Genomic DNA, 56,794 nt, shown 5'->3' with positions numbered 1-56,794 from the left:
TTGGTCATCTCTTCAAAACAACGTCGACCAGCAAACGCAAGCGTAATCTAATGGTATTTTTAAAACCAACGATAGTCCGTGACGGCGCAACCATGAATTCTATTAGCCATCGCAAGTACAACTACATTCGCGCACTTCAGCTTAAACGTCAGCAAGAGGGCGTGTCCCTAATGCCGTCTGCTGAAACGCCAAGCTTGCCACAATGGGACGACGAACTCGCTTTGCCACCTTCGTTTGAAGAGTATCTCTCAGAGAAAGAGAAGAAAAAAGAAGGTAACGACTAGTATGGCGGGGCAGGACGAACAAATTACCCAAGCTCTAGAGGCGCAAGAAGAAGCCCTAGAAGCCATGGGTGAAGACGCCGGTTTGCCTGAAGAGGAGGCCGGCCCAAGACAGCTTTCTTTTAGCTTTGCAAAGCGCAATCAGGTATTGCTGGAAACTAATGAAACCCCTGCGGTTCTATATTTTACAGAGAATACACCGTTTGATGTGTTTGCCGAAGTACGTCGCTTCTACGGTGAGCCCTTTGTACCGAAAACCATACCCGCTGACGAATTTGAAAGTCTGCTAACCAGTGCGTTTCAGCGCGATAGTTCTGCAGCTAAACAGCTTATGGAAGACCTTGGCAACGAAAGTGATTTATTCGCCCTTGCTGAAGACTTGCCGGACACTGAAGACCTGTTAGACAGCGAAGACGATGCGCCCATTATTAAGCTTATCAACGCTATGTTGGGCGAAGCGATTAAAGAAGGTGCGTCGGATATTCACATCGAAACCTTCGAAAATCAGCTTGTGGTTCGCTTTCGCGTAGACGGTGTACTTCGTGAAATTTTGCGCCCTAACCGCAAACTGTCTTCCATGCTGGTATCGCGTATTAAAGTTATGGCGAAATTAGACATTGCCGAAAAACGCGTGCCTCAGGATGGCCGTATTACGCTTCGCATCGCTGGGCGAGCAGTTGACGTGCGTGTTTCGACCATGCCTTCAAGCCACGGCGAGCGTGTGGTATTGCGTCTACTGGATAAAAACAATGCGCGCTTAAATCTAGAAGATTTAGGCATGACGCTGCAAAACCGCAATCACTTTTCATCTCTTATTCGAAAACCTCACGGCATTATTTTGGTTACCGGCCCAACGGGCTCAGGTAAAAGTACCACCTTGTACGCAGGGTTAACCGAAATAAACTCGCGAGACAGAAACATTTTAACCGTTGAAGATCCTATCGAATTTGACCTTCCTGGTATTGGACAAACGCAGGTTAACCCCCGTGTAGATATGACCTTCGCCCGCGGCCTTCGCGCTATTTTGCGTCAAGACCCCGATGTAGTCATGGTGGGTGAGATCCGCGATATCGAAACCGCGCAAATTGCTGTTCAAGCCAGTTTAACCGGTCACTTGGTACTTTCTACCCTGCATACCAATACGGCAGCGGGCGCGATTACCCGTTTAGAAGACATGGGCATTGAGCCATTCCTGCTTTCTTCGAGCTTATTGGCCGTACTATCACAGCGACTTGTGCGTACCCTGTGCTCAGATTGCAAAAAGCCCCATACGCCAGACGCTTCTGAACTTGAAGTGCTAGGTCAGGGCGCGACGAGCGAGACCACTATTTACAAACCCCATGGCTGCGCGGCGTGCAACCAAACGGGCTATCGTGGTCGTACCGGTATTCACGAGCTGTTATTAGTTGATGAAAAAGTACGAGAAATGATGCACGAAGGTGTCGGGGAACAAGCGATTGAACGTTATATCAGAACCTCTACCCCAAGCATCCGTGAAGATGGCTGCGGCAAGGTTTTAGCGGGTGAAACCTCTCTTGAAGAAGTGCTTCGAGTAACGAGGGAAGACTAAATGGCGGCATTCGCTTACAAAGCGGTTAATGCCCGCGGTAAGAATACAAATGGTGTACTTGAAGGCGATAATGCACGTCAGGTTCGCCAACAGCTGCGCGAAAAAGGTTTAATTCCCTTAGAGGTAGAGCAGGTCGCTGAGCGCGCGCAAAACGAAGGTAAAGGGTTTTCGTTTTCTTTATTTAAACCCCGTATTTCAGCGTCAGATTTAGCGCTGCTTACACGTCAGCTTGCTACCCTTGTGGAGTCGGCCCTTCCCGTTGAAGAAGCGCTACTTGCCGTTGCTGAACAGTGTGAAAAGCCCCGTCAGAAAAACATGATGATGGCGGTACGCAGTAAAGTGGTAGAAGGTCACGGACTTGCTGATGCGCTTGCACAGTTTCCCAGCGTTTTTGATGAGCTATACCGCGCTATGGTCGCAGCAGGGGAAAAATCAGGTCACCTTGATACCGTACTGAACCGCCTAGCCGACTACACAGAGCGCAGACAACAGACCCGCAGTCAAATTACACAAGCGATGATTTATCCGTCGTTAATGCTGTTTTTTGCAATGGGTATCGTGTTGCTATTGTTAACGGTTGTAGTGCCTAAAATTGTTGGGCAGTTCGACCACATGGGGCAAGACCTGCCGGGCATCACCCAATTCCTAATATCTGTAAGCACATGGCTACAAAATTACGGCTTGTTTATGCTTATTGGTATTGGCGTGCTTATCGTTATTATTCAGCGCGTGCTGCAGCAAAAGCACATGAAGCTACGCTACCACAGAGCGCTGTTAACCTTGCCTTTGATAGGCCGGGTGTCCCGCGGGCTTAACACCGCCCGTTTTGCACGCACCTTAAGTATTCTAAGTGCCAGCGCAGTGCCGCTACTTGAAGCTATGCGTATTTCAGGTGATGTACTGGAAAATCAGCATATTAAAAATCAAGTAGCCGAAGCCGCAGTCAACGTTAAAGAAGGCTCCAGTTTGCGCGCCGCGCTAGATAATACAAAAATGTTTCCACCAATGATGATGCATATGATTGCGTCAGGTGAAAAATCGGGAGAGCTACAGCAAATGCTAGCTCGCGCCGCAGATAATCAAGATAGGGAATTTGAAGCGCTTATTGGTGTCTCACTTAAGGTATTTGAACCCTTACTTATTGTATCGATGGCAGGCATTGTTCTGTTTATCGTTATGGCAATATTGCAACCAATTTTAGCATTGAACAACATGGTGAATATTTAATGAAAACACTTAATCGCAGCTCTGGTTTCAGTTTGATTGAAGTCATGGTCGTACTTCTAATCATCGGTATTATGGCATCTATGGTGGCACCGCAAATCTTGGGGAACCAAGAAGAAGCGCAGCTTAAAAAGGCGGCGGTAGACATCCAGCAAATGGAAAGTGCGCTTGAAATGTACAAGCTACGCAACAACCGTTTCCCAACCACAGAACAAGGTTTAGATGCGCTTGTTACAGCACCTACTATCGACCCTATTCCACGTAACTATCCTGAAGGCGGCTTTATCAAGCGTCTGCCTGAAGATCCATGGGGCAACCCATATGCGCTAATCAGCCCAGGAGAGCTTGGCGTGGTTGATATTTTCTCTAATGGTCCAGACGGCGAGCCGGGTACTGATGATGATATTGGTAACTGGAATATTAACGAATACCTGAACTAACTTATATGCGCTACCGCGGCAGTACATCGTTTCATAAAGCAGGCTTCACCCTATTAGAAGTCATGCTGGTACTGCTGCTTATGGGTTTGGCGGCAGGTTACGTTATGTTTAACGCCTTTGGCGCGAGTAAATCAGACCTGCTGAAAACCCAAGCGCAACGCCTACAGGTAATCGTTGATATGGCCAGCGATTTTGCGGTGTTAAATCAACAGCAGCTGGGCGTGCGCTTTGAAGCCGACAAAAACGAATACTTCTTCGTTTACTTAGACGACGATGATGAATGGCAGCGTATCGAGGGCGAAAAAACCTACGAGCCTTACACGTTACCTGAGCCTTTTACCTTCACTTTAAATTTAGACGACTTACCGTGGGACGTTGAAGATAGGCTCTTTGACAGAGAATTGTTCGACGAAAACCTAAGTGTCTCTGACGAAGGCGTAGAAATAGGTAACGAAGAAGAGAAAAAGCTGCCTCCACCGCAAGTGCTAATTATGTCGAGCGGCGAAATTACACCTTTTACCCTATCGTTTAATTATGAAGGTGATGACGGAGACGGCCCTGTCTATTACAGCTTACAAAACCAAGACTTGCCGCCTTTAGTGCTTGAAGGTCCCCTGGAGCGTCCATTATGAACGCGCCTAGTATGAGAACAAGCACGGTAAATTCATCTGGCAAAAGCATTGCGCCTAACAGACCCCATATCCAACGTGGTTTAACCCTACTCGAAGTTATGGTGGCACTGCTTATTTTCGCACTCACCGGCACTGCTGTACTCAAAGCTGCGGGAGAGCACCTATCAAGCGTTGGCCAAATTGAGTCTGTCACTTTTGCCAATTGGGTAGCGAGCAATCGCCTTAACCAGCTTCAGCTTGATACCACCTGGCCGCCAAAGAATAATTTAAAAGGCACGATGGAGATGGCGGATCGTACCTGGTACTGGCAACAAACCGTTGCGAAGACCAACGATAACGACTTACGCTCGGTAACCGTTTCAGTGGGCGAAGACGAAAGCTACGGCAGTTCAGTTACATCAGTAACCACTTTCGTGGCTAAACCGACGGCGGGAAATTAGCATGCAGCGCGGTTTTACGCTTATCGAAATACTGATTGCTATGGCCATATTCACCCTTATCGGACTGGCATCAACGGGTTTATTAACCACTGTTATCGACAGCAATGACATTTCAGAAGAGCGTTTTGCCAAGCTCCAATTGCTACAGCGTGCCATGATTACTATCGAGCGAGACCTCCAACAAGCCGTACCTCGCGCAGCAAGAGTTAATGGAGAAAAGCAAGACGTGGTCATGTCAGGCGGTAAAACCGACGACAGTGACGATGACGGCATTGGTTTTGTACGCGGAGGGTGGCATAACCCTCAGCTAATGTTGCCAAGAAGTACTCTACAATTTGTTGCCTACAGGCTCCAAGAAAACAAGTTAGAACGTCTTTACAGCAACTATGTGGATAATGTCATCGGCTATGAGCCAAAAGTACGTGTACTGTTAGAAGATATAGAAAGCCTGAAAATCGAATTTCTTGCCACAGCTAACAGCGGTTCGTTAGATGAAGACGAAGACCTGTCGTGGAGCGAGAGCTACAAAGGTACAGCACTGCCTCGCGCGGTGGCCATTGAGTTTATCAGTAAAGACTTCGGCAAAATTCGTAGGGAATTCACCTTAACCACGGGTGAATCGTCATAATGTCAAAAATTAAAACGCGTCGTTTAAAAAACCATGAGCACTCTGAGACTGTAAAGGGTACGCATCAACTGACTAGCCCACCGGCCAAACAAAAGGGTGTGGCACTGATGATTGTGCTGATGATTGTCGCTTTGGTTTCCGTATTAGCCACAGAAATGGGTACACGCTTGCAGCTTCAGGTGCAGCGTACGATGAACTTAAAAGACAACAATCAAGCCTACTGGTACGCCATGGGCGCAGAGGCCTTTGCGCGTAAGTCTATCCAGTCTTTGATTGAAGAAAGCCCGGATGTGATTTCTATAGATCAGCCTTGGGCACAAGAATTCAGCTATCCTTTAGAAAACGGTGGTTTAACCGCTAACTTAGACGATTTGCAGGCGTGTTTTAATTTAAACGCGATCACGTCTGGCAGTGCAGGAGGCACAGGCAGTAACAGCGGTACTGGCAGCAATGGGACGAGTAACACCACGGAAGCCATGGACGCTTTTCACACCATGTTGCTATCACTTAGCGTTGATGGACTAGATAACTACACCGCAGATACCTTACGCGACAGTTTAGCCGACTGGGTAGATGAAGATGACAGAATGCGTCCTTACGGTGCAGAAGACAGCGAATACGAGTCCAGAGAGTTTCCTTACCTTGCGGCTAACGGACCACTGGCATCAAAAAGTGAATTGCGTATTATTAACGGTGTATCACCACAATGGTTAGACGCGTTACTGCCATTAGTTTGCGTGATCCCGGATTACAATGAGTTGAAAATTAACGTCAACACATTAGAAGAAGAAGATGCACCATTACTTGCAGGCTTAACGGGCTTAGACATTCAGCAGGCCGCAAGTTTGATTAGCAGTCGCCCGCAAAACGGTTGGGACGAAATCAATGATTTTTTAAGCGAGCCCTCTATTCAAGCGCTTAATTTAACAAGCACTCGACAAGATTGGTTTGCGGTAAAAACTGAATATTTTATGTTGCACACAAAAACACAGTACAACAAAGCAACTTTTAAGCTTTCCACCGTGTTTCACGTTAATGCCGATACCGGTGTTAGTATTGTGAATCGCGAGTTTGGGGGAACCTATTGATGGAACAACTCTTGGTGCGTTTAGGCGCCAACCATACAGATCCAATTAGCTGGCTCGTTTATTCGCGAACAGAAGATGAAATTATTGCGTCAGGCGAACTGCCTAATGCCGACGCCTTATCGTCGCTTACTGAACGCGCAGGCCAACGTAGCGTCATTACGTTAGCACCCAGCAGCGAAATTTTACTCAAATGGGTTGAGCTGCCGCCGAAAGCTGGCCGCAAGATCATTTCTGCCATCCCATTTATGCTAGAAGACGAGCTTGCCACTGACATTAGCCAACAGTTTTTTGCAATAGGTCCCAAGCGAGGCGATGAGCAGGCCGTTGCTGTAGTTAGCCATGAAAAAATGCAACTGTGGCAGTCTTGGCTTAGTGAAGCAGGGTTATTCTGCGACACCATTATTCCTGATGTACTCGCAGTACCAGTAACCGAAAACGGTTGGTCAGTGCTTACGTTAGGTGAACAGCTTCTCGTTCGACAAGACACATTCAAAGGAGTGCAGGGCGAGGCAACTTGGTTGCTGCCAACTCTCGTCCATTTTACAGCACAACAAGAAAGCCCGATTACCATTACCAACTACGCAGGTATCGATTTAAGCAGTCTGCCGAACATTGAAGAAGCACAGGCACCACTTGAACTACCCATGCAAGTTTTGGCCAAAGAAGCCATGCAAAGCAGCTTTAACTTGTGCCAGGGTGAGTACAAGATAAAACGTAAACGCAGTGGTGTGCTAAGTCAATGGCGTGTAGCAGCGGTTTTAGCAGTGCTTGCGCTATGCACCAGCCTTATCGACAAAGGCGTTACCCTTTACCAACTTAAAGCGCAAAATCAGGCGTTAAGCGCTGAAATCAATACCGCGGTGAAAGCGGGCTTCCCCAATATTGGTACTTATCGTAACGTGCGGTTAAAGCTACAAAGTGAACTGGCTAAGTTAGAACAAGGTGGTGGCAGTGCTTCTATGCTTATTATGCTAGATCAGCTCGCTCCAGCTTTTTCGGCCACCGACGTTAAGCCGCAAACATTGCGCTTTGACGCCACCCGAACTGAAATTCGCATTCAGGCGCAGGGTAAAAACTTCGAAGCGCTAGAACAGTTTAAACGCACTGCGGAAGGCGCAGGCTTTGTAGTAGAGCAGGGCGCCATTAATAACAGAGACGACGGCGTTGTGGGGACAGTGTCAGTAAGGAGTGCCTTATGAACGCATTTTTAGAAAAGTACAAAGCGCTTACTGAACGGGAGCAGAAGCTGGTACTCATATCAGCTGTACTTTTGGTAATTGCCCTGTTTTATTTCGCCGTTTGGTCGCCGCTTAATTCTGCGTTGGACAAGCAAAAGCAACTTCTCGACAATCAGCAATCACTGTTGGTTTGGGTAAAAGACAGTGCAGCAAGAGCACAGCAATTGCGCCGCAGCAGCGGTGGAAAGCGTACTTTTTCTGGTTCGTTACCACAAGCGGTAAACCGCACTACCGCTCAACACGACATTGCTATTTCTCGGATGCAGCCACAGGGCGACGAGCTTCAGGTGTGGGTTGATCAGGCGCCGTTTAACAGTGTTTTAGAATGGCTCAAAGCCATGGAAGATATGGGCGTGATTATTCTTCAAGCGGATATTGCCGAGGCCGATGCGCCAGGCTATATCAAAATTCGCCGATTACAATTAGGTAAAGCATGAAGTCGAAAGTTAGTTGGATTATAGGCGGCGTTATTGCCTTCTTATTGTTTGCCATTGCCTACATGCCTGCTGTTCACGTTATTGGCCGCATTGCATTACCAAGCAATGTAGCCGTTAGCGGTGTTAGCGGAACTCTGTTTTCAGGTAAGGCCCAAATAGTGGTGGTTAATGGGCTGCCTATCAATAACGTAAAGTGGGAGTTAAGCCCGTTACACATGTTGATTGGGAATATTAAATTAGATCTAAAAGCAGGAAATATTCGCGATAAAAATGATATTGCCTTTGAAGGTCCTATTACTACCGGGCTTTTCAGCCAAGATACAATTAATACCGAGAACTTTACGCTGTACCTGCCTGTAGATAGAGTGCTTGCACAAGTTCGCTTACCCTTACCTGTAAACGCAGGCGGACGCTTTAAAGTGTCGCTGAATGATTTGACGTTCGGCCCTACATGCCAATCATTAGACGGCACGGGCGATTGGCTAAACGCAACGGTTGCTGGTACCCAAGGCCCTATCGATTTTGGCACCTACTCGGCGAAGCTGCGTTGTGAGGGCGATGACATTGGAATACTAGTAAACGAGCCAAACTTACTAAGCTTGTCGATGGATGCGGTTATCCCTGCTACGATGAAAAATATTCGTGTAAGTGGTAAATTTAAGCCTGACGACAGCTTACCGCAAGAAGTCCATCAGGCTGCACGCTTGTTTGGTACGCCGGATAGTAGCGGCTACATTGGGTTTCAAATTCCTCGAACCTAACTCGTCTAGGCCGAGAGCCTATCACGGCCGGACCTAATATTATAATTGGATTATTTCTAAGCAAAGGATTGTACAATGAACAAACCTCTTTTAGCTGGCGCTGGTGTTACTTTAGTTGCACTTGCCGTTGCTCCCTATTTTATTGGTACTAGCGTTCAAGAGAATGTTAACGCTGCAGTAAACGAAATTAACGAACAAGCTGTGTATTCAGCCGAAGTCCTTTCGTACGACAAAGGCTGGTTCTCAACGAAAGCAGAAGTCAAACTCGCTATCGATTTCCAAGCGCTTTTGAATGCGCAAAATGTCGACCAATCTGAAATGCCACTAGAAGAAAACCCTAGCATAACTGCTACGCTGGTTGCCCATCATGGCCCTGTTTACTTCGGTGACGGTGTTGGGGTAGGTCGTGTTCACTACACGGTATTTATTGATGGGGATGAATTAAGAGAATACGTTCAATGGGACGGTCAACAGCCATTATATACCAATGAAGGCGTTGTGGGCCTGCTTGGCAATTTAAGCTACGAAGATGTAATTCCGGCCCTTAGCGCAACCAACGAGGAAGAAGGTTTTACGCTGCTTTTCTCAGGTTATGCCGGTAAAGCTGTTCCTGAGGGCGACCAGACCTTTTATACCTCATCGGGTGAATCACTGAGCATAAATGCCGATGCCGTGTCGATGAAGATGTCTAACCTCTCTATGGATGTGACCTATGATGGCAGCATGATGGAAGCGTTTAAAGGCGAACTCTTTGAATCGAAAGTTAAAGCACTTATCGAAACTATGGAAATTACCGGTCTTGAAGCGCGAGAAACAGTACAGCTAGACAATATTGCGCTAATTACAGACACTGAAATTGATGAAGGCAGCAATACAGCGAATGTTTATGTAGAGTACGCCATTAAAAAGGTGGCAGGGCCCGAGTTAGAGGCTTCTGATATGGTTTTAGGCGTTGCCCTAAACAACTTAGACGTAGACTTTATCAAGGCTTATCAAGACTTTAGCAACACATCTCTAATGATCCCTTCAGAAGAAGTGCCGGCCAAGATGATGGAATTTATTGAGGCGAATCTGCTTACCCAGCTAAAAGCGGAGCCTGAACTTAACATAACGAAGCTTAAAGCAACATTGCCCGAGGGTTCGTTTAATGCACATGCAAACACTAAGCTAGTTGGCATTGATGCGCTGCCGGGCACAATGGAAGATGTGGCTTACTGGGTAACCCATTTGCTGGCCGATGCACAGATAACTGCCGACAAAGCATTTGCGCAAAGCGTTGCGTCTGGTTACATGATGGGGCAATTAATGGCAACACCCCAAGCGCAAAACATGACGGCAGAAGAGCTTGAAGCCGCAGTAGAGCAGCAAACACCAATGATATTGAGCACCTTTGCCCAGCAAGGCTTGATAAAAGAAACAGAGACGGGTTACGAGACAAAACTGGAACTTAAAGACGGCAAAGCCAGTGTAAATGGTACGCCTATTCCATTGCCTTTTGCCCCGCAATAGATTGTCGGGAAGTTATTTAAAAAACGCCAAATGCTGGTAATACTTAGCCAGAACTAAAAATGCAGAGCCTGACGCTCTGCATTTTTTATTACTTCATCTTTCCCACGTTCAACTCCGCCAATTAAAGCCCCTTGGACTAGACTGACGAGTCTTACGTTTCTTTTTAAAACTGAACCTAGTTCTCATCAAAAAGCGTGATATTCATCAATTCCTGCCCAGCGTAGGCACGCCCCTCAGCCACAACCGTAATAGCCTCCGTAAGCGCATCTAGACCCGGCTCGCTGCGTTTCATAATATGAGATAGCAAAATGCGTTTTGCTCTTGATTTCGCGGCGATATCGATTATTTGTGTCGGTGTCATATGCAGATTCTTCGCAACGCGCCCCGCGTTATCTTCAATTGCGTTGTGCAGTACTAAAAGGTCAGCGTTTTTAGCGAAGCGAGCAAGGTTTCCCTGTTCATCATTAGTATCACCAGAAAATACCGCTACACATCCGTTAGCCTTAATTTTCCACGCAAGTGTGGGGATGGGCCCGTGATTTACCGACATCGCTTCAACACTAATGCTATTATTCACATCGTATTCAAAAGGTTTCTCTAATGTGGCGTCTGCAACGCTTTTTGCCGATATGGTGTAGTCATCTTGGCCATGGATAGTGTAAGAAGACAGATATTTAAACGCGCCTTCCTCGCCAACTAGCGATGAGACATAAGCGTTGGTGGAAGGCATGGCGTCATTACCATCAGGCCCTATTACCCATAAATTTTTCTCGCGATTAGTGAAATATCCACCTTTCACAAAACTCGGCAAATCGGCACTGTGATCAGTATGTAGGTGAGAAAGCAAAATCGCATCAAGCGACTCAAATGACGCACCGGCAGCGCCGAACTGAACACTGCTGCCGCTGCCAGCATCTACCAAAACACGTGCTTTGTTATCTACCCAGACCAAATAGGCGCTCGACGTTCTTCCGTCATCCAATTCCGGTCCCCCTGAACCTAGCACCTGAACAGACACATTCTGGCAGGCCATAAATGCATTACTTTCACCGACACTTCCTTCTGAAATCGACGCTTGAGGAAATGATGGAGACAATGTTTGAATAAAAGGCGCCGATGAGGCTGGCGCTATTGCCGAGAACAGGAAAATAGACGTCGTTAAAAGCAGACTTACCCACGCGGTGGGTAGTTTACCTTGTTTCTTTGTGTGCACCTTTTGCCCTGTGCCCTTGCTTATAAAACTTAACTGCCTTTGTAAGACTTTCATCGCCATCATCCTAAACCGTTCCTTATCTTTTTATACCTTCATATCAAGATAAAAGACCGAACGGTGGCGTAAAAATGTTCAGGGAAACTGAGACGCGTCAAAGAGCGTGTTGATAGTAAAACGAGGAAATAAAAAACGAGCACATCGCGTGTGCTCGTTTTAAAACAATGATAATAAATATCTAGTGATTACTCAGCAGCACTTTCAGCTACCATAATGGTTTTAATATTCACAAATTCGCGCATACCATAACCACCGTGTTCACGGCCGTAGCCACTATCTTTAACACCACCAAAAGGCAGGTTTGGCTGTGCTAATGAATAACCGTTAATGTTCACCATACCAGTGTCGAATTCATCTTTCGCCAGTGCAATAGCTTTGTCCGTATCTGTACTAAAAATGCCGCCGCCTAAACCATAGCGTGAGTCGTTTGCGACTTCCATTGCCTGCTTGTCGTCACGGGCGCGGATTAATGACGCGACAGGACCAAATAGCTCATCGTCGTAAGCGGGCATGCCAGGCGATACATTTTCAAGCACAGTTACTGGATAGAAGTAACCGTCAGAATCTGGGATTTCTCCACCGAGAGACAGCGTAGCGCCGTTTTCTATCGATTTTTTCACTTGTTCGTGAAGTTCATCCCGTAAATCTTCTCTCGCCATGGGGCCAAGGTCAGTATTTTCATCCGTAGGGTCACCGACTTTAAGCTTCTTACACTGTGCCACGAACTTATCTCTAAATTCGTCATAGACGCTGTCGACAATAACAAAGCGTTTAGCGGCTACGCAGGTCTCGCCGTTATTGATAACGCGCCCTTGTATGCACATTTCTACAGCATGGTCGATGTCCGCATCTTCTAGCACGAGGAACGCATCATTACTGCCAAGCTCCATTACGGTTTTCTTCGATAAACTTGCTGCTTCTTTCGCAACTTGCTTACCTACTTCATCACTACCGGTGAAGGTAACACCGCGTACGTACTTATGTTTAATTAAATCACTGGCCGTACCGCCATCAATAAGCAACGACTGATACACATTTTTCGGGAAACCAGCATCTTCATACATTTGCTGGATAGCTTGTGCCATACCAAACACGTTTTTTGCGTGCTTCAGCACCGTAGTGTTACCCGCCATAATATTCGATACGCTGTAGCGGATAACCTGGTAAAGAGGAAAATTCCACGGTTGGATACCAAGAATAACGCCAATGGGTTGATAAGTAATGATCGCACGGCCACCCTCGAAAATGCGATGCTCGTCTTCTAGAATTGAAGCGCCATGCTCGGCCGTGTAGCGACATATTCCAGCGCATAGCTGCACCTCTTGCTTACCTTGTGCGGTCACTTTTCCCATTTCACGAGTCATGAGGCTAGCGAGATCGTCAATGCGTTCTTCCATTAAATCCGCAAGGTTATTGAATAAATCTGCGCGGGTTTCAAATGATGTACGGCGCCAGTTCAAATAAGCCTCTTGTGAGCGGGTTACCGCTTGTTCGGCATCCTCAGCTGACATCAAATGATAATGATCGATCTTTTCACCTGTAGCGGGGTTGTAGGTATTGATTGTCTCACTCATCGTCACTCTCCTTATTCCGTTTGGTCTGAAGGATTTGCAACTAAAAAGCCAATGTGCCAAATAAAATTTTATTTATTATTTTCAGATGCTTAGATAAAATTCCCTGTAAGAGAAACCGAAAGGGGTAAAAGAGGATACAGAAAAGATTACCTATCGTAGTAAAGATTTCAGGGCGACCGTTGCGCTCGCCTTATCAATTCTCCTAGGCGAAAAGCCCCTTGTGGTTCTCATAAAATAATAGTGTAAAGGGCTTTGTTGCGCACCAAAGACTGTCTCAACCTAGTCAGTATATAAGTCAGGAAAATGAAACTTCGCCATAGCAAGGGTCAACGCCACTTCATAAACACTTTGTCGCGAAGCATGATTTAGAGTCAGTAACCCTATAGCTCCGCCTTTTTGTTTTATATTTACCGTATCGAAAATCTTGTCCATAACCGGCCCAAGTTCTTCGCCACGCTGTAGCGCCTGATAAACGCTTACAGGAAGAGGCAAGCTTGCACTTCGTGTTACCGACCAGTGACCTTCATGGTAAATCGCCACATAGGCAAAAGTAGCAGGGCCATCCTCAAATACATCCACTCCACCTTCAATTGCTACATACCATGCATCTGTGAGTCCGCCTTGATGATGAGCAAGCATGGCCTTCACACGATTAATGGCGCCCAAGCGCGTTTCATCTTCGTTCATTGGCTGGTCAGGCACGCCGCTTGGTACAGCCATACCCTGAGCGTCGAAATCGTGCTCTAGCGTATCAGAGAGTGTATTGAGCGCGGCATTAACTTTTACCGGATTCAGCGACCCTACATAAATTGTGTCAGATACCATTTGCATTTGTCCTTTGAAACGTCCGCTCAAACAGTACCAACAGGGTTCTGCTTGATATCCTCTAACATTAAACGGTAATCGCGTACCGCTGGGAATTCACTAATATTGCGATTTGGCAAGGTACTATCAGGGTTGTCGACAGCAAGTAAATGTTTGATACCGTACGTCTGTGCCGCTTTCAAAATAGGCAGTGAGTCATCGACAAATAAGGTGCGGCTATTATCAAACTGCACTCTCTTCTGTAGTCGCTCCCACAAAAGCTGAGACTCTTTGGTTACGCCAAATTCATGGGTAGAAATAAGGTTGTCGATGTGCGCGTCAAGCTGGGTATGCTCTATCTTAAGCGCTAGGCTGTTTGGATGCGCATTGGTTACTAACACTACTTGCCTGCCTGAGTCATGAAGCGCATCGAGGAAGGGAATCGTATCGTCGCGAAGGGCTAACAAGTGCGCCAACTCTCGCTTAAGCGGCATAAACTCATTTTCTAAGTCCATTGCAAGAGTTTCAGCCCAGTAGTCTAAGCAGTACCACTGAATTTGCCCAAATACTGACTCATACCGCGCGCTCATTTCTTTTTGGCTCTCGGCCTCAGAAATACCTTTTATCTGAGCTAACCGCTTAGGCAAATGGTGCAGCCAGAACTGGTTATCATAGTGAAGGTCCAGCAACGTACCGTCCATATCTAGCAGTACAGTTTCTATTTCATTCCAGGGCAGAAAGGGCAAGCGATTTTCCTTATAATGAAGTAAGCTAAGAAATTGTATACAAGTATGATAACAAAGTTGTAGCGATAGACATGCCAAAAATTGATCCGAACAAACCGTTACCACAAATTCATTCTCGTGAAATCGTTGCGCAAAGCAAACTCTTTAGGGTGGAGCGCTTAGACCTTGAATTTTCAAACGGCGCCACACGTGAATTCGAGCGGATGGCTGGCGGAAACAGGGGCGCGGTAATGATAGTGCCCATGCTTGATGAAAACACCATGGTGTTAATTCGCGAATATGCTGCCGGCACACATTCGTATCAACTAGGTTTTCCAAAAGGCTTAATTGACCCTGGTGAAACTGCCATTGAAGCGGCTAACCGCGAACTACAAGAAGAGGCTGGCTTCGCGGCAAACGATCTTGTGGAGCTTCACAAGGTCAGCATGGCACCCACCTTTTTTAATGCCAATATGACCATTGTTTTGGCCCGCGACTTGTATCCTAAGCAGCTTGAAGGCGATGAACCTGAACCTCTTGAGGTGATTCACTGGCCTTTAAATGAAGCAGATGCTTTACTTGCACGAGAAGACTTTGTTGAAGCCCGCTGCATAGCCGCGCTGTTTTTAGCTCAAAAGTGGTTTAAGGAACAATAAACAATGCCCGATGACGCCCATGCCGACCTACTAGAACTTGCGAAAGAAATTGCCATCGAAGCCGGTGAAGCCGTATTAGACGTATACGATAAAGGGGAGTTTGACGCTTATCAAAAAGACGATGCGTCTCCCGTTACCAGTGCAGATTATTTGGCAAACGATATCATCAACAAACGCTTACAAGCCGCGACGCCTGATATCCCTATTCTCTCAGAAGAAAACAAACACGCAAGTTTAGAAGAGCGAAAGCATTGGCCACGTTATTGGTTAATCGATCCTATTGACGGCACTCAAGAGTTCATCGCTAGAAGTGGTGACTTTGCGGTTAACATTGCCCTAATTGAGAACAATGAACCTACTATAGGCGTTATCTTCTGGCCTCCTGGGCAATCGTTGTATTATGCACAAAAGGGAAAAGGGGCATTTAAGTCTTCACCTGATGGCGATCATCCCATTAGCGTACGCAAGCTAGACGATCCTAAAAATAGTGTCGTGATGATTGCAATAAGCCGTCGCCAGTCAAGAGAAAAAGTGCTCAGCAGAATGTGCGCCAAGCGCGTATACCAAACGCTTCCATTGGGAAGCTGTTCCCTGAAAGCCTGCTTTATTGCCGAAGGAAAAGCTGATGTGTTTATGCGCATCGGTATTACCGGCGAATGGGACACTGGCGCATCGCAATGCATTGTCTCTGAAGCCGGAGGGAGTATTGCCGCCGCTAACTTCGAACCTCTTACCTACAATCAGCGTCATTCGCTAGAGAACCCAGATTTTGTGGTAATGGGCGATCAAAGGGTGCCATGGCAAGATGTAGTCCAGTATGATGACTTCGTAAACCCACATCAGCACTAGCGCGTAATAATTTATTTAGCGCAGCGTGTTAACCTACGTATAATAGCGTAGTAATGTTGCTGGGCCACATTACTCTGGTAGTGGTTAAATCAAGCCAGATGGAACCAAAAAGTAAAAGGAGTAACCTATGATGACTACACGTATTCGCACGTTATCTGCAGCATTGCTCGCATGTGGGCTAGCATTTCCTGCCGCAGCCGATTGGTCAATAGACGGCGAAACAAGTGCACTACACTTCTTATCAACGAAGAATGCACAGGTCACCGAAGTACATAAGTTTGATAGCTTTGATGGTACGCTGTCTGAAGGTGGCAAACTCAACGTGGCGGTAGACTTATCGTCAGTAAATACGGCTATTGATATTCGCAATAAGCGAATGCAAGAAATGCTGTTCAACGTGAGCAAATATGCACAGGCAACGTTTGAAGCCAAATTACCTGAGTCGATGATGAACCTGAAAGCGGGTCAAGTCGTTAACGGTAAGGTAGACGGTATATTGATGTTGCATGGGAAAGCTGTTCCTACGTCATTTTCTGTTAAAGCAAGTAAGGTGGACGACGATACGCTAACTGTATCTACTACAGCTCCTACACTTATTAAAGCAGAGTCTTTCGGACTTGCTGAAGGCGTAGCCGCGCTTCAAAAAATTGCAGGGCTTAAGAGCATAACGACAACCGTACCTGTTACGTTTTCCGTTACTTTTACTCAATAAAACACAGTTATTGCCACCTATCGATAAAAACCTAGGTGGCACGTAAATAAACGCATTAAAAAACCGCACACATGTGCGGTTTTTTGTTTTGATATCTACTGTGAGTCTATTATGCGCTATTAGGAAGCCTATGACGCATAGGCAGTGGTTTTTCACTTAGCACTTGCTCTGGCATGTTCTGCCACACGTTATCAGGGAGTGCAGGGATGTCTGCCTTGTGCTGTGAGATAGCAAAATACCCCATTGCAACGCGTAAACGCTTAAGTGCTTTACACTCATTCACTTCCTGGTCGATAACAAATACGCCCCACTTACGCATGGCTATGCCCAGTTTATCGCTGCTTGTTAAGCGGATAACCGGCGCTGCTAACACCATGCCTACCAATACAGGTAACAGCCACATAAATAGCGACGGGGTGAAGTAGAAGGTAGTTACGCCCCACGCTACCGCTAAGCAGCTCATAATTTGCGTGTGTTTAATTGCAACTTTCCACGGCACTTTGCGCCCTTCGCGCTCTTGCGCTTCCCATTTAACTGAGTGGCCGATAAACACACTGATAACAAAATAACTGTGATAGAACATCATTAGCGGTGCAATAAGCACGGCCATAGCCAATTCAATTGCTGCCCCTTTAAGTAAGGACCAGGCGCCACCAAATTCGCCCCGACGCTTTACTAAAGCTAGGGCAATACCTAGAAGTTTAGGTAAGAACAGTAAGGCGGCGGTGCCCCACATGGTTACCATCATCATGTCTTGACGCGCAACCTGCCAACTAGGGAACAGCTGGTATTCAGACACGAAGAACTCAGGTACTGACGTAGCGCGAATTAACGCATCTGCCGTACCTAGCGCCAACATGCAAAATAATATGAGTGAAGAGATATACGCAAACGCACCAAATAAGAAGTGCAGGCGGTTCGCCATTTTAAGACCTTTAACGTTCAATAGCCCTAAATGCTGTATGTTGCCCTGCACCCAACGGCGATCGCGAATAGCATAGTCAACAATGTTACTTGGTACTTCTTCATAGCTGCCTGTAGTGTCGGTAAGCAAGTAGGCCTGCCAGCCAGCACGGCGCAAAAGCGCAGCCTCAACAAAGTCATGGCTTAGTATTTCGCCACCAAAAGGCGCGCGCCCTTCAAGGGTAGGTAGTCCGCAATGCTGCATAAACGGTGCAATACGAATAATAGCATTGTGCCCCCAATAGTTCGCACTATCTGTCTGCCAAAACGATAGTCCTGTTGCTAACATTGGGCTATACAGGTGAGCGGCAAACTGCACAAAACGACCAAAGAAGGTGTTTTGACGTACCGGCATTGGAATGGTCTGCACTAGCGCCGTATCGGGGTTTTGCTCAATACGACGCGCCAAGTCTTGCATGCGCTCTCCAGTCATTACGCTGTCGGCATCTAATACAATCATTGACTCGTAATTTGCGCCCCAGCGTTCACAAAACTCTTTAAGGTTGCCCACTTTTCTGTGTAGGTTTTGTTCGCGACGACGATAAAACACTTGGCTAGAGAAGGCACCTAAACGCTTTTTCAAACGGGTAAAAGCACGTAGCTCTGCATCCGCTTTTTCCGTATCACGGGTGTCGCTAAGCATGAAAAAGTCGAATTTCGAACTGTTTTCACTTTCCATCAGCTCGCGAATACAAGCTTCAAACCCTACCATGATACGGCGGGTATCTTCGTTATAAACCGGCATGACCACGGCGTGCTTTTGCGTTAATGGCGCAGTAGCATCAGGCTGAGATTGATTTCTGCGCAAGCTTAGCGGGTCGATGTTAAAAAGCTGCAAAAAGAAACCAATAATGCCTGTCCAAAATGCCATGCACAGCCAAGCAAACAGGGTTAGCCCCAACCCCAACTGTGCGATCTCTAAGTTAGTAAGGCCGTTAGGTAAAAAGATCTCGTATAAACTCCAACCGGCCAATGCCGTACTTGGAATAACTAGCATTGCCATGATAAACAAACGCATATGCTCTCCTTTTAAGATGAAGTGTGAAGCACTTGCAGTGCCATCACTTTTAACCTGAGGCACGGCTTTAGCCTCGTCCGATGATGATGTAATAGTGTGATTATTTTGGCTGGTAGACATAATTCCAAACCTCACTCACACGCTTACCGTCTTTCTCAATGTAAGCGCGCATATCTACCGTTTGCTTTTCTTTTGGCTTTAGGAAGAAAGTGGCACGCCACTCTTGTCCGTCAGCAACGGGATAAAGGCGCTGCTGAGAAATCGTGCCGTTAGTACCCTGTACCACCAACTTCATCGACTCACTATCAAAAGCAACGGCAGAAGGCGCGCTAAAGTCTACGCTGAACTGTCGTGTCGTATTTAGACTGTCGTTTTTAAACTCGTCACCCGGCAACACAGCCTTGCCTTGGCGGGTACGTACTACTGAGGCCAGTTCACTGACAAACGGATTTTGTTCTACGGTTTTAAGCTCGTAAGCGAAATACAGTGATTCGCCCGAATTGAATGGCTTTTCAGGCGTCCAAAATGCCACGATATTGTCGTGAATTTCGGATTTAGTCGGAATTTCGACGACTTCTAATCGGCCTTTCTCAAAACCTGCTTCTGGCGTCACCCAAAGCCCCGGGCGTATATGGTAATTAGCCTCAGCATCAAGGTAATTATCCCATTCGCCGTCGCGCTGAAGCATGCCGAATCCTTTAGGGTTTGCGTCGCTAAGTGACGTGACTTGAAGGCGTGCAGGATTAGTCAGTGGACGCCAAATTTCTTCGCCAGCGTGAGTGACCATGAGTACACCATCACTATCATGCACCTCTGGACGATAGTCGTCATGGCGCTTTTCTGTGTTCTCGCCATACAAAAACATACTGGTAAACGGCGCAATGCCTAACTTGTTTACGTCATCTCTGGCAAATAACCAGCTCTCAACTTTTACACTGGTATCAATATCAGGCTGGATAACAAACTTATAAGCCCCAGCCACCGAAGGGCTTTCAAGACGGGCATAAATAGTAATAGGCTTGCCTTCACTCGGTTCTATGACCCAAAACTCAGTGAAGTGAGGAAACTCTTCACCTTTTGCTAAAGCGGTATCAATTGCCAAACCTCGAGCAGAAATACCATAAACTTGATTTTTACCTACCAAACGAAAATATGAAGCGCCGAGGAATACAGCAAATTCATCTTTGTACTCTTCGTTCTTAATAGGATAGTGAACGCGAAATCCAGCGAACCCTGACTTTTCGTCCGTTAAGCCAGCTAACCCCGACGCAGACCCATCGTAGTTGAACATGTCGCTGTTAAACGCTAAACGTTCAGGCTTATTGCTTTCGCCAATAGTGTGGATAGTGACGGGGTATTCATACAAAAAACCCGGGTGAAAAAACTGCAGTTCGTAGTCATTTTCGCCGTGCCAGAGGCTCTGCTCTGGCTTAAACCGAATTGAGCGATACGTTGTGTAGTCAATTTCTTTAAGCTTACTGTTTAATCCGTGATCGTCCTGCTCATAGCTCTCTGTCGCTGACTTGCGAGCAGCGTCAATAATAGATTGAAGAACGGGGGATGCTTTTTGAGGTTGATTAGTATCGTTCACCTCTACAGCTGCGGCTTGTTGAAACGCAAATAATGCGATGACGCTGCTCATCGCTAGAAGAATGCGAGATAGCTTGCTGCGCTGGTGTGCATTCTTTTGTAACACTTTACCGAAAATTGAAACTGGCTTAGCCATTTGTCCTCTCCTTATGAAAACAATGGTTATCCAGATGGCCACCACACCCTTTTACTGCCTTGCTACATATTACTGTTAACAGTGAGTCTGTTACTTAAGATGCAAATCTAAAAAAAGGGCTGATTGAAGCCATGTGAGAAAGGTGCTCTATTCCTTTCTGTGTTCACTGGCATCGCGGATATCGCGAAAGCCGAATTCCTTGCTAAATCGCTTGAGTGAACGTTGGATAACTCATAATGACTTGAGCAAAAGCTGTTCCAATACGAATAAAGCGACAATATATTTTACAATTACCTTTATTTACAGTTGCTTACATTTCGTATCATTAGAAGTCGGCCATGATTACCTTGTTGTAAATTTGTCCGATGAGTTAGACAAAAGGTTAACTGTTGTTTTTTAGAGACAGTTGAACGTGCCAATTTGTCTGTATGGTATTACCACTACGCAATTTTACTTGGTAAGACATTGCTCGCTTACTTTTTCCCTAAGGATTTTATCTATATTAATTAGTTAGATAGATAAATAACGCTGCTCATTCTCGCTCGCTTTTTAAGAAGTTGGCAAACGCTTTGCAATTCATCATGTTGATAAAATTATCGGACACTATTTCTTAACGGAAATAACAAAGATGGCATAAAGGCGAATTCAGCTTTGTGCTCATCAACTGAGTAACCTTTTACAAAGCGCTGTAAAGCACTGACTAGCTAAACGTTTAGCGAACTGTCTAGAACCATCGTGTAAAGGCTAGAACCATTGTGAAACGGTTAAAGCTTTTACGAAAAGTCTAGAAGGTTTTTGAAGAACAAAAATGTTTGCGGTTAGCAAGGTAGGTTACTGAATATACTAAGGAGTTATCACATGCGTAAATCAATCACACTTATTGCAGCAGCACTAACGGCGGCAACACTTCCTCTTACAGCAATGGCCGACAAACCTGACTGGCGTTACGTAGAAGGTGGTTACACCAAAATGGACTTTGACGACAACGAGTCTTTTGAGCCAGACGGTTTAACCGTTAACGGTAAATACCTATTAAACAGCAACTGGTACCTAAACGGCGAGTATAGCTTCTTTGAAGAGGGCAACTTTGACTTTGATATGCTGACACTAGGTGCGGGCTATCGTTTACCTGTAAACGCGACCACAGACGCGTACTTCGGTGCCAATTTAGAGCGCATTGACGGCGATGTGAATGACGAAACCGGTTACAGCATTAATGCTGGCCTTCGCTCAATGATTACAGAGCAGGTAGAGCTTGCTGGTGAAGTAGGCTACTACGACGTAGACGATGGTGAAGCGACATTCAGAGTAGGCGCTAACTACTACATTACGCCGCAGTGGGCTGTAGGTGCAAACTACAGAATCATTGATGATTTAGACATTATGCAAGTAACTGCACGTTACGCGTTTTAAACCTTCCTCTCCTCAGGTAGGTAGCCGGGTTGCTCGACCCGGCTTTTTTGGTGTCTGTATTTCAAGTAGACGGTTATTCTATCGCTTCGCTTTCTATTCAGCAGTGTCGCTGGGCTCAATATCTTCTTTTCTTTTGATATCTACACTTTCATGAAGTTCTGAATAGACCAGCACCGCCTCGCCCGATTTCAATCTGTTTAACACTTGCTGAACTTTCACATCTAGCGCAACTTCTTCAGCGCCATAGTCCGTACCTTCTCGCAGCACGAAAGACTCGGCCAAACTATAAAGCGTATCGGCTTCTAGTGCGTCAATGGGGATTATCATTCACACTCCTTGCTAAAAAGCGTTTGAGTAGGTTTATAGGCCGTCATCATCAGCCCAACACTAGCGGCTGACGTAGCGACACGTTGTATTCACTGGTAAGGCTTCACTTACAAAACGCTTCACCCGTTCGTGCAGCCATACTTTTGGATTTAGGATAGAGCCTTGCATAAACCCAACGTGACCGCCTCGTTCACTTAGTTCTACCGTCACGTTACGCGCAAGTTCTTCTTCTTTGGGCACAATTAAGTGATTCATAAAGGGGTCATCGATACTATGCAAAACGAGCGTAGGGCAGTGGATGGCACTTAGAAAGTGATACGCACTACACTTTTCATAGTAGTCTTGCGCGTCAACAAAGCCGTGAAGCGGCGCTGTGATCTTTTCATCGAATTGGGTAAAGCTGGTGATCTCTTCCACATCACTTTTTGTTAGCTGAATAAGCTTGCGATAATCGATGTACTCCATTTTCTTGCGCAAAGTATCTTTCATGCTAGTAAGTAAATACTTTTGATACACACGAGAAAAACCCTGATTTATTGATTTTGCACACTCAGAGAGTTTAAGTGGCGAAGAAATAGCAACTGCTGCTTTAAGCCACTTTTGCGCAGGGTTTTCCCCCAACAGCTTCAACAGCATGTTGCCACCAAGAGAAAAACCAATGGCCACTTTAGGAACACGTGGAAATTTATCGTGAAGCCACTCTAAGAAAAAACTGGGGTCTTCCGTTTCGCCACTGTGGTACGCTCGCGCTTTTAAGTTTGGTACGCCGCTACAGCCGCGATAATGCATCATTACCACTTGCCAACCATTCACAGACAGTTGCGCCATCATATCATTCGCATAATGCGACTTAATGCTGCCTTCTAAACCGTGAAACATCACCACAATACCCGATGTTTCCTGTGGCTTTGGTCCCCACGCCACATCGACGAAGTCATCGTCCGGTAATGTAAGGCGCTCCATGTCGTAAGAAAGGGGCAAACGCTTTTGAATAAAACGCGGCCATATGGTTTGCACATGACGGTTCTTCGCCCATCCCGGCACCTTAAAGCTACTTTTTTTTATCTTTCCGTGCGATAGCGCTGATTTACTCATTGTGTTTTCTTATTGTGTTTTCTTATTGTGTTTTTACGATAATTGGTTAACAACAAGGCTCACTAGCTGACGTGCCTCGTTGTTGTCTCGCAGTCCGTATGCATTAATGAACGCAGCGATAGACGCATTAAATATGTTCGTTGACGGTGTTTGCTGACCCAATTGCGTCACCGCCTGCTCATTAAAAGACGCAACAATTTCTTGCTGCTGTCGCCTTTCAAGCTCTAATTCTTGCGCTTTAAGTGCATCATAAGCTGTTTGCTCACCACCTTTCTCGGGGCTTGCTGCTTTGCGCTTCTCTCGATGCTGCTTTAACTTTTCGTCAATGCTCGCTGATGCCGCTATAACCGATTTAAGCTGAGGTAGATTTATAATGACATTATTCTCTAAACACCAGCAAATCAGCAAGAGAACGTTTACATTCACCTTGTGGTTGTCTTGAAGCAGAAGCGCGAGCGGTGCTATATCACCTTTCGTATAGCGAGATACGCTGTACTCCCAAAACACACTGCTTTTTAAATTAGGCGCTGACATTGTCATACTCTTCTCGTTTTTGCTCTATCTGCTCTTGAGCATCTAGCCATGCCATCTCTTCTTCTTCAAGCTGTTGCTTTAGCTGGGTTTGCTTGTCGAGTAAGCTCATTAGCTCTGCTTTTTTGTCGTCGCTATAAAGCGAAGTATCGGCCAGTAATGCTTCTACCTCTGCCAAGGCATTACTGCATTTTTCCATAGCTTTTTCATGCTTTTCAATGGCTTTCTTAAGTGGCGCTACGCTTTGTCTGAACTCGGCTTCACGGCGCTTTTCTTCTTTACGATCTAACTTGCGTTCCGGCTTGCTGTGCGCTCCTGCCCCTTGCTGCGCGCCGTTTTTAGCGTCGCTGTTGGCCTTGGCTTTTTCCGCAGCCTGCTGTTTTAAAATCCAGTCTCGATAGTCGTCCAAGTCACCTTTAAATGGTTCAACTTCGCCACTGTCTACCAAATAGAAATCTTCACATACCGAGGAAAGTAAGAAGCGGTCGTGCGATACCAATACCATTGCCCCTTCAAAACCTTGAAGCGCAATGTTTAGCGCATGGCGCATTTCTAGATCTAAGTGGTTGGTAGGCTCATCCAGCAGCAATAAGTTAGGTTTTTGATAAACAATTAGTGCCAACACCAAGCGCGCCTTTTCGCCACCTGACATCGGTGCCACGGGGGCCAACGCCTCATCGCCATTAAACCCAAATCCACCGAGATAATCACGAAGCTGTTGCTCGGTAGCTTTTTCATCAATACGTTGCAGGTGAAGAAGCGGCGTAGCGTTAGCATCTAATGTTTCTAACTGGTGCTGCGCAAAGTAGCCAATCTTTAAACCTTTAGCCGTATTAAAAACACCTTGTTTTGGCGCGTGAACGCCTGCTAATAGCTTTATGAGCGTAGACTTACCTTGGCCGTTTCTTCCAAGAAGACCAATTCGGCTACCGGGTACTAAATTTAGTTTTACCTGTTGAAGAACAATATGATCATCGTATCCCAGCTGTATCTTTTCCATTTGCACAAGCGGGTTAGGCAGTGCCGACGGCGGCGCAAAAGAAAAACTAAATGGGCTTGTCATGTGCGCAGGCATTAGTGTTTCCATTTTCTCTAACTGTTTAATGCGGCTTTGCGCTTGCTTTGCTTTACTAGCCTTGGCTTTAAACCGGGTAATAAACGAATTTAGGTGCGCCACTTTTTGCTGCTGTTTTTCATACTCAATGTTTTGTAAGCGCATGCGCTCAGCACGCTGAGTTTCGTATGACGAGTAATTCCCCGTGTAGGTAACAAGTTTTTGATGCTCAACGCTGATAATTTGTGCAACCGTATTGTCGATAAAGGCTTTATCGTGAGAAATAAGTAATAGGGTACCTGCATAGCGTTGAAGCCATTTTTCTAGCCATATCACGGCGTCTAAATCTAAGTGGTTAGTAGGTTCATCAAGCAGCAGTAAGTCTGAAGGGCAAAGCAGCGCTTGAGCGAGGTTTAATCGCATACGCCAGCCACCTGAAAAATCGCTAACTGGCGCGCTTAACTGCGCGTTGGTAAAGCCAAGACCCGAAAGAATGGTCGCTGCGCGAGCTTCCACGTCGTATGCTCCAGCTTGCTCGAGTAGACCGTGAATTTGGCCAATCTTTACACCGTCGACGCTTTCTTCTGCGGCTTCTAATTGCGCCTGTAAATTACGTAGATGCATGTCACCGTCCACCACATAGTCTATCGCAGTCCGGTCGGATGCCGGCGTTTCCTGTGCCACGCTCACTATTCGCCAATCACTTGGAACACTGCAATCACCGGCATCGACGCTTAGTTCACTGCGCAACAGTGCGAACAACGTGGACTTTCCGCAGCCATTGCTGCCAATAAGCGCCACTTTGTGGCCTGGAAAAACCTGTGCCGACGCCTCTTCGAGCAGCATTTTGCGGCCGCGAAGTAGCGATACATTTGAGAGCTTAATCATGACTAACCTGTGATAGAACAATCTAGGGCGCGTATAGTATCAAAAACTTAAGGTAAAAGCTGATCAACACAAGCTATTTCAAGGTATAATAACGACGAAATTTCCCAAAGGTGTATGTATGTCAAAACGTGTAAAACGCCGCTTTGTAGCAGGCGCTACGTGCCCAAAATGCCAAGAGCTAGATACGATCTCGTTATATTTTGAAAATAACGTAGAAAAGTTAGAGTGCGTCGCGTGTGGATACAATGAAGCGCAAACTGACGAAAAAGTCAGTGCTGCTACGCGCTCTAACGAAAATGTTATCGGTATCTTTAAACCCCACTAGCATTCCTACCCACGCCTAAGTAAATCTTACCCTTAAGCCTGTGTAACACCTTATCATACTGTACTCAGGCTTTTTAAAACCTTCTTTATACACCGCGCCAGTAGTGGCTAACGCCCTTACCTAGGAAAAACGCTGTCTAAGGCATATTTTTTGTATTCCTTTCTATAAGGAGTGAAATATGAAACACGCTAAAAAACGATTTTGTTATGTGGTGGTTGGGCTATTGCTCATGCTCATCGCGTTTAGGTTATACCTTCCTTATGCCGCAGCCACATACATTAACAATACACTAAGCCAATCGGACCAATACAATGGTCGAGTGGGCGATGTCGATTTAATGCTGTGGCGAGGTGCCTACAGCTTAGAATATGTCTTGCTGTATAAAGCGAATGGTCAAATAGATAAGCCATTGTTCAAGGCTGACTATGTAGAGTTCACACTTTCGTGGCCACAGCTTTTTAAGGGTGCAGCTGTTGGCAGGGTGGTGGTAAATTCTCCCGAAATTAACTTTGTAGACGGAAACACGGAAGAAAAGAGTCAGTCGGGTAAGAACGAAAATTGGCTGTCTATTGCCGACCAATTATTTCCTCTGCGTATAGACAAGCTCACCATTAACGAAGGGAAAATTGCCTTCCACAATCCTGATACCTCTCCGGCTATCGACATTGCGCTTCATGATATTCAGCTTGAAGTGAATAATTTGGTTAACAGCGACAATTTGTCAGACACGCGGGTAGCCACTGCCAAGGCCCAGGGACAGACGGCGGAGCAAGGTACTATTTCGTTTGACGCCAAGCTTAATCCTGCAACCAAAGCCCCTACCTTTGACCTAGATATACAAGCTGAAAATGTGGGTCTGGTGAATTTTAAAAACCTGCTTGATACCTATGCGCCGTTTGATTTAGAAGCGGGAACGCTAACGCTTGCTGCCGAGATCGCGTCTAATGAAGGACAAGTAAAAGGTTACATCAAACCTATTTTGCATCACGTTGAAGTCTTTTCTTGGAAAGGCGACATTGAACGTGACGGTGATGGTTTTATTGAAGGCAGTATTGAAGCGATTTCCGCGTTTGTCACTGAACTGTTTGAAAATCAGAGCCAAGACCAAATTGCCACACGTATTCCTATTGAGGGCGATTTATCTAGCCCAGACACCCAAACGTGGGAGGCATTCACGGCGATATTAAAGAACGCATTTATTAAAGCGTTTCAAGGCGATGTGGAGGAAAGTATAGAGCTCGACAGACTAGAGTTAAACAGGTTGGAAAACCCTGAGGGATCAAGTTGAAGACGTTAAGCTTCTTTCTTACGCTGCTACTGTCAAGTTTAACCGCTAAAGGCTTATTCACCCACTAAAGCCGCTAAAAGCTTTGCAAAAGCCCTTAGCGGTAAAGACAGTATTATATGGTGCAGCTATCACCACAATCATTGGCACCGTCGCGCACGCCTTCGATTTCTTGACTTTCTTGCTTGTCTTTCTCAGCCTGTTTCTCTGCTACTGACTGCTCAACAGAGTCAAAGTCGATGCTATCAAATGCATCCATATCAAAATCGCTCATAACTTACTCTCTTAAATAAAAAATGCTTCACTTACCGAAACCTTTATGTCGGGCGCAAGTGTAATTCAGTTGGGTTGTCATGATAAATGCAGTCTTAGCCTAACTCATAACAAGATAGACTAGTGTCTAACGCGAAGCGTTTTATAACGTAGCTTTATCAATAATTGATTTTTTAATTTTTTCGACTGCCTACAAGGCGCCTCTGCAAACCATAGTGGCGCCTATCCCATTTAAGAATGGCTAAATTTAATAGTGCGGGGGCGGGGTTTCTTCTGATTGCTTAGCAATATTAGACGGTTCTATGCTTTTAACACGGTCTATTACGTGACTTACTTTAAACGCCAAATCATCGAGTTGCTTTTGTTGTGAAGCCAGCGCTTCATTAAGCGCCTCGATAGTGTGTTCTTGAAAGGCTACTTTCATCTGTAACTCTTCAATATAGCTATTGGCGCTATCTATTTGCTGTTGTAACTGTTCAGCGCTTTTATCTGTCATGTAAATTCTCTATCTCTCTCGTTGCCATTCTTCGGCAAGGCCACTGCTACTTATAGACAATATATTATCATTGGGAAGGAAGGCGACGCCATATACAACTGCGGTAGGCGGTGAAATTGACTCTCTTGAAGCAACCTGTATGGATTGCACTTGTTCGCCCGTTTTCAAATCCCATAGGTAAACTTTTCGAGCCGGGGAACCCGTTAGTAAAAACTGGCCGTCTTTGGAAAACTCGACGTCTGTGAAGATTTTTTGCCGCGATGCAAATTTGAGTGAAGTTACAGGTTGCCCGGTTTGTGCATCCCATACTTGCGACTTGCTCTGGCTATCAGCGGTAAAAGCAAAGCGCCCTTCATCATCAAGCGCCACTTTCGTTACCCGTGTAGGGTGGGTAAAAGTATGAATTATTTGACCAGTGTCAGTGCTCCATAAATACGCGATGTAGTCGTTGCCGCCAGTCAATGCAAACTTACCGTTAGGTGAGATATCAATGGAGTTAACCTTTTCCTGATGGCCTAAAAACTCAAGTCGACGAGAGGTACGAGGTTCAAAGTACATAACTTTGCCATTTGAGCGCGCCACCAATATGCCGTTGCCGTTATTGGTAACCACAACATCTCTAATTGATGACTCGTCTATACGCCAAAAACCTTCAGGCTCGCCGGTCTCAAGACTCCATAAGGCAAAGGCCTCTCGGTCAGCAGTTACAACGTAGCGCTTATCAGCGCTAATGTGCACCGACATGACAAGATTATCGCCTTCTCCTTGATGGCTCCAGTGATAGAGGGGCTCACTTTGCCCCATTCGCCATACGTTTACCCCGTTATTCACTCCAGACACCACCGCTAGTGTGCCGTCAGTAGAAATATCTGCCGCGTATGCACCTTCTTCTACATGACGCCACTGCTGTATTGGCGTAGTATCAGGGACAGAGCATCCCATGGAATTGCCAATAAGTACGATGAGTAACACTATTCTTTGGAACATTTGAGGCCTAAACATAATCAAATGGGTTTCGCTTTGTTAACGCTAGGTTTAACATAGCATGGATCACGCATCTTTAACTATCGTGCACACTGCCTTAGATGCAGCAGTATAGACATAGACGCATGATGATAATAATTAATGGAGACGTTTTTATGCAGAAGTCGCTCGTTGCCTTATCTACTATCGCTGCGCTAGGCCTTTTCGCTTGCCAGCCAAACACATCTGATGAGGCCGCTTCTACAAGCGCTGATAGTGCAAAAACAACTTCTGTTTCAGCAGAAGAAATGACAGATACGCAAAAGCAAGCTTATGCCATGGGCGCAAGCATGGGTTTATTTGTTAGCAACCGTGCCGAACAACAAGAGCAACTAGGTTTAACACTAGACCAAGATGCGCTACAACAAGGCTTTAAAGACGGTCTAAACGACACCCTTAAGTTTACGCCAGAACAAATTCAGCAAATCGCTCAACAAGGCGAAGAAGTACTTCGTGCTAAGCAGCAAGAAATGGCAGAACAAGCTGCCGAGAAAAACATTGAAGCAGGTCTTGCTTACCTAGAAGAAAATGGTAAGAAAGAAGGTGTGACGACAACAGAGTCTGGTCTTCAGTACGAAGTACTTGAGGAAGGCGAAGGCGCAAGCCCAGAAGCGACAGACATGGTTAAAGTTCACTACCGAGGCACCTTGTTAGATGGCACTGAGTTCGACTCATCATACAAGCGTGGCGAGCCAGCTGAATTTCCACTTAATCGCGTAATCGCGGGTTGGACGGAAGGCGTACAGCTGATGAAAGAAGGCGCGAAATACCGCTTCCACATTCCATCTGAGCTTGCATACGGCGCGCGCTCAACAGGTGCTATCACGCCTAACTCAACGCTTATTTTTGACGTTGAGCTACTAGAGGTGGTTAAGCCTGAAGCCGAAGCGCCAGCTGAATAAGCTAGAGCTTTAGAAAAGAGAAAGCCGACGCTATGCGTCGGCTTTTTTGTTTTAGTGAGTCAGCGTGATCCTTGCTTACCTTTTCCCTACGAGCTAGTGGATTTTCACCACGCGCGTACCCAGATAGTAAAATGGGTTATTCAATATGCTTGGTGCCTCGAATTACACTTTAAAGCTTAGCCTAAAATTTAAATATTTCACGGATCTAACAAAGATTTTTAGGAACAATTAAACCTTAAAAATTGGGGCTTAAAACTAAAGGTTTTAACGGTTAGGTGCGCGTCGTCTTTCCGTATGGACTTTAAACGTCGCAAAGTGATTAAGCAGTGAGTGCCCCACTTTATACATGGCACACGCTAAGATAAGGTATATCACAGTTCGTACACTATTTAAGCGAACAACGATATCAAGTAAGGCATACAACAATAACAGCGCGCCGCTTAAAAACAGCATAAAACCTATGATAGTGCCGCTGGTTTGAAGCGGATCGCTCCCCGACCTTCGACGGTTCAACACAGGCATTCTGTTACGCATTCATTTCCCCCCAATGGTTTGGTTATTATTTATACTACGACACTAAGCAAAAGGTTTATGTTCAATAATTATTCAATCTGTCTCTTTTGTCACTTTTTGACTAACAGAAAGATTGCGTTTTGCCTTATTACCCACATAAAGTAAGGTAATTAGCTGGATAATTTTTAGGACATTGTGAAAACACCGCTTATCACTCGAAAGGGCTACTTAAAGCTTAAACAAGAACTGGATTTCTTGTGGCGTGAAGAACGACCTGAAATTACTCGCAAGGTAACTTGGGCAGCGAGCCTGGGCGATAGAAGCGAGAACGCCGACTACCAGTACAATAAGAAGAAGCTTCGGGAAATTGATCGCCGTGTACGCTACCTTCGCAAGTGCTTGGAAAATCTGAAGGTTGTGGACTACGATCCACAGCAAGAGGGAAAAGTCTTCTTTGGTGCGTGGGTTGAAATTGAAAACGAAGCGGGCAAGGTGATGGAACTTAGGCTCGTGGGCTACGACGAAATTTTCGGCCGAAAGGATTACATTTCTATCGACTCTCCGATGGCCCGAGCACTGCTTGGCAAAGAAGAAGACGATGAGTTTGTTGTAAAAACCGAGACGGGCACGAAAGAATGGTGGATAAACCGTATTTGGTACGACGCAACGGACAAACTGTGACTATTAATATGCCTCATTTAATCACCCTTTTGTAACACAATGATCAGACGACTTACCCTACACCGCGGTGATATACTCACCGCTCCTGTTTTCACTACCGACGCTGTGTATACAAGCCTTTCACACACCGTTAATTCGCCATTGTCTGACGCGAATTTTTAGTATCTTAGAGCGACTTATGATTATCAATAAAATTGCAGATGAACTTAGCGTTCAACCTTCGCAAGTAACTGCCGCCGTTAAACTTCTTGATGAAGGGGCTACCGTACCTTTTATCGCGCGTTATAGAAAAGAAGTGACACAAGGCCTTGATGACACGCAGCTGCGTACCCTAGAGCAGCGCTTAACTTACTTGCGAGAGCTTGAAGAGCGCCGCGATGTTATTATTAAATCGATTGAGGAACAGGGCAAACTAACCGACGAGCTTAAAAGCAGTATTACCCGTGCTGACAGCAAAACTACCCTGGAAGATTTGTACTTACCGTACAAGCCCCGTCGACGCACCAAAGGCCAGATTGCTATTGAAGCAGGCCTTGAACCTTTAGCTGATATTTTATTTTCTGCCCCAGATACCGATGCTGAAAGTGCAGCAAGCGAATACGTTAACGCAGATAGTGGCATTGCTGATACTAAAGCAGCATTAGAAGGCGCCCGCTATATCTTAATGGAGCGCTTCGCCGAAGACGCTACACTGCTGGCAAAAGTGCGCAAGTACTTAACTGAAAATGCTTATGTAAAAAGCACCGTTGTATCAGGTAAAGAGCAAGAAGCCGCCAAATATAAAGACTATTTCGAACACAGTGAAAAGTACAAGAGCGTACCATCTCACCGCGCGCTGGCGATGTTTAGAGGCCGCAACGAAGGCATGCTTCACATTCAGCTAGATGCCGACCCGCAGTCAGAAGACAACGGCCTGTCGCATTGCGAACACATTATTGCCAGCCACTACGATATTATGCACCGCGGCCGTGGCGCAGATGACTTCTTGGCTCAAGTTGTACAGTGGACGTGGAAAATCAAAATTGGTTTACACATGGAAACTGAGCTATTCAGCGCCCTTAGAGAACGCGCTGAAGAAGAAGCCATTGAGGTATTCGCTAAGAACTTAAACGACCTGTTGATGGCTGCACCTGCAGGTGCAAAAACCACTATGGGCCTAGATCCTGGTTTGAGAACTGGCGTTAAGGTTGCGGTCGTCGACAGCACAGGTAAAGTGGTCGCGACCAACACCATATTCCCGCATGCGCCACAAAATCAATGGGATAAATCTATTCGTACGCTCACCACTTTGTGCAAGCAATACAAGGTAGATTTGATCAGCATTGGCAACGGTACAGGCTCACGCGAAACCGACAAGCTCGTTGGCGAAATGCTCAAGAACAACAGCGAGCTTACCGCACAAAAAATTATGGTCAGTGAAGCGGGCGCATCGGTGTATTCAGCCTCTGAGCTTGCTTCAAAAGAATTGCCTGACCTTGACGTGTCAATTCGCGGCGCAGTGTCTATCGCTCGACGCTTGCAAGACCCGCTGGCAGAGCTGGTTAAAATTGAACCTAAAGCTATTGGTGTAGGCCAATATCAGCATGACGTAAGCCAAAGCCAGTTAGGCAAGTCGCTAGACCGTGTTATTGAAGACTGTGTAAACGCTGTCGGGGTTGACTTGAACACTGCTTCGCCCGCGCTATTAAGCTACGTATCGGGCTTGAATAAAACTTTAGCGCATAACATTGTTAATTTCAGAGACACCAACGGAGCTTTCCCAGACCGTAAAGCGCTATTGAAAGTAGAACGTTTAGGGCCTAAAGCCTTTGAGCAAGCGGCAGGCTTCCTTCGCATTGTAAACGGCACCAACCCACTTGATGCCTCTGCAGTTCACCCAGAAGCATACCCAGTGGTAGATAAGATTGTTGATACTACCGCTGTTGCGGTTAACGACATCATCGGCAATACCGAGCTACTAAAAAGCCTGTCGCCAGATACCTTTACCAGCGATGCATTCGGTTTACCCACCGTTAAAGACATTCTAAAAGAGCTAGATAAACCAGGCCGCGATCCGCGTCCAGAGTTTAAGACTGCCGCGTTTAAAGAAGGCGTTGAAACCATTAACGACCTTAAGCCAGGCATGATTTTAGAGGGCGTGGTGAGCAACGTGGCGAATTTTGGCGCATTCGTTGATGTTGGTGTACATCAGGATGGACTGGTGCATATTTCAGCACTAACTAACAAGTTTATCTCAGACCCTCGCGAGGTAGTTAAAGCGGGCGATATTGTTAAAGTAAAAGTGCTTGAAGTAGACGTACCGCGTAAGCGTATTTCTTTCACCATGCGCTTAGACGACACACCGAGTCAAAGCAGTAATACAGGCGGCAAATCAGCAGCAGGAAAACCACAAAACAAAGGGCGTGCTAACCCTAAAGCTAACCCGCGTTCGAATCAGGGTGGTGGCAATCGCAACAGCCAACCTCAAAATAGCGCTATGGGTAACGCCTTTGCCGACGCGTTCGCTAAAGCGAAAAAGTAAACAGTAGCAATTCACCATAGTTTACTGTTGCTTACAAAGGGCCTGTCACTGACAGGCCCTTTTTGTATCACGCTTCCATTTAGCCTGCCGTTTTTGCTACATTAGATTGTGGTACATTAGTTCGGGCGCATAGAAATTTTATGTGCCCAAAAACTCTTTAGCCAAAAGCACCAAAATAGAGAATACCGAAATAATGAAGAGGTGTGGGTCACACCGAAACCGAAGTTCGTATATTGGTAGCGTTTAGCAAGGCCGTTGACATGCGTTTAGAGCCTTAACGTTTAACGAAGGTAATGTTGCTCATTTGACCACAGCCTTTTTCTAGGCAGCACTTTCGGACAACCATAATGAGCTAAGGGCCACTAACCTTTGGTGTACGAGCGTTTCATTCAACTGTACAGCTAAGATTATCAGCCCTAATCAAAGGATGATTTTATGAACTCGCCTGTCTCAAAAAACATGCTGAATGTCAGCGCGGATTACCCCGATCTTCGGGATCGGTATTACCAACCCCACCTCACTCCACTTAAGCCTTTTATTGACCCTCCAGGCAATTTGGTTATTTTAGACCAAGGTAAAGATGGGGCATGTACGGGCTTTGCATTGGCCGCTACCATTAATTTCATTTACCGTCAGCAAGGCCGAAGACATACTGTTAGCCCGTGGATGCTTTATGCCATGGCTAAACGTCATGATGAGTGGTTAGGTGAAGCGTACGAGGGCTCTAGCTGCCGCGGTGCAATTAAGGGATGGTACAACAGTGGCGTATGTAACGACTCACTAACTGAAGATATCAAGCACAGCAACGAATTTGAAATGACCCTAGCTATTGCTAACAATGCCAGCAATCACAGGCTAGGTGCGTACTACCGTATTGAACGAGAAATTAGCGATTTTCATGCGGCACTTAACGAAGTGGGCGTCATCTTTGTGTCTGCCAGGATCCATGAAGGTTGGAAAGATAGTGAGGGTGATGCAATAAATTTAAGGCCTGAACCCATGGGCGGCCACGCGTTTGCCATTGTTGGCTATAACGACGAAGGTTTTTGGATCCAAAACTCTTGGGGTACGAATTGGAAAAAGTCAGGGTTGGCACTTTGGCGATACGACGACTGGGCGCTAAACCTTATGGATGCATGGGTTGTCCAGCTTGCGCTTCCTATCTCTGGCACAGGGACTTATCACCAAGCTACGCGTTCTATTGCACAAGGTTTGTTTTCTCGCTCCACACCACGGGTGAGCATTCAAGATCACTTCGTTCATTTCGACGACGGACACTTTGATACCAGAAGTAAATATTGGAGCAATAAAAACCACGTCGATGCCATTATTGAAAAACTTTCTGACAGTAACCATCTCCACGTAATGCTGTATGCACATGGCGGTTTAAATAGCATAAAAGCTTCGGCTAAACGCATTGCAGCAATGAAAGACACCTTTCTTAAAAACGATATTTACCCCATTCACTTCATGTACGACACGGGTATGCTAGAAGAACTCAAGGATATTCTTGGCTTTAAAAATAAAGAGATTAGCAACAAAGTTGGGGCCTTCACCGACTACACCGACCGCATACTAGAATGGGCAACACGTAAAGTAGGCGGTGCACTGTGGCGAGAAATGAAATCAGACGCTTGCACGCCCTTTACCCGTACCACATCAGATGGTACGTATTTTCTAACGCAATTGGCCGCCTACTTGAAAGACAATTCAGATATTATGCTGCATGTCGTCGGTCATTCGGCAGGCTCTATCTTTCATGCTCATAGCCTGTCTAGACTGTTTAAAGTAGATGAAAGCATAAAAGTTAAGAGTCTACACTTATTAGCCCCAGCCATTAGCTACCCGCTATTCAACGATACCCTATCTGAGCTTATAGAAGAAAAACACGTTGAATCGACCACGGTTTATAACTTATCTGAAGCGTTGGAAAAAGATGATCACGTGGCGCGCATTTACCAAAAATCATTGCTCTATTTAGTATCAAGCGCATTTGAACCTAAACCAGAGATGCCCTTGTTAGGTATGGCTGTGTTTAATCAGCCGCTGCCTAACGTGACGTTTAAGTACAGTGACGGGAAAAAAGGTGATGCCACCGCGGCTACGTCCCACGGAGGCTTCGATAGCGACGTAGACACCATGAACTCGGTGCTTTCAGATATCACTGGCGGCTCACCTAAATATCCGTTTACAAAGGCAATACTGGATTATTAGGGCCTACTGGTTTGAAGGTAATGCAAGGGAAATGAAAGTGCTTTTTTCGCGATTTAGCCCTTTGCTATGACGGGCTAAATCGTTCGTGCAATGTTAAGCAGCTAGCGTTAATTGCACGTTATCATGCTTGAAGCGATAAACCTTCTCTAGAGGGGGTGTAAGCTTGCAAATACGCATTTTGAATTCGGCCTATTCGAGCCTGCATAAAATCTGCCCCACTGGCCTCAACAGCTTGCTCAGAAGAGGCGCTTGCTAGCGTAGACTGAGCATCTAAAATAGTATTTACGTCAACGCCTTTTGTTGAATTAGTGTCGATTTCCTGCTGGTCACTATCGTCTGCATCTGCAACTACGTCGCTATCTGAAACATTTGTAGCACTGTTAGTCGACGTTCCCTCAGCTGCGCCTTTGGCGATCTCACTTCGGGCTTCTGTAGCTTTTTGAGAGGCCTCAGCAGCTACCTTTAAATCTTGTGATGATGGTTCAGCTGGGGCAAGAGCGGCTGCGCGCACCTGCTCCATCTTTTTCAGTGTTTCCTCAGGCGTTTTTTCTTCTGAAACATCAATCGACACCTCGCCATCTGTGACATAGCGTTTATTGTCAGGGCCTGTGGTGTATTCATACTGTGGTGCACCAGCGTACTGACCGCCTGTTGAAGCATGCGCTTGCTCGTGAACTCTTACTTCCTGATCGCGGGCTTTAAGCTGTTCAATTTCAGCCGCGTCTTGCTTCTCTTGTTGCTCTTGCTGCCTGTCTTTCGCGTCTTGTTTACCAGCACTCTCGTCTTGCGCATTGTCTTTCTCTTGCCCAAACACATTTTGGAAGGCCGCTTGAAGCTCAGTTTGTATCTGTGGACGTTCATAGGTGACAGGAGCTGGCGGCTGACCCGGGCTTTTGGCCTTGTCTGTTTCTGAGCCTAACCCCTTTTGAGAGGCGCCTTGCTGGGAATCTGACGTTTGGGGAATAGTTTCCCGCTGCACGTTATCTCTACGTGCAGACTCTGTATTTATGTTTGCCGTGGGATAAGCAATGGCGTTAAGGATTGGGGTAACGATATTCACCGTAACAGCTCCACCTACGCCAATACGTCTATAATGGTACCGAGCATCTCGTCAGCAACACCTAGCACTTTGGCGGAAGCTTGAGCATTGCGCTCATTTACATTAAGCGCTATTAAGTCGTCTGTTAAACGCGTAGAGGTAGAACTTGAATTCGCTGACGTGCTTGTAGCGTCATTATTGGTCGCAATAGGTTGAGCGGGCGCCACCGCATCTTCAGCGGTTCGCTGAGCGATATTCGATGCTGCCTGCGAAATGCCGTCGCTTGCACTTTGTAAACCATATTGGGCTGCTGCAAATGCAGAGCCTGCACCTAAACCATCAACACTTGTCATACACTACCTCTAACCTCTCATGTGCAATTATTGACCAATTTCACACAAATGGAAAGACATGTATCACACCCTGTCATTAACTTATTGTAAGCAGGCGATTTTTATTAGGCTGTCAAAGATAAGAAAGCTTCAAACAATCGGCAAGCCGCGGTTTGAAGCTTCATGTCATCACTGTTTTAAGACGCCTTTTGCTGATAAATGCCAGCAGCAAAGCGAAATAAAATGTCAGCAGTTTGCTGAGGATGTGAAATAAACGGCGCATGTGACGCATGAGGCAGAACAACAGTATCGGCCTGCGGATGTAGCTCACAAATACGATCTATTCCGCTGGTCGGCACTAAACTATCTAACCTGCCATACAATCGTAACGTGGGTGTAGTTATTCGCCCCACGTCTTGACGCATGTCTTCAGTAGACAATATGCGTAAACCTTTCTTAAGCGCTTCCTCGGCGGGATCTGGGAATTGGGTTACCTGTTCTCTGATCGCCTTAATATCCTGCTTTGCCGTTTCGCTGCCCATCGCTTGAATTGCCAAAAAACGTTCCAGTGTTTTCTGATAGTTTTTTTCAAGCTGAGTCTCGAACATTGAAAGTAAATCGGCAGCGATACCCGGCCAACAAGGCCCTGCTATAAATCGAGGTGTTGAAGCAATCGTTACCAGTCCGGTAAGTTTTTCTGGTGCTAACAGCGCTAACTTTTGCGCAACCAGGCCACCTAATGACCACCCAACCAACACACACTGGTTTGGAAGCTGGTTCACAATGGATTGAGCCAATGTTTCCACATTATACGGTGACGGGACGAACTCTGCATTTTCCCCAAACCCAGGAAGATCTATGGTGGTGACGCGAAAATTATCGCTTAAATAAGGAATAAAGGATGTGAACGCTCCGCTGTTCATACCCCAACCATGAAGAAATACCACATCTACGCCTGTACCCTGAGTACGGGTGACAAGCTCGCCGTTTGTATGCAAACTTTCCATTTACACCTCCTTAGGCAGTCACGTGTTTTTGAGGCAACACGAAATAATGAAAACAGGTCGACGTTCGACAATTCAAGGAAGTTGATGGAATCAACACTATGAACCTTTCATGCTTGCTATGTTATCAGGCAAGTCCTACGCCAGTATGTCACTGGTGTGAAGATGACATATTTTTTTTCGATGCCACGTTGCACGGAAGTAACCTACTTCAATATGGCCCAGTGGCAGGCCATGTCAAGCATAGCCACTATGACGCGTTACGCGTTTTGGGACTTCATACGTGGCCAATGTCATCGCTGGTTCACCAGTTAAAGTTTACGCATTCCCTTACGGCAGGAAAAGTATTAAGTAACTGGTTTGTCCATAAAATGCGACAGTGCACTTTATCAGTGCCCAATGTGCTGCTTCCGGTGCCAATTAGTGCATGGCGACTTGCTACACGGCACTACAATCAGGCTACGCTTCTGTGTGAAAGCATAAGCAGTGAGCTGAGTATTCCAGTTAACCAGTCGTGGGCCAAACGGCGGGGCTTTAGCGTGCAGCATCACTTATCCAAAATAGCGAGAGCCGAAAATGCAAGCCGTGTATTTAGCCTGTCGACACGGTGTATCGATGATGAGATAGCAATAGCGCAAGGTAATAAAGATGGCAGCAACTTCAGCGTTGCAATTGTCGATGACGTACTCACCACCGGCGTAACCGTGAATACATTGAGTAAAAGGCTCAAAAATCGCTACCCAAATTTACACATTCAGGTGTGGGTAGCGGCATTTACGCCACCGCCTAAAAGCAGCCTGTATCAGAAAGCCTAGTGCTCAGAAAAGGGGATACTGAAAAGCGCGGCATTCGCCGCGCCTTTCAAACTTATTTAGCGAATAAAGTGCGATTGGTAGATTGCGTTGGCCAGCATCTTGTTCGTGCCATACCAGTACCCTCTAAACTGCGTATTGTCGGTAAAGCCAATGACAACGCCGCGACCCATTTTTTGAGTCGTCACAGCAGTTGATTCAGCCATTAGCGCAACCATTCTTTTGTCACTAAACCCAGCCATAAGAGGTTCATCAGTGTAGCGCGCAGGCGTTATAAAGGGTGAACTACTGGCCTCCACTATCATATTATTGGTTTTAAACATGGGCAGTGTGTCGTCATCATAGCCATAGAACAATGGATGAGTATTGTCGATATTGGCTTCAAACACAGCGCCAGCAACCAACTTACTGGCGTATAACGATGCGCCATCTTTATAGCTTAGTCCGCTTTCATCGAACGCGTTATCAATACTCTCTCGACTAACAATTTCTACGTCTAACCATTTATGTTGAGCGAAATAACGCAACGCGGATTTCTGCCCCACGATCACGCCACCGGCTTTTACCCAGTCTTCAATTTTTGCTCTGTCGCTTTCCGTAAAACTATAGCGTCCGCTTGGAAACAAAATATGTGTGTAGTTGATACTAGGATCACTAAGCGCCCTGAGCAAATGTTGTTGCTCAACAATACTGGCAGGCAACCCTACCTTTGTATCGAAGTAATGCCACATTTCCCCGACTTCGTACTCGCTAGTACCTTCGCCTCCCACAATCAATACTTGTGGCAAGGTAACGGGTGCCATGCTTCGGCTACCCAAATCGTGCCCTGTGGGTGTTAACCCACTGCGCAAACTAAACACAGGCACCTGAAGTTGCTGTTGCGCATCGCGCAAAATGGCCTTCAAGTTTTCTGGCTGACCCAGTCCTTTCGGCACAACTATGCTGCCAGGCTGAAGATCAATGCTGTTGCCATCGTATTTAATAGCGGAAAACGCTTCTTCACTACTACGCACCTTAACGCCAGCTTCCAATAGCGTTTGCAGCATGGCTGGCGCATAAAATTGCTGCCATGAAAACGCATACGCGTATGCGTCTGGGTGAATATCATTAAGTGCTGGTTGTGCAAGTGCGGTGTTGTCGCTAAGTTTTAGGCTTCGCGCATCGCCTCTATCTAAAGGCGCGTAATCCAAATTGAAAGCCAAAGCCAAATTCCACGTTGATACATCGTAAAACGTGTTGTTCTCAAACGACGTTTGGGTAGAGAAAATTGACTTTACTAAACGGTATTGAGGCTGATTTGAAGGAATATAAATCGCGCTACCTGCACCATAGCGAACTTTGCTTACTTCAACATCTTTTGTTAATACATCGTAATTAATGTGATGCTGTTCAAGCAATGCAACAAATGCGTTAAAGCGAGCTGTGTCATTCGATGCACTAACAACAAAACCTACCTGCTCATCCTTTTCAGCCAGTGACTGTGTGCTCTTAACAAAACCCGATTGATAATCGAGAATAGCAGCCTTATTTGCCAAGGCGCCTCTAAAAGTACTTAAAGACGTAGTAATTTGATTTGCTATAGTGTCTTTGAAGGCAAGCTTGCCATTAATAGAGTCCTGAATGTGGCCCCGTGAGCTTGCTTGCTCAAAAAGAATACCCACACTGCCGTGTAAATCTGGATAGGTCGAGCCTTTGCCTGCGTAGAAATCGTCAAACGCTTCTTGGGTAAAATAGAGTTCCCCTTGCTCATCAAACGCGGCAGCGTGATACTGGGCAAGCGCTTCTGTTAGCGTTACATTCTCATCAGGCGTCAGTGGATTTTTACGCGAGCGCACACCAGGCTGGAAAAAATAGGTGCTGTCTGTCCCCATTTCATGAAAATCGGTGAGTATATGTGGGCGCCATTTATGAAACTGTTTTATTCGCGCCTGCGACTCTGGGTGCGCCAGCAATAGCCAGTCGCGGTTTAAATCAAACCAGTAATGATTTGTTCTGCCTGACGGCCAACCTTCATCGTGTTCACGATGTCGACTGTCAGAAACCAGCTGCTTGCCCTTGTGCATATTTGCCCACTGAGCGAATCGAGAAAGCCCATCGGGGTTGAAAGACGGATCAAGCAGCACAATATTGTTATTCAACAAGGCATCAATTTCTTTACCCTCAGCCGCGGCCAAATAATAAGCCAACGCAAGTGAAGCATTGGTTCCGGAAGGCTCGTTACCGTGAATACTGTAGCCCATGTAGAAAATTAGGGGAGCATCGCTACCTACTTTCTTGCCGCTTTCCATTGCATCGATGTGTTGCTGCCTCATCGCCTCAATATTGTTTCTATTTGAGGGCGCTGTGATTGTCAGTAACAGAAGTGGGCGGTTTTCGTGAGTACGGCCGGTTTCTTCAATGGTGATACGGTCAGACTTCTCGGCAAGTAGCTTCATATAATTGACAACTTGGTCGTGACGCACATGCCACTCGCCTATGTTGGCGCCAAGTATCGCTTCAGGCGTGGGAATAGCTGGGTTGTAGGAGACAGTGTCAGGTAAGTATGCTGTCACCGGCTGCCCGCCTACATCAGGTGCAATAGTAACAGTTGAAGCAGAGGCGGGTTGTGCTAATGATTTCTGACTGGCTGTTGCCCCAAAGGCGATGGTACCAAGGGCTAATAATGAAACGAGTGAGAATGGATTCTTTCTGGCGGAGTAATGCAATTTCGCGAACATAGCGCTTCCCGTCTTGTTGTTATGGTTGAGAATAGTGGCGACGTGCACGCCTCTCAACAAATTCGATTCACTGGAATAATTTATTTAATTAATACCTGACTGTTTTACTCAGGTAAATTTGATACAATAATCCAAATTTCAAAATATGTAGGACTTGCTGATGATAACTATATCAGAAGAAGCCCAGGCTCACTTCGTAAAACTGTTGAGTAAACAAGAGTCTGGCACGAATATTCGTGTATTCGTCGTAAATCCAGGCACTTCGTCGGCTGAGTGTGGCGTGTCCTATTGCCCACCAGACGCGGTTGAAGAGACGGATACCCGTTTGCCATTTAATGGTTTCGATGCGGTTGTAGATGAAGAAAGCGCGCCTTATTTAGAGGAAGCGGAAATTGACTACGTTACCGATCAAATGGGCTCACAGTTAACCCTAAAAGCACCTAACGCTAAAGCGCGTAAAGTGTCTGACGACGCACCATTGATTGAGCGAATTAACTACATGATTGAGTCGGAAATCAATCCTCAGTTAGCGAGCCATGGTGGCAATGTTGTATTGACAGAACTAACTGACGACGGCTACGCCATACTCCAGTTCGGTGGCGGCTGTAATGGTTGCTCAATGGTAGACGTAACGCTTAAAGAAGGTATTGAGAAGCAAATGGTCGAGCAATTCGCTGGCGAGCTTAAGGGCGTGCGCGATGCGACTGAGCACCAGGCGGGTGAGCACTCTTACTACTAAGCGTAATATTGCACTTGCTTGAGTGCATATCTCGATAACTATCTCATGCTAAAGCAAGACATTCACAAAAGCTGGCAACGATTCAAAATAGGTCTATCTATTTTCGTTGTCGGCGTCTTGCTGTTGTTTACCTTAAGTGAACTTCATATCACGCTGCATTACCTGAGCCTTCTTATATTATTTGTCGGTTTCGCTATCGCCATGTTGGGTTACTGGGGAATTTTTATTCATCGTTTTTCGTTTATAAAAAACAAAAAGCCACCGCCTAAATTCTGATTACTTCCGGCTCTACGCCATACCTTCTTGCCCTATTCTTTATGTAAGCCAGTCGCTTGCACTCAGTTTTACCCATACGCCATACTCTACATTACGCAGCTGTCTCCCGTTTATTTATGTTCGCCTAGCGCTCGTCTCGGGTTACAGGTAGATTAAAGGTTGTGCAAAGTGCCTATCAAATTAAAAGGGAGCTGTGGTGAATACAACAAAGAAGCTGGGCCTGCTTGGCGGAATGAGTTGGGAATCAACGGTCAGTTACTATCAAGCCATAAACCGTGGTGTAAATGCTCGACTTGGCGGCCTTCACAGCGCACCGCTGATAATAAGCAGCGTTGACTTTGCCCACATAGAGCAACATCAGCATAAAGGAGAATGGGATAAAACCGCCGATATACTGATCCGCGAGGCGAAGCACTTAGAAACTGCGGGTGCAAAAGCCATATTAATTTGTACCAATACCATGCACAAAGTAGCAGCTGACATAGAGCAGAAAATCACCATTCCACTTATTCACATTGCCGACGCTACGGGGTACGTGTTGCAACAAGATAGGATTAAAAAAGTTGGGCTACTGGGCACCCGTTTCACCATGGAACAAACCTTTTACATATCCCGTCTTGAAGAGATTTTTGGCATTGAGGTTATTACTCCAAATGCCCAACATCGAGACACGGTTCATAACATTATTTATGAACAATTATGCAAGGGCGTGATTTGTGTTAAATCCCGTAACGCGTATATTGACATTATTGATGAACTGGCAGCCAAGGGGGCTGAAGGCATCATTTTAGGCTGCACAGAAATTGCCTTATTAGTTCAACAACATCACACCAAAGTTAAGTTATACGATACTACCGCTATCCATGCTTCAGCTGCGGTAGATTTTGCATTAGCTCCCTATAGCGTTAGCAAAGGGCAAGTAGCGAAACACACATAACCTAACTTTGATAAAAGGGAATTGGCCCTACTATTTTTAGAGGACACAGCTATGTTTAGCCACGTAATGATTGGTGCGAACGACCTTGAAGCATCAAAGAAATTCTACGATGCCATATTAGGAGTATTAGGACACGAACCAGGCGTTTTTGATGAATACGGACGAGTGTTTTACTACACGTCTAAAGGCATTTTAGCACTAACAAAACCGATTAATGGCGAAGCAGCCACACACGGTAATGGCACCACGCTCGGCCTTGCCGCTCGAACACCAGACATCGTTGATGAATGGCATAAAGTAGGAAGCGAGAATGGGGGCGTACCATGCGAGGACCCACCGGGTATTCGTGGCAACGGCGAACGCCAACTGTATCTTGCTTATCTGCGAGACCCAGCGGGCAACAAGCTCTGTGCCACGCACATCGTAAAAAAATAGCTGAAGTGCTGCCTGCTTAAATCATCACGCTCTTTTTGCAGGCTATTCGCTTTTAGCGGTCTATTTGGCCCAAAGCCCTTTGAATAATAGCCCTTTGAATAATAGCCCTTTGGGTAATGCCTAGTTATGTCTACATATAAGCCCTAGCCAAGCGAAACAGCATAGGCGTTACTGTCTGGCCGCTCAATATCCTAAACGGGTTTCGCCTTTTCTCTTCTTTGCACTTTGCACTATACATTGTTGCTAGATGAATTAACCTTGAACCAGTAAAAGCGCAGCTAACAGAGGGAATATGACACCTGAAGAAACTGGCAAGGCCTACGACACCATTACACACCTTTGGACTCGTCCTGAATTTAATCAGAAAAATGGGTTAACCGCCTACCAAAAAGCATTGTCATTTTTAGCGGACACCCCATCACAAGAGCCTGATACGGTGCCTAGCGAAGCGCTTGATAAGGGAGAAGCGCTTGATAAGGGAGAAGCGCTTGATAAGAGTGAAGCGCCTAATAAGGGAGAAGCGAGCAATAAAGACAAACCAAAGAAACGAGGTTACGCACTAGACATAGGTTGCGGATGCACCAATCGTTTTGTTCCGATTATCGAAAGCGCAGGGCTAGCTTACGAAGGCATTGATGTTTCCAAAGATATGCTGGCCATTGCGACGTCCCAATTACCCGCTCATACCTTCTATTGCGCCGACGTGTGTACATTCACTATCCCCAAGCACTATTCGTTTATTAGCGCTTGGGATAGCTTTTGGCATATTCCCCTAACGCAGCAAGAGCCTTTGCTTAAGAAGCTAGTGGATCACTTAGACGATGACGGAGTGTTGCTTTTTAGCTGTGGAGGTACAGATGAAAGCGGCCAACACACAAACGAAGTGATGGGCCCAGAAGTCTACTACGCCTCGCTGGGGCTACATAGATACATAGAAGTATTGATAGAAGCAGGCGGGTTTGTTCGTCACGTTGAATTCGATCAGCACCCTGAACTACACACTATTATCATTGTGCAAAAAAGAACCGCGCAAAAAACACAGTAGCAAAAAAATAATACTGAATGATGCCCTAGAAAAACTGAGAGAGTCAGCGTGTTCAGCACGCCTTCCCTAAGTAAGGTCAGCGAAGCGTTTTAAAACACTAGCTTTGCGGTGTCGCTAGCTCACCGCGTTTATCTAAACGATAAAAGCTCCAGGCCAATGTCACACCGCGAGCGAGTAAAAAGGCAAGGAGAGCATACCAAAGGCTGACGTTACCCTGATCTTGCGTGAGATACCAAACGGGGAAATACACCCCTAACGCACTTATTATCATGGTATTTCTCATTGCGCTGGCTCGGGTAAGACCAACAAATACGCCATCGTACAAAAAACACCAATGCGCTAATAGAGGAAGTAATACCATTAGACCAAGATAAGGTAGCGCAGCTTTTACAATGTTACTATGTTCGGTAAGCAGCGCGATAATGGCCTCACCGCCAGCGAAAAATATCAAGCTATAAATAAGGGCAAAAATACTCGACCAGACTAAGCCTTGGTAGGTGCGTCGTTTCACTTCGCTGCTGTCAGACGCCCCCTTGGCTTCACCCACCAGCGCTTCCACACCATAGGCTATGCCATCAAGTCCCAATGCAATAAGAACAAAGAACTGCATGAGTATGGCATTGACGGCCGCCGACGTTTCGCCGTAACGGGCACCTTGAATGGTGAGAAACGCTAAGCAGCCCTGTAATGCTAAGTTACGCAATAGCATGTCACCATTAAGCTTCATCAGTACCTTCCGAGCTGCACGGTTAAACCACGATGCACTCACCGCGACACCGCCAACGCGCTTAAACGCCACCGCTAGCGCCATTATAGCCATGGTATACTCAGCGATAACACTGGCCAGCGCCACGCCTGCTACAGACAAACCAAGCCCGAACACAAATACTACATCGAGTCCCGCATTCAATAAATTTCCCACAATTTGAATAGCCATGACGCTACGCGTTTTTTGCTGCCCTACTAACCATCCAACTAATGCCAGATTAAGCATGGCAGCTGGTGCGCCCCATACCCGCGTCGAAAAGTAGTCTTGAAGATGCAGGGCAACTTCACTGTTTGGCTGAGTTAAAGCTAAGCCTATAGACAAGATAGGAGATTGAAGAGCAAGTACCACTGCCCCCAGCACTAGAGCAACCGCCACCGTTTGCCACAGCACTTTTGCTGACTCTAATGTATTGTTCGGTGAGCCTTTAGCTTGTGCACTCAAGCCTGTTGATGACATGCGAAGAAACCCGCACACCCAGTATATTTGCGTTAAGATAAGTGCGCCCACCGAAGCCCCTGCAAGCATGGCTGGTAAAGACATGTGTCCCAAAACCGCGGTATCCACCAAACCTAATAGAGGCGTAGTAATATTCGCTAAGATCATGGGAAGCGCTAACGCCAACAGACGGGAATGGTCGTCAAAAAAGGAGCGCTGAGTTAGTTGGGCAGGGGACATAAATGATCTCAGTAGGGGTTAATTTCGCTATATACTATCAACCTATGCAGCGGCATAAGTGAAATGCGTACCAGCTTGACCATGTATAAGATTGGCCAAGTCGCATTATTTGGAGTTTACCATGCTATTGAATTTGATTAGGCACTCAGTGGATGATGATATGAAAACCAACAATGTAATTCAAAATAGAACGACGAGTCGTACGCGTTTGAAGATCTTATCTTCAATGCTTGCGGGAATTTTCAATGTTTTGTTGGTATCACCTAGCATTGCTTCAGGCTCAGATGCAAACCCTGTTGCTGATGCGATTTCCACTACAAAGGAACAAAGTGGTAGTAACATCGACTCTAGTCTTAGCACCACGCCTAACGCCGCCATTTTGCTTTATCACCATGTGTCGTCTTCAACACCAGCCAGTACCAGTATTTCGCCTGAAGCCTTTAAATCGCACATGGAATACTTGGACGCACACCACACTGTTGTTTCGCTTCAGGACGTTGTTTCTGCGATACAACACAACACTACACTGCCAGAAAATGCGGTTGCGATTACGTTTGACGATGGCTACGCAAACATTTTAGACAATGCTCACCCAATACTGGCTGACCTAGGTTTTCCCTATACCGTGTTTATCAACCCTGATGAAATTGGCGTAGGTCCTAAGCAGCTAACATGGGAGCAAGTTATTGCTATGCATAACGATGGCGTTGTTTTTGCCAACCACACGCTAGACCACCTTCATATGCTAAACGGTGAGCAAGCAATGGGCGAGCGCGCATGGCTGGAGAAAGTTTGGCAGAACGTAGAAAGTGCTGAAAAGAAGATTGAAGATAAACTGGATATTAGCCTTAAATATTTAGCGTACCCGTTTGGTGAATACAACACGGCGCTCGCTAATAAGCTCAAAGCTGAAGGTTACATTGGATTCGGGCAGCATTCCGGGGCTGTGGGCCCATCTAGCGACATGCAGGCACTACCTCGCTTCCCCGCGGCCGGTCCTTACGCCAATTTGGCAACGCTAAAGACCAAGCTTAATAGTCTTGCCATGCCAGTGACGCAAAGTTCACATAAAGACCCTCGTATGACAGCGCGAAACCTGTCATCGCCCATTAGTTTAACGATAGACAGTGACGATGTTCGCCTTACACAAGTAAATTGTTTTTTCGGCGGCGACCCTATCGAGACTAGCCGAGAAGAAAATGTGCTTACGTTTACCCTTGATGAAACACTTCCGGTAGGACGTTCACGTGTGAATTGTACAGCACCGTCTAATGCGCAATCAGGGCGTTATTATTGGTACTCTACGCCCTTCTTTGTGGCAGATGAGAACGGCAATTACCCAGACTAGGGCATGTCGGACAGGCCATGAAGAAAATTGGGCCCTAGCCCGTATTGGTTGGCGTCACACCTACATAAGAAAACGTTTAACTAAATAGACCGAGCAAAGCGGATAAAGCCTTTATTAATAGACTCTTCTACAAAGTCATGGCGTTGATAAAAACGGATAGCCGACACATTTGATACTTCAACATCAAGCACAAGCTTACGTTTTTTGAGCTTTTTCGCGCGCACCTGCATCGCATCTACCAGCATGGAGCCAACTCCAGTTCGTCGGGCGCTCTCTTCAACCGAAAGGTGACCAATCATAAGCTCTGTATTGGTCGGGGGCGTGAGGTTTACCGCTACCGTTTGGTTACGCATGAGCACTGTCATCGCCTCGTCAAGGGTAAAGTATGACGTAATGCTATCAAGGGTAGCCCTATCGAACGCAGCACCCAGTTTGCTATGCCAAGCAGTTACCACACCTAACACTTCTTCACCGCTACACGCCACCCAGTGATTCTTAAAGCCATATTGGCCGCCACCGAGTTCCCATGCATGAGAGAGGTAACCCTCGGCCGTTTTATTTTTATTATGTCCAAAAATAGACGTTAATAATGACTGCGCCGCATTCAATATGAGCGGCGTAGTTTGCGCAGCATCAGATGCCGCACCTTGCCTAATTTCTATTTTCATATTACTGCTTCGAGATAATTATCGGCATATCTGCCAATATTTGCTGAGAATCACTTATCGATAGCTTTCCTGGCTCTCTTTTTGGTTTGAATCTTCCTATCACCCTAGCTTCAGGGTCGACAAGTACGACAGATGCACTGTGATCAACTAAATAGTTGGGGTTATCGGTACTTTCAGCAATGGCATACATCATTCCTAAATTACGTACAAATGGGAATAGTGCCTTGTGCTCTCCGGTAACGGCAATGAACTCCTTATTAAAGTAGCTCACATACTCTGAAAGTCTTTCAATTGAATCGCGATTTGGATCAACGGATACAAAAACAATACGAATAGGTTCGACACTATTTAGTGCTTTTAGTTCAGTATATATACCGTTCAGTTCAGCCATGGTAGTTGGGCAAATATCGGGGCAGAAGGTATAGCCCACAAACACTAAGCTCCACTGCCCTTCAAGCGACGAATTATCAAACACTTCACCTTCATGAGATGTAAGTGAAAACGGTGATAATGCTCTCGGCTCTGGGTAAGTCTGAAAGTATTCAGGCTGACTTTTAACATTTGGGGGCGCAATATACAGCGCCCCTACGATGCCTGCACATAGCGCTAAAAATGCAACAAGGCCGACGGTAGTTCGTTGATTCATAAACTCAGTGGTATGTAGTGATCTAAGAGTAATACAACAAACAATACCATGAGATGAATAATTGAAAACCTAAAAGTTTTCATTGCAGTTTGTGGCTCTGCATCGAATTTTAACTTTAATGCATAGTATAGAAACCCAATGTTAAGCACACTTGAGCCAATCAAATAAATGAGATCGCTCATGCCTGTCAGATAGGGCAGCAAACATACAAGCCCCAACAATACTGTATACAGCAACACTGACGTTTTCGTAAATGATACACCGTGGGTTACTGGCAGCATGGGCACCTTCGCTTTGGCGTAATCTTTTTCTCTATGAATAGCGAGCGCCCAAAAATGCGGCGGCGTCCAGGTAAAGATAATCAGCACTAACAGCAAGGCATGGGCATGTATTTCCCCGGTAACCGCGGTCCAACCTAGAAGCGGTGGAGCAGCCCCTGCTAAACCGCCAATCACGATATTTTGCGGTGTCGCTCGCTTTAAATACATCGTGTAGATAAACGCGTAGCCTACTAAACTTGCCAAGGTTAACCACGCGGTTAGCATATTCACAAAAAGAGCCAACACCACAAATCCAACCACACCTAAAACGCCTGCAAACCACAGCGCGTTGTTTACGCTAACCTTGCCTTTTGCGACGGGGCGATTAAATGTACGCGCCATCACACTATCTATCTTATGGTCGACAACGTGATTAATAACGGCAGCAGACGCAGACAACATACCAATACCCAATAAGCCACAGATAAGTACGGTTGCGTTTACCCACGTAGGCGTAGCTAAACACATGCCTACTAACGCGGTTAATAGCAACAACATGACGACATTAGGCTTAGTCATTTCATAGTAATCTCGCCACGTGACTACATTATGCTGACGTGAAGTACGCGCATGTAAAGAAACCGATTTAGCCATGGAAACCTCCTGGAGCTTTAGGGAGAATATGAGAAGACGTAGACGCGCTTAAAGGGTCGTGCAAAGGCGCTTCGTGGATGCTAAATGCACCTGCCCCCTGCAGTGATTTCGAACTTGAGAACGAGCCTGTATTACGTTTTTCTGTACCGAAAACGTTATCGTTTTCTAGTACCAGAAATACGGTAAAAATGAGGTTGAGCAGGGAAAGAAGTAACACAGCTGCTACCGCGTTATGCATTACAGCAACAGCCAGTGGCAGCATAAAGATTATATTGCTAAGCCCTAATGCTACTTGCGTGCACAATGCTACCAACATAAACGCTCCCACATACTTCTGTTTACTTGTAGTGTGGCGGCTTACCAACACACTTACACCTAGTGCTAGTAAGTATAAAAACGTGATGACCGCGCCAAGCCGATGGACAATATGCATGGTAACGCGTTCGCCGTAATCGTGAGCACCAAACTCATAGTTGTCTGCATCAGGCACACTGAATGCACCCGCCATATCAATTCTTTCCTGCCAACCGCTTTCACAGACCGGCATTTCCGTACAGGCTAACGCGGCATAATTGGCAGAAGTCCATCCACCAAGAGCAATCTGTGTAACAAGCACGCCAAGCCCAATGAAGGCGAAAAGTTTAAGGTTTCGCTGAAAGACCTTGGCTTGAGGTAAGTCGGTAATACCCTGATCATGCATAGCTGACGCTATGGGCGCTTGTTTAGTTTTCGATGCATCGCCTGCAGTGTTGCGCAAGCGGAGGTAGAGAATAAATAGGCAAGAGAGTACAGAGAAGCCCCCCAGCAAATGCCCCATAACTACGATGGGAAGCAGATTGAGCGTCACGGTCCACATACCAAGTGCTGCCTGGAAGATAACGAGTCCCAGCAGTAACAGAGGTAGTTTAACGGGCGTGCCTTTGTCGCGCTGCCGAATAGCAATAATGGCAATAGCCAGTACACACAGCCCCAGCGTTCCAGCAAAATAGCGGTGAATCATTTCATTCCACGCTTTAAATGCCTCAACTGGACGTTCGGGAAAAGCCGCGTTGGCTTGTGCCACTTTTTCCTCACTCAAAGGCACGGTTAAATTACCGTAGCATCCAGGCCAGTCGGGGCATCCTAGCCCAGCATCGGTCAAACGGGTATAAGCACCTAAAATAATAACCACTGCCGCCAAAAAAATACTGAATAGGGTTAATTTTTTCATGGCCATTATCCTATACGCGATAATTTAAGAAGCTTTCTCATATCTGCCAGCATGTTGCGGCTTTCCATCACGGCGTCTTTTCTATCGTCTTTAATGTCGTAAAAGAGCATGGCGTTATTTTGCGTATCAACAATATAAACACTGCTAGAGGCAAGCGCCGTTGGTGTAGTAACGGGTAAGGTTTCAACAAAAGGGTAGTCTTCTAGCGCGGCTATCGCAGTTTGGTCGCTTGAAGCTGTAGTAACGACCACTGCTTGAGCACGGTCCGATTCTTTACCTAACGCAAGCCACACTTGGTTAATGCTAAAAAGTGCGTTCTCGCACACTGCGTCACATTCACTTGGCATCACATATAATAAACGCCATTTAGGTTCCGCGTTTTCTAAAAGCGCACTCATGTCGATGGTCGGCGCGAGCAGCTGACCTTTATTAGTCGCGCCTTTAGTAAACCAATCGTTATCAAGTGCGAGCTTTGCCAAGACAACAGGCAAAACAAACACGGCTACCATAATAATTAATGTTTTTTTCGAAGCAGCATTACTCATAACTACGTCCTTTCTTACTAATTGCAAAGCCGCCAATGGCTGCAGCGGCAATGGCTAAACCAAACCATTGAACTGCATAGCCAAGGTGCTTTTCAGGAGACATTACGACGGCCTGATGTTCACGAATAAACGCAGGGTCAGGCGTGGTAAGGTGAAGAATAAAGGGTAAAAGTTTGCGCTCTAAGGCGTTGCTTAGTGCAGGGAATTCTATATGTTGTACCAGCGCGGGGCTTTGCGACAAAGCCATGTTGGTTTCTTTCACTAAGGGGTTGTTACCCGGCACGCTAAGCACGCCGATTAATTCACGCGTTTGGCTTGTAAAACTTATATCCGGTAGCGTGCGCGTTAAGTCTGGCGCAGGCACCCAGCCAAAGTTAACCAATAGCCACCCGACATTGGTATTTACCGGTACGATGACATCGAAACCCACCCGCTGATTGTGAATCTGATTATCTAAAAGCAACACATGGTTAGCGTCTATTGCGCCGCTGAACGATACGGTAATATCCCGAGGATCATCATGAGATAACGCCTCTTCTAAACTCAAGGTTCCATTACTTTGCTTTTGCGCTATGCTAGCTAAGCGTTGTTGCTTTTGGACCATGCGATCAAGTTGCCAGTACCCTAAACCGCACATAATCGCCACACTAAAGCCCGTGAGTAACCAAGGAATAACGTGGCGAGTGCGAGAAAACATGATTATTTCGCACCATGCAAAATTAGAATAAAAACAGAGGTGAATATGTTGATAAAAATAGTCCTTGTTGCGTTGGTGCTGTACATGATTGTGAATTTGTTCATGGCGATGCGAATCATGATGAAAAATGACACGTCTAAGGGCCCTATGAGTAAGTACATTGGTCGACGAGTGCTCACTTCTGCCGTCATTGTTATTATTATTCTTATCGCTATTGGTACCGGTTTAATTACCCCAAACCCAAGGCCTTACTGAGTTTGGGGCTCCCTTTTAAAGTACGTAAACAAAGATGTAGAGCATGACCCACACTACATCTACAAAGTGCCAGTACCAGCTCCCCGCCTGAAACGCGAAGTGGTTTTCAGGCGTGAAATGGCCTTTCAAGACCCTAAAAAACAATACAATTAGAATGATGGTGCCGAGGGTCACATGCATGCCGTGAAACCCTGTGAGCATAAAGAAGGTGTTGCCGTAAATGCCTGACTGAAGCGTAAGCCCCAAGTCGCGATACGCATGTATGTACTCTTCTACCTGTAAGAACAAGAACCCACATCCAAGTAAGATAGTGATACCCAGCATTAGGGTTAGCTGTTTGCGTTTGTTTTGCTCTAGTCCCACATGAGCGAAGTGAAGTGTAATAGATGAGATAAGCAAAATAACCGTGTTGATAGTGGGCAAACCCGCAGCACTCATTTCCTGTGTGGTAGTGCCGCCTGGCGTTGACACCAGCGGCCACATGGCCTCAAAGGTCGGCCATAAGACTTCATTGGTCATAGCGTTATTCGATGCGCCACCAAGCCACGGAACGGAAATAAATCTCGCGTAGTAAAGAGCACCAAAAAACGCAGCGAAAAACATCACTTCTGAAAATATAAACCAGCTCATACCTTGTCGATATGAGCGCCCCAGCTGGTCGCTATAAAGCCCGGCCATAGATTCGTCAATTTGATTTTTAAACCAGCCAACAAGCATAACCAACAACACGGCTATTCCCGCTAGAAGAATATGACCGCCATAGCCGGTTTCGCCTTTAGTTGCCTGCACCACATAATTTCCTGCGCCAACGGCGATAAGAAATAGAGCAACGGCCCCTACAATGGGCCATGGACTTTGTGCGGGTACATAATATTTTTGGTATTCGTGATTCTGTACTTCGGTTTGCATTTTCATCTCCTTATCCCTTCGGCTTATTCGCCAGCTGATGGTGTGGAAGCCATAAAGGGATTCGGTGTTGTTGTTAGGTCACTGGCTCGCGCTGTGACGTCATAGAGTGTGTACTGCAAGGTAAAAAACGTGATTTCTTCAGGTAACTGAGGGTCTACATAAAACTGCATGGGCATATAGGCTTCACTACCCGCTTCTAATGGCTGCTGATTGAAGCAGAAGCATTCAGTCTTGTTCAGGTAGAGTGCTGCCGTTCCGGGGGATACAGAGGGAATGGCCTGAGCTACGATATTGCTTGATGCAGGGTTTCTCACATAAAACGACACCGTGTTAAGTTCGCCAGGGTGTACTTTCACGCGCTTAGTTTCAGCACGAAACTCCCAGGGCATACCGGTATTTGTGCGAGTAATAAACTCGACGGTCACTTCTCGCGACTCATCAATCTCAACCGATTGATAAACCGCGGCCGTGCCTTCGGTTTTTCCGTTAATTCCTGTAACGTCGCAAAATACGTCGTACAAGGGAACAAGGGCAAAGCCGAAGCCAAACATGCCAATGACAATAGCAACAAGTTTGATAACCATCTTGTTATTTGCACTTTGCTGTGACATCACGTGACCTCCGGGTAAATCTAAAGGTGAAGGTTGATAAACGCTTGTTTAACCGCTTATCTCCCTCACCACCTGCAATGTGTGAATGTCATTCCCGTCAGCTTTTGCCGATTGAAAGGAATGACCAATTCACAACTCCACCTACCGTTACTTAACGACAGGTGGTGTTTCAAACGTGTGATAAGGAGCGGGTGATGGAATTTCCCATTCCAATCCTTCTGCGCCGTCCCAAACTTGCGCCGATACCGGCTCACCTTGCTTTTTGCACGCTTTTATAAGCAGAGCAAGAAAAATGAGCTGAGATAAACCGAATGCGAAACCACCCAAGCTTATCCATTTGTTAAAATCAGCGAACTGTAATGCGTAGTCAGGAATACGACGCGGCATTCCAGCCAAACCAACAAAGTGCATAGGGAAGAACAGCACATTGACCGATACCAGTGAGCACCAGAAATGCCATTTAGCTAAGGTTGTGTCGTACATTTTGCCTGTCCATTTAGGCAACCAGTAATACACGGCTGCCATGATAGAAAAGACCGCGCCAGTTACCAGTACATAGTGGAAATGGGCTACGACGAAATATGTATCGTGATATTGGAAGTCTACAGGGGTGATCGCCAACATTAATCCTGACAACCCACCAATGGTAAACAGTACAATAAAGGCAATAGCAAACATCATAGGCATTTCAAAACTTAGAGAACCACGCCACATGGTCGCTACCCAGTTAAACACTTTTACCCCAGTTGGCACCGAGATAAGCATGGTGGCAAACATGAAAAACATTTCCATGTACACCGGCATGCCCGTAGTAAACATATGGTGGGCCCACACGACAAAAGAGAGCAGGGCAATAGACGCCGTGGCGTACACCATAGACGCGTAACCAAACAGCTGCTTTCTAGAAAAGGTAGGAACAATTTGCGAGATAATGCCAAAAGCGGGCAAGATCATTATGTAAACTTCAGGGTGCCCGAAGAACCAGAAAATATGCTGGAACATAACCGGGTCGCCGCCACCAGCAGCATCAAAAAAGCTGGTGCCAAAGAACTTATCCGTTAACACCATGGTAACCGCACCGGCGAGCACTGGCATTACCGCAATCAGCAAGAACGCTGTGATAAGCCACGTCCATACAAACAGCGGCATTTTCATCCAGGTCATGCCTGGCGCACGCATATTAAAGATGGTCACAATCACGTTAATCGCACCCATAATGGATGAAATACCCATGATGTGAACAGAGAACACAAACAATGCTGTCGAATCGCCACTGTAAGTCGTTGAAAGGGGTGCGTAGAAAGTCCAACCAAAAGCAGGGCCGCCACCTTCCATAAAGAGCGAACTCAGTAGAATGAGAAAGGCACCAGGTAAAATCCAGAAGCTCCAGTTATTCATGCGCGGTAACGCCATGTCAGGGGCGCCAATCATCATTGGAATAAGCCAGTTTGCGAGCCCAGTAAAGGCAGGCATTACTGCACCAAATACCATGATAAGTCCGTGTACCGTGGTCATTTGGTTAAAGAAGTTTGGTTCTACAATTTGCAGACCAGGTTGGAATAGTTCAGCGCGGATCACCATGGCCATCGCACCACCAACTAAAAACATGATAAAGGCAAACCACAGGTAAAGTGTGCCTATGTCTTTATGGTTAGTAGTAAACAACCAGCGCGTTATCCCTTTAGGAATATGGTCGTGGTGTTCATGATCATCATGTAGGTGATCGCCACGTGCGTGACCGCTATGAGGCGCAGAGGTATCAGGCGAAATAACTTCAGTTGCTTTGCTCATTTTTCTGCTCCTAGTTTCCGTTTGCCACTGCATTGACGTCTTTGGCCTGCACCATGTCGCCAGTGTTATTGCCCCAGGCATTGCGCTCATAAGTCACTACCGCTGCAATTTCTTTAAGGCTTAGCATTTTGCTAAACGCCTGCATAGCCGTACCCGACTTACCGTGAAGTACAATATCAATGTGACCTTGCTGATCTTCTAACGCCATTTTGCTGCCCTTTAATGCTGGGAACACGCCAGGTAAACCTTCACCATTTGGCATATGGCAAGCTGCGCAGGTGGTGTTGTAAACACGCTCGCCAACTTTCATTAACTCATCCATCGACATGTTCAT

Annotated in this window: 58 protein-coding genes (2 of these 58 only partly in view); 29 read left to right on the top strand and 29 right to left on the bottom strand. The window is 46.1% G+C overall.

What is annotated here, in order from left to right; translation table 11 throughout:
• From gspD to AC27KT_RS02805, 12 genes are all read left to right on the top strand, one after another.
• Positions 1–284: the final stretch of a type II secretion system secretin GspD gene (gene gspD / locus AC27KT_RS02860; RefSeq protein WP_487127209.1), read on the top strand. The gene continues 1,762 nt to the left of window position 1, outside the view; the window shows 284 of its 2,046 coding nt (coding positions 1,763–2,046); the start codon falls outside the window, past its left edge; the stop codon is at positions 282–284.
• A 1-nt stretch (position 285) separates the two neighbouring features.
• Positions 286–1,851 carry a type II secretion system ATPase GspE gene (gspE, locus tag AC27KT_RS02855; RefSeq protein ID WP_487127207.1) on the top strand — a complete coding sequence of 522 codons (1,566 nt, stop codon included), beginning with the start codon at positions 286–288 and terminating at the stop codon, positions 1,849–1,851.
• Positions 1,852–3,078, top strand: coding sequence for a type II secretion system inner membrane protein GspF (gene gspF, locus AC27KT_RS02850; protein ID WP_487127205.1), 1,227 nt, complete (start codon positions 1,852–1,854; stop codon positions 3,076–3,078).
• On the top strand, positions 3,078–3,515 hold the full coding sequence (gene gspG / locus AC27KT_RS02845; RefSeq protein ID WP_012520130.1) for a type II secretion system major pseudopilin GspG: 438 nt from the start codon (positions 3,078–3,080) through the stop codon (positions 3,513–3,515). The genes gspF and gspG overlap by 1 nt, the downstream gene beginning before the upstream one ends.
• Before the next feature lie 5 nt (positions 3,516–3,520).
• On the top strand, positions 3,521–4,147 hold the full coding sequence (gene gspH / locus AC27KT_RS02840) for a type II secretion system minor pseudopilin GspH (RefSeq protein ID WP_487127203.1): 627 nt from the start codon (positions 3,521–3,523) through the stop codon (positions 4,145–4,147).
• A gap of 11 nt (positions 4,148–4,158) precedes the next feature.
• Positions 4,159–4,587: a type II secretion system minor pseudopilin GspI gene (gene gspI / locus AC27KT_RS02835; protein WP_487127589.1), complete on the top strand. Its 429-nt coding sequence runs from the start codon at positions 4,159–4,161 to the stop codon at positions 4,585–4,587.
• A gap of 1 nt (position 4,588) precedes the next feature.
• Positions 4,589–5,215: a type II secretion system minor pseudopilin GspJ gene (gspJ, locus tag AC27KT_RS02830; RefSeq protein WP_487127201.1), complete on the top strand. Its 627-nt coding sequence runs from the start codon at positions 4,589–4,591 to the stop codon at positions 5,213–5,215.
• Entirely contained in the window at positions 5,215–6,303 is a 1,089-nt protein-coding gene (gspK, locus tag AC27KT_RS02825) for a type II secretion system minor pseudopilin GspK (protein WP_487127199.1), read from the top strand. The genes gspJ and gspK overlap by 1 nt, the downstream gene beginning before the upstream one ends.
• The gene (gene gspL / locus AC27KT_RS02820) at positions 6,303–7,502 is read left to right on the top strand and encodes a type II secretion system protein GspL (RefSeq protein WP_487127197.1); all 1,200 of its coding nucleotides are present in this window, start codon (positions 6,303–6,305) and stop codon (positions 7,500–7,502) included. Before gspK ends, gspL begins: the two co-directional genes overlap by 1 nt.
• Positions 7,499–7,978, top strand: a complete 480-nt coding sequence (gspM, locus tag AC27KT_RS02815; protein ID WP_487127195.1) for a type II secretion system protein GspM — start codon at positions 7,499–7,501, stop codon at positions 7,976–7,978. Before gspL ends, gspM begins: the two co-directional genes overlap by 4 nt.
• On the top strand, positions 7,975–8,739 hold the full coding sequence (locus AC27KT_RS02810) for a type II secretion system protein N (RefSeq protein ID WP_487127193.1): 765 nt from the start codon (positions 7,975–7,977) through the stop codon (positions 8,737–8,739). Before gspM ends, AC27KT_RS02810 begins: the two co-directional genes overlap by 4 nt.
• A gap of 75 nt (positions 8,740–8,814) precedes the next feature.
• Positions 8,815–10,248, top strand: a complete 1,434-nt coding sequence (locus tag AC27KT_RS02805) for a YdgA family protein (RefSeq protein WP_487127191.1) — start codon at positions 8,815–8,817, stop codon at positions 10,246–10,248.
• Positions 10,249–10,423: 175 nt separating this feature from the next.
• Here AC27KT_RS02805 and AC27KT_RS02800 read toward each other — a convergent pair whose 3' ends face one another.
• The 4 genes from AC27KT_RS02800 to yrfG all read right to left on the bottom strand — a co-directional run bounded on the left by AC27KT_RS02800 (position 10,424) and on the right by yrfG (position 14,642).
• Entirely contained in the window at positions 10,424–11,515 is a 1,092-nt protein-coding gene (locus AC27KT_RS02800; protein ID WP_487127189.1) for an MBL fold metallo-hydrolase, read from the bottom strand.
• Between the two features lie 188 nt (positions 11,516–11,703).
• Positions 11,704–13,092 (bottom strand): NAD-dependent succinate-semialdehyde dehydrogenase, encoded by a 1,389-nt coding sequence (locus AC27KT_RS02795; RefSeq protein WP_487127187.1) that lies wholly within the window; start codon positions 13,090–13,092, stop codon positions 11,704–11,706.
• A 279-nt stretch (positions 13,093–13,371) separates the two neighbouring features.
• Entirely contained in the window at positions 13,372–13,923 is a 552-nt protein-coding gene (gene yjjX, locus AC27KT_RS02790) for an inosine/xanthosine triphosphatase (protein ID WP_487127185.1), read from the bottom strand.
• A gap of 20 nt (positions 13,924–13,943) precedes the next feature.
• The gene (yrfG, locus tag AC27KT_RS02785; protein ID WP_487127183.1) at positions 13,944–14,642 is read right to left on the bottom strand and encodes a GMP/IMP nucleotidase; all 699 of its coding nucleotides are present in this window, start codon (positions 14,640–14,642) and stop codon (positions 13,944–13,946) included.
• A 71-nt stretch (positions 14,643–14,713) separates the two neighbouring features.
• Between yrfG and nudE the strand changes: the two genes are divergently transcribed.
• The 3 genes from nudE (at position 14,714) to AC27KT_RS02770 (ending at position 16,838) form a co-directional block, all read left to right on the top strand.
• Positions 14,714–15,277, top strand: a complete 564-nt coding sequence (gene nudE, locus AC27KT_RS02780; protein ID WP_131138127.1) for an ADP compounds hydrolase NudE — start codon at positions 14,714–14,716, stop codon at positions 15,275–15,277.
• Between the two features lie 3 nt (positions 15,278–15,280).
• Positions 15,281–16,126 carry a 3'(2'),5'-bisphosphate nucleotidase CysQ gene (gene cysQ, locus AC27KT_RS02775; protein ID WP_131138128.1) on the top strand — a complete coding sequence of 282 codons (846 nt, stop codon included), beginning with the start codon at positions 15,281–15,283 and terminating at the stop codon, positions 16,124–16,126.
• 127 nt (positions 16,127–16,253) lie between these two features.
• Positions 16,254–16,838, top strand: coding sequence for a YceI family protein (locus AC27KT_RS02770; RefSeq protein WP_487127181.1), 585 nt, complete (start codon positions 16,254–16,256; stop codon positions 16,836–16,838).
• A 109-nt stretch (positions 16,839–16,947) separates the two neighbouring features.
• Here the strand turns inward: AC27KT_RS02770 and mdoH are convergent, their stop codons facing one another.
• Together mdoH and AC27KT_RS02760 are read right to left on the bottom strand one after the other, a co-directional pair.
• Entirely contained in the window at positions 16,948–18,939 is a 1,992-nt protein-coding gene (gene mdoH / locus AC27KT_RS02765; RefSeq protein ID WP_487127179.1) for a glucans biosynthesis glucosyltransferase MdoH, read from the bottom strand.
• Complete coding sequence (locus tag AC27KT_RS02760; protein ID WP_487127177.1) at positions 18,920–20,545, bottom strand: glucan biosynthesis protein G; 1,626 nt, start codon at positions 20,543–20,545, stop codon at positions 18,920–18,922. Before AC27KT_RS02760 ends, mdoH begins: the two co-directional genes overlap by 20 nt.
• Before the next feature lie 858 nt (positions 20,546–21,403).
• On the opposite strand from AC27KT_RS02760, the gene AC27KT_RS02755 reads away from it, so the two are divergent.
• Complete coding sequence (locus AC27KT_RS02755; RefSeq protein ID WP_131137166.1) at positions 21,404–21,958, top strand: outer membrane beta-barrel protein; 555 nt, start codon at positions 21,404–21,406, stop codon at positions 21,956–21,958.
• Positions 21,959–22,051: 93 nt separating this feature from the next.
• On the opposite strand, the gene AC27KT_RS02750 is transcribed toward AC27KT_RS02755, so the two are convergent.
• The 4 genes from AC27KT_RS02750 to AC27KT_RS02735 are packed head-to-tail and all read right to left on the bottom strand — an operon-like array spanning position 22,052 to position 25,853.
• Positions 22,052–22,285 (bottom strand): YheU family protein, encoded by a 234-nt coding sequence (locus AC27KT_RS02750; protein WP_487127175.1) that lies wholly within the window; start codon positions 22,283–22,285, stop codon positions 22,052–22,054.
• Between the two features lie 60 nt (positions 22,286–22,345).
• The gene (locus tag AC27KT_RS02745; RefSeq protein ID WP_487127173.1) at positions 22,346–23,380 is read right to left on the bottom strand and encodes a hydrolase; all 1,035 of its coding nucleotides are present in this window, start codon (positions 23,378–23,380) and stop codon (positions 22,346–22,348) included.
• A 33-nt stretch (positions 23,381–23,413) separates the two neighbouring features.
• Positions 23,414–23,914 (bottom strand): TIGR02444 family protein, encoded by a 501-nt coding sequence (locus AC27KT_RS02740; protein ID WP_487127171.1) that lies wholly within the window; start codon positions 23,912–23,914, stop codon positions 23,414–23,416.
• Positions 23,901–25,853, bottom strand: coding sequence for an ATP-binding cassette domain-containing protein (locus AC27KT_RS02735; protein WP_487127169.1), 1,953 nt, complete (start codon positions 25,851–25,853; stop codon positions 23,901–23,903). The genes AC27KT_RS02740 and AC27KT_RS02735 overlap by 14 nt, the downstream gene beginning before the upstream one ends.
• A gap of 118 nt (positions 25,854–25,971) precedes the next feature.
• Here AC27KT_RS02735 and AC27KT_RS02730 point away from each other — a divergent pair, with 118 nt between their 5' ends.
• Both AC27KT_RS02730 and AC27KT_RS02725 read left to right on the top strand, forming a co-directional pair.
• The gene (locus AC27KT_RS02730) at positions 25,972–26,178 is read left to right on the top strand and encodes a YheV family putative zinc ribbon protein (protein ID WP_012520152.1); all 207 of its coding nucleotides are present in this window, start codon (positions 25,972–25,974) and stop codon (positions 26,176–26,178) included.
• A 178-nt stretch (positions 26,179–26,356) separates the two neighbouring features.
• A complete protein-coding gene (locus AC27KT_RS02725; RefSeq protein ID WP_487127166.1) occupies positions 26,357–27,466 on the top strand; it encodes a DUF748 domain-containing protein in 1,110 nt (369 codons plus the stop codon).
• A 112-nt stretch (positions 27,467–27,578) separates the two neighbouring features.
• Here the strand turns inward: AC27KT_RS02725 and AC27KT_RS02720 are convergent, their stop codons facing one another.
• The 3 genes from AC27KT_RS02720 to AC27KT_RS02710 form a co-directional block, all read right to left on the bottom strand.
• A complete protein-coding gene (locus AC27KT_RS02720; protein WP_487127164.1) occupies positions 27,579–27,737 on the bottom strand; it encodes a hypothetical protein in 159 nt (52 codons plus the stop codon).
• Positions 27,738–27,983: 246 nt separating this feature from the next.
• A complete protein-coding gene (locus tag AC27KT_RS02715; RefSeq protein ID WP_012520155.1) occupies positions 27,984–28,232 on the bottom strand; it encodes a SlyX family protein in 249 nt (82 codons plus the stop codon).
• A gap of 9 nt (positions 28,233–28,241) precedes the next feature.
• On the bottom strand, positions 28,242–29,174 hold the full coding sequence (locus AC27KT_RS02710; protein ID WP_487127587.1) for a WD40 repeat domain-containing protein: 933 nt from the start codon (positions 29,172–29,174) through the stop codon (positions 28,242–28,244).
• Between the two features lie 197 nt (positions 29,175–29,371).
• Here AC27KT_RS02710 and fkpA point away from each other — a divergent pair, with 197 nt between their 5' ends.
• Entirely contained in the window at positions 29,372–30,157 is a 786-nt protein-coding gene (fkpA, locus tag AC27KT_RS02705) for an FKBP-type peptidyl-prolyl cis-trans isomerase (protein WP_039221430.1), read from the top strand.
• A 264-nt stretch (positions 30,158–30,421) separates the two neighbouring features.
• Here the strand turns inward: fkpA and AC27KT_RS02700 are convergent, their stop codons facing one another.
• Complete coding sequence (locus AC27KT_RS02700) at positions 30,422–30,691, bottom strand: hypothetical protein (protein WP_179985024.1); 270 nt, start codon at positions 30,689–30,691, stop codon at positions 30,422–30,424.
• 174 nt (positions 30,692–30,865) lie between these two features.
• Between AC27KT_RS02700 and greB the strand changes: the two genes are divergently transcribed.
• From greB to AC27KT_RS02685, 3 genes are all read left to right on the top strand, one after another.
• Positions 30,866–31,351, top strand: coding sequence for a transcription elongation factor GreB (greB, locus tag AC27KT_RS02695; RefSeq protein WP_039221428.1), 486 nt, complete (start codon positions 30,866–30,868; stop codon positions 31,349–31,351).
• 178 nt (positions 31,352–31,529) lie between these two features.
• Entirely contained in the window at positions 31,530–33,872 is a 2,343-nt protein-coding gene (locus tag AC27KT_RS02690; protein WP_487127161.1) for a Tex family protein, read from the top strand.
• 435 nt (positions 33,873–34,307) lie between these two features.
• Positions 34,308–36,086 carry a C1 family peptidase gene (locus tag AC27KT_RS02685; protein ID WP_487127159.1) on the top strand — a complete coding sequence of 593 codons (1,779 nt, stop codon included), beginning with the start codon at positions 34,308–34,310 and terminating at the stop codon, positions 36,084–36,086.
• Positions 36,087–36,207: 121 nt separating this feature from the next.
• Here the strand turns inward: AC27KT_RS02685 and AC27KT_RS02680 are convergent, their stop codons facing one another.
• From AC27KT_RS02680 to bioH, 3 genes are all read right to left on the bottom strand, one after another.
• Positions 36,208–37,146, bottom strand: coding sequence for a putative metalloprotease CJM1_0395 family protein (locus AC27KT_RS02680; RefSeq protein ID WP_487127157.1), 939 nt, complete (start codon positions 37,144–37,146; stop codon positions 36,208–36,210).
• Between the two features lie 14 nt (positions 37,147–37,160).
• On the bottom strand, positions 37,161–37,478 hold the full coding sequence (locus AC27KT_RS02675) for a hypothetical protein (RefSeq protein WP_487127155.1): 318 nt from the start codon (positions 37,476–37,478) through the stop codon (positions 37,161–37,163).
• 176 nt (positions 37,479–37,654) lie between these two features.
• Positions 37,655–38,464, bottom strand: a complete 810-nt coding sequence (gene bioH / locus AC27KT_RS02670; protein ID WP_039221412.1) for a pimeloyl-ACP methyl ester esterase BioH — start codon at positions 38,462–38,464, stop codon at positions 37,655–37,657.
• A 98-nt stretch (positions 38,465–38,562) separates the two neighbouring features.
• On the opposite strand from bioH, the gene AC27KT_RS02665 reads away from it, so the two are divergent.
• Positions 38,563–39,276, top strand: coding sequence for a ComF family protein (locus AC27KT_RS02665; protein WP_487127153.1), 714 nt, complete (start codon positions 38,563–38,565; stop codon positions 39,274–39,276).
• Between the two features lie 56 nt (positions 39,277–39,332).
• Here AC27KT_RS02665 and AC27KT_RS02660 read toward each other — a convergent pair whose 3' ends face one another.
• Complete coding sequence (locus tag AC27KT_RS02660; RefSeq protein ID WP_487127151.1) at positions 39,333–41,990, bottom strand: M14 family zinc carboxypeptidase; 2,658 nt, start codon at positions 41,988–41,990, stop codon at positions 39,333–39,335.
• A 160-nt stretch (positions 41,991–42,150) separates the two neighbouring features.
• Here AC27KT_RS02660 and nfuA point away from each other — a divergent pair, with 160 nt between their 5' ends.
• From nfuA to AC27KT_RS02640, 4 genes are all read left to right on the top strand, one after another.
• The gene (gene nfuA / locus AC27KT_RS02655; protein ID WP_014951369.1) at positions 42,151–42,729 is read left to right on the top strand and encodes a Fe-S biogenesis protein NfuA; all 579 of its coding nucleotides are present in this window, start codon (positions 42,151–42,153) and stop codon (positions 42,727–42,729) included.
• Between the two features lie 472 nt (positions 42,730–43,201).
• On the top strand, positions 43,202–43,942 hold the full coding sequence (locus AC27KT_RS02650) for an aspartate/glutamate racemase family protein (RefSeq protein WP_487127149.1): 741 nt from the start codon (positions 43,202–43,204) through the stop codon (positions 43,940–43,942).
• Between the two features lie 51 nt (positions 43,943–43,993).
• Positions 43,994–44,377: a VOC family protein gene (locus tag AC27KT_RS02645; RefSeq protein ID WP_487127147.1), complete on the top strand. Its 384-nt coding sequence runs from the start codon at positions 43,994–43,996 to the stop codon at positions 44,375–44,377.
• Between the two features lie 292 nt (positions 44,378–44,669).
• Entirely contained in the window at positions 44,670–45,422 is a 753-nt protein-coding gene (locus tag AC27KT_RS02640) for a class I SAM-dependent DNA methyltransferase (RefSeq protein ID WP_487127145.1), read from the top strand.
• A 97-nt stretch (positions 45,423–45,519) separates the two neighbouring features.
• On the opposite strand, the gene AC27KT_RS02635 is transcribed toward AC27KT_RS02640, so the two are convergent.
• Positions 45,520–46,866: an MATE family efflux transporter gene (locus AC27KT_RS02635; RefSeq protein WP_462555322.1), complete on the bottom strand. Its 1,347-nt coding sequence runs from the start codon at positions 46,864–46,866 to the stop codon at positions 45,520–45,522.
• Between the two features lie 121 nt (positions 46,867–46,987).
• On the opposite strand from AC27KT_RS02635, the gene AC27KT_RS02630 reads away from it, so the two are divergent.
• Positions 46,988–48,214 carry a polysaccharide deacetylase family protein gene (locus tag AC27KT_RS02630; protein WP_487127142.1) on the top strand — a complete coding sequence of 409 codons (1,227 nt, stop codon included), beginning with the start codon at positions 46,988–46,990 and terminating at the stop codon, positions 48,212–48,214.
• A gap of 80 nt (positions 48,215–48,294) precedes the next feature.
• Here AC27KT_RS02630 and AC27KT_RS02625 read toward each other — a convergent pair whose 3' ends face one another.
• The 6 genes from AC27KT_RS02625 to AC27KT_RS02600 are packed head-to-tail and all read right to left on the bottom strand — an operon-like array spanning position 48,295 to position 52,894.
• On the bottom strand, positions 48,295–48,882 hold the full coding sequence (locus AC27KT_RS02625) for a GNAT family N-acetyltransferase (protein ID WP_487127140.1): 588 nt from the start codon (positions 48,880–48,882) through the stop codon (positions 48,295–48,297).
• 1 nt (position 48,883) lies between these two features.
• Positions 48,884–49,528, bottom strand: a complete 645-nt coding sequence (locus tag AC27KT_RS02620; RefSeq protein ID WP_487127138.1) for an SCO family protein — start codon at positions 49,526–49,528, stop codon at positions 48,884–48,886.
• Positions 49,525–50,442, bottom strand: coding sequence for a heme o synthase (gene cyoE / locus AC27KT_RS02615; RefSeq protein WP_370136155.1), 918 nt, complete (start codon positions 50,440–50,442; stop codon positions 49,525–49,527). The genes AC27KT_RS02620 and cyoE overlap by 4 nt, the downstream gene beginning before the upstream one ends.
• Positions 50,435–51,652, bottom strand: a complete 1,218-nt coding sequence (locus AC27KT_RS02610; protein ID WP_487127136.1) for a COX15/CtaA family protein — start codon at positions 51,650–51,652, stop codon at positions 50,435–50,437. The genes cyoE and AC27KT_RS02610 overlap by 8 nt, the downstream gene beginning before the upstream one ends.
• Positions 51,653–51,657: 5 nt before the next feature.
• Positions 51,658–52,197: a hypothetical protein gene (locus tag AC27KT_RS02605; protein ID WP_474810136.1), complete on the bottom strand. Its 540-nt coding sequence runs from the start codon at positions 52,195–52,197 to the stop codon at positions 51,658–51,660.
• Complete coding sequence (locus AC27KT_RS02600; protein ID WP_061096216.1) at positions 52,190–52,894, bottom strand: SURF1 family protein; 705 nt, start codon at positions 52,892–52,894, stop codon at positions 52,190–52,192. Before AC27KT_RS02600 ends, AC27KT_RS02605 begins: the two co-directional genes overlap by 8 nt.
• A 45-nt stretch (positions 52,895–52,939) precedes the next feature.
• On the opposite strand from AC27KT_RS02600, the gene AC27KT_RS02595 reads away from it, so the two are divergent.
• On the top strand, positions 52,940–53,149 hold the full coding sequence (locus tag AC27KT_RS02595) for a DUF2909 domain-containing protein (protein ID WP_039221374.1): 210 nt from the start codon (positions 52,940–52,942) through the stop codon (positions 53,147–53,149).
• A 15-nt stretch (positions 53,150–53,164) separates the two neighbouring features.
• On the opposite strand, the gene AC27KT_RS02590 is transcribed toward AC27KT_RS02595, so the two are convergent.
• The 4 genes from AC27KT_RS02590 to coxB all read right to left on the bottom strand — a co-directional run.
• Positions 53,165–54,058 (bottom strand): cytochrome c oxidase subunit 3, encoded by an 894-nt coding sequence (locus AC27KT_RS02590; protein ID WP_136782458.1) that lies wholly within the window; start codon positions 54,056–54,058, stop codon positions 53,165–53,167.
• Positions 54,059–54,081: 23 nt separating this feature from the next.
• The gene (locus AC27KT_RS02585; protein ID WP_487127585.1) at positions 54,082–54,669 is read right to left on the bottom strand and encodes a cytochrome c oxidase assembly protein; all 588 of its coding nucleotides are present in this window, start codon (positions 54,667–54,669) and stop codon (positions 54,082–54,084) included.
• Positions 54,670–54,816: 147 nt separating this feature from the next.
• Positions 54,817–56,460 carry a cytochrome c oxidase subunit I gene (gene ctaD, locus AC27KT_RS02580; RefSeq protein ID WP_487127133.1) on the bottom strand — a complete coding sequence of 548 codons (1,644 nt, stop codon included), beginning with the start codon at positions 56,458–56,460 and terminating at the stop codon, positions 54,817–54,819.
• Positions 56,461–56,470: 10 nt separating this feature from the next.
• Positions 56,471–56,794, bottom strand: partial view of a cytochrome c oxidase subunit II gene (coxB, locus tag AC27KT_RS02575; protein ID WP_487127131.1) — the final stretch only. It continues 840 nt past the right edge of the window; only the last 324 of its 1,164 coding nucleotides appear in the window; the start codon falls outside the window, past its right edge — the gene reads right to left on this strand; the stop codon is at positions 56,471–56,473.

The organism is Alteromonas sp. 5NW40-0090 (assembly GCF_057552975.1).
The sequence above is the reverse complement of the archived record's forward strand: the minus strand, read 5'-3'. Positions and strand labels throughout refer to the sequence as shown.

Excerpts from the sequence above, each read along its gene's own strand:
- AC27KT_RS02770 (WP_487127181.1), top strand. The coding sequence starts at position 16,254 with ATGATGACTACACGTATTCGCACGTTATCTGCAGCATTGCTCGCATGT.
- AC27KT_RS02605 (WP_474810136.1), bottom strand. The coding sequence starts at position 52,197 with ATGAGTAATGCTGCTTCGAAAAAAACATTAATTATTATGGTAGCCGTG.
- AC27KT_RS02800 (WP_487127189.1), bottom strand. The coding sequence starts at position 11,515 with ATGAAAGTCTTACAAAGGCAGTTAAGTTTTATAAGCAAGGGCACAGGG.
- AC27KT_RS02735 (WP_487127169.1), bottom strand. The coding sequence starts at position 25,853 with ATGATTAAGCTCTCAAATGTATCGCTACTTCGCGGCCGCAAAATGCTG.
- gspL (WP_487127197.1), top strand. The coding sequence starts at position 6,303 with ATGGAACAACTCTTGGTGCGTTTAGGCGCCAACCATACAGATCCAATT.
- AC27KT_RS02750 (WP_487127175.1), bottom strand. The coding sequence starts at position 22,285 with ATGATAATCCCCATTGACGCACTAGAAGCCGATACGCTTTATAGTTTG.
- nudE (WP_131138127.1), top strand. The coding sequence starts at position 14,714 with ATGCCAAAAATTGATCCGAACAAACCGTTACCACAAATTCATTCTCGT.
- gspM (WP_487127195.1), top strand. The coding sequence starts at position 7,499 with ATGAACGCATTTTTAGAAAAGTACAAAGCGCTTACTGAACGGGAGCAG.
- AC27KT_RS02725 (WP_487127166.1), top strand. The coding sequence starts at position 26,357 with ATGAAACACGCTAAAAAACGATTTTGTTATGTGGTGGTTGGGCTATTG.
- gspK (WP_487127199.1), top strand. The coding sequence starts at position 5,215 with ATGTCAAAAATTAAAACGCGTCGTTTAAAAAACCATGAGCACTCTGAG.
- bioH (WP_039221412.1), bottom strand. The coding sequence starts at position 38,464 with ATGGAAAGTTTGCATACAAACGGCGAGCTTGTCACCCGTACTCAGGGT.
- AC27KT_RS02610 (WP_487127136.1), bottom strand. The coding sequence starts at position 51,652 with ATGAAAAAATTAACCCTATTCAGTATTTTTTTGGCGGCAGTGGTTATT.
- AC27KT_RS02625 (WP_487127140.1), bottom strand. The coding sequence starts at position 48,882 with ATGAAAATAGAAATTAGGCAAGGTGCGGCATCTGATGCTGCGCAAACT.
- AC27KT_RS02685 (WP_487127159.1), top strand. The coding sequence starts at position 34,308 with ATGAACTCGCCTGTCTCAAAAAACATGCTGAATGTCAGCGCGGATTAC.
- cyoE (WP_370136155.1), bottom strand. The coding sequence starts at position 50,442 with ATGGCTAAATCGGTTTCTTTACATGCGCGTACTTCACGTCAGCATAAT.
- gspI (WP_487127589.1), top strand. The coding sequence starts at position 4,159 with ATGAGAACAAGCACGGTAAATTCATCTGGCAAAAGCATTGCGCCTAAC.
- gspG (WP_012520130.1), top strand. The coding sequence starts at position 3,078 with ATGAAAACACTTAATCGCAGCTCTGGTTTCAGTTTGATTGAAGTCATG.
- AC27KT_RS02795 (WP_487127187.1), bottom strand. The coding sequence starts at position 13,092 with ATGAGTGAGACAATCAATACCTACAACCCCGCTACAGGTGAAAAGATC.
- AC27KT_RS02620 (WP_487127138.1), bottom strand. The coding sequence starts at position 49,528 with ATGAATCAACGAACTACCGTCGGCCTTGTTGCATTTTTAGCGCTATGT.
- AC27KT_RS02690 (WP_487127161.1), top strand. The coding sequence starts at position 31,530 with ATGATTATCAATAAAATTGCAGATGAACTTAGCGTTCAACCTTCGCAA.
- AC27KT_RS02595 (WP_039221374.1), top strand. The coding sequence starts at position 52,940 with ATGTTGATAAAAATAGTCCTTGTTGCGTTGGTGCTGTACATGATTGTG.
- cysQ (WP_131138128.1), top strand. The coding sequence starts at position 15,281 with ATGCCCGATGACGCCCATGCCGACCTACTAGAACTTGCGAAAGAAATT.
- AC27KT_RS02700 (WP_179985024.1), bottom strand. The coding sequence starts at position 30,691 with ATGCGTAACAGAATGCCTGTGTTGAACCGTCGAAGGTCGGGGAGCGAT.
- AC27KT_RS02645 (WP_487127147.1), top strand. The coding sequence starts at position 43,994 with ATGTTTAGCCACGTAATGATTGGTGCGAACGACCTTGAAGCATCAAAG.
- AC27KT_RS02675 (WP_487127155.1), bottom strand. The coding sequence starts at position 37,478 with ATGACAAGTGTTGATGGTTTAGGTGCAGGCTCTGCATTTGCAGCAGCC.
- AC27KT_RS02720 (WP_487127164.1), bottom strand. The coding sequence starts at position 27,737 with ATGAGCGATTTTGATATGGATGCATTTGATAGCATCGACTTTGACTCT.
- AC27KT_RS02810 (WP_487127193.1), top strand. The coding sequence starts at position 7,975 with ATGAAGTCGAAAGTTAGTTGGATTATAGGCGGCGTTATTGCCTTCTTA.
- fkpA (WP_039221430.1), top strand. The coding sequence starts at position 29,372 with ATGCAGAAGTCGCTCGTTGCCTTATCTACTATCGCTGCGCTAGGCCTT.
- AC27KT_RS02805 (WP_487127191.1), top strand. The coding sequence starts at position 8,815 with ATGAACAAACCTCTTTTAGCTGGCGCTGGTGTTACTTTAGTTGCACTT.
- AC27KT_RS02590 (WP_136782458.1), bottom strand. The coding sequence starts at position 54,058 with ATGCAAACCGAAGTACAGAATCACGAATACCAAAAATATTATGTACCC.
- gspE (WP_487127207.1), top strand. The coding sequence starts at position 286 with ATGGCGGGGCAGGACGAACAAATTACCCAAGCTCTAGAGGCGCAAGAA.
- AC27KT_RS02630 (WP_487127142.1), top strand. The coding sequence starts at position 46,988 with ATGCTATTGAATTTGATTAGGCACTCAGTGGATGATGATATGAAAACC.
- nfuA (WP_014951369.1), top strand. The coding sequence starts at position 42,151 with ATGATAACTATATCAGAAGAAGCCCAGGCTCACTTCGTAAAACTGTTG.
- AC27KT_RS02755 (WP_131137166.1), top strand. The coding sequence starts at position 21,404 with ATGCGTAAATCAATCACACTTATTGCAGCAGCACTAACGGCGGCAACA.
- gspJ (WP_487127201.1), top strand. The coding sequence starts at position 4,589 with ATGCAGCGCGGTTTTACGCTTATCGAAATACTGATTGCTATGGCCATA.
- AC27KT_RS02640 (WP_487127145.1), top strand. The coding sequence starts at position 44,670 with ATGACACCTGAAGAAACTGGCAAGGCCTACGACACCATTACACACCTT.
- AC27KT_RS02760 (WP_487127177.1), bottom strand. The coding sequence starts at position 20,545 with ATGGCTAAGCCAGTTTCAATTTTCGGTAAAGTGTTACAAAAGAATGCA.
- AC27KT_RS02710 (WP_487127587.1), bottom strand. The coding sequence starts at position 29,174 with ATGGGATGCTCTGTCCCTGATACTACGCCAATACAGCAGTGGCGTCAT.
- AC27KT_RS02730 (WP_012520152.1), top strand. The coding sequence starts at position 25,972 with ATGTCAAAACGTGTAAAACGCCGCTTTGTAGCAGGCGCTACGTGCCCA.
- AC27KT_RS02635 (WP_462555322.1), bottom strand. The coding sequence starts at position 46,866 with ATGTCCCCTGCCCAACTAACTCAGCGCTCCTTTTTTGACGACCATTCC.
- AC27KT_RS02585 (WP_487127585.1), bottom strand. The coding sequence starts at position 54,669 with ATGTCACAGCAAAGTGCAAATAACAAGATGGTTATCAAACTTGTTGCT.
- gspF (WP_487127205.1), top strand. The coding sequence starts at position 1,852 with ATGGCGGCATTCGCTTACAAAGCGGTTAATGCCCGCGGTAAGAATACA.
- ctaD (WP_487127133.1), bottom strand. The coding sequence starts at position 56,460 with ATGAGCAAAGCAACTGAAGTTATTTCGCCTGATACCTCTGCGCCTCAT.
- AC27KT_RS02660 (WP_487127151.1), bottom strand. The coding sequence starts at position 41,990 with ATGTTCGCGAAATTGCATTACTCCGCCAGAAAGAATCCATTCTCACTC.
- AC27KT_RS02600 (WP_061096216.1), bottom strand. The coding sequence starts at position 52,894 with ATGTTTTCTCGCACTCGCCACGTTATTCCTTGGTTACTCACGGGCTTT.
- yjjX (WP_487127185.1), bottom strand. The coding sequence starts at position 13,923 with ATGCAAATGGTATCTGACACAATTTATGTAGGGTCGCTGAATCCGGTA.
- gspH (WP_487127203.1), top strand. The coding sequence starts at position 3,521 with ATGCGCTACCGCGGCAGTACATCGTTTCATAAAGCAGGCTTCACCCTA.
- AC27KT_RS02665 (WP_487127153.1), top strand. The coding sequence starts at position 38,563 with ATGAACCTTTCATGCTTGCTATGTTATCAGGCAAGTCCTACGCCAGTA.
- AC27KT_RS02740 (WP_487127171.1), bottom strand. The coding sequence starts at position 23,914 with ATGTCAGCGCCTAATTTAAAAAGCAGTGTGTTTTGGGAGTACAGCGTA.
- AC27KT_RS02715 (WP_012520155.1), bottom strand. The coding sequence starts at position 28,232 with ATGACAGATAAAAGCGCTGAACAGTTACAACAGCAAATAGATAGCGCC.
- AC27KT_RS02745 (WP_487127173.1), bottom strand. The coding sequence starts at position 23,380 with ATGAGTAAATCAGCGCTATCGCACGGAAAGATAAAAAAAAGTAGCTTT.
- mdoH (WP_487127179.1), bottom strand. The coding sequence starts at position 18,939 with ATGTCTACCAGCCAAAATAATCACACTATTACATCATCATCGGACGAG.